Source organism: Paenibacillus sp. BJ-4, from assembly GCF_020404765.1.
Lineage (GTDB): Bacteria > Bacillota > Bacilli > Paenibacillales > Paenibacillaceae > Paenibacillus.
Genome location: NZ_JAIVEM010000114.1, coordinates 1 through 53,998, shown reverse-complemented (window position 1 = coordinate 53,998; position 53,998 = coordinate 1). Strand labels below are relative to the sequence as shown.

At 47.2% G+C, this 53,998-nt stretch carries 18 protein-coding genes and 2 pseudogenes; 3 read left to right on the top strand and 17 right to left on the bottom strand.

The features are described 5' to 3' along the window. Positions 1-130: 130 nt before the first annotated feature. The 3 genes from LCF57_RS18220 to LCF57_RS18210 all read right to left on the bottom strand — a co-directional run bounded on the left by LCF57_RS18220 (position 131) and on the right by LCF57_RS18210 (position 5,361). Complete coding sequence (locus tag LCF57_RS18220) at positions 131-1,813, bottom strand: extracellular solute-binding protein (RefSeq protein ID WP_226001966.1); 1,683 nt, start codon at positions 1,811-1,813, stop codon at positions 131-133. 121 nt (positions 1,814-1,934) lie between these two features. Continuing rightward, positions 1,935-3,560, bottom strand: coding sequence for a response regulator transcription factor (locus LCF57_RS18215; RefSeq protein ID WP_226001965.1), 1,626 nt, complete (start codon positions 3,558-3,560; stop codon positions 1,935-1,937). Further along, entirely contained in the window at positions 3,535-5,361 is a 1,827-nt protein-coding gene (locus LCF57_RS18210; protein ID WP_226001964.1) for a sensor histidine kinase, read from the bottom strand. Before LCF57_RS18210 ends, LCF57_RS18215 begins: the two co-directional genes overlap by 26 nt. A 113-nt stretch (positions 5,362-5,474) precedes the next feature. Between LCF57_RS18210 and LCF57_RS18205 the strand changes: the two genes are divergently transcribed. After that, on the top strand, positions 5,475-5,627 hold the full coding sequence (locus tag LCF57_RS18205) for a hypothetical protein (RefSeq protein WP_226001963.1): 153 nt from the start codon (positions 5,475-5,477) through the stop codon (positions 5,625-5,627). Between the two features lie 25 nt (positions 5,628-5,652). Here the strand turns inward: LCF57_RS18205 and LCF57_RS18200 are convergent, their stop codons facing one another. After that, complete coding sequence (locus tag LCF57_RS18200) at positions 5,653-6,090, bottom strand: NucA/NucB deoxyribonuclease domain-containing protein (protein WP_318840714.1); 438 nt, start codon at positions 6,088-6,090, stop codon at positions 5,653-5,655. A gap of 139 nt (positions 6,091-6,229) precedes the next feature. Here LCF57_RS18200 and LCF57_RS18195 point away from each other — a divergent pair, with 139 nt between their 5' ends. Both LCF57_RS18195 and LCF57_RS18190 read left to right on the top strand, forming a co-directional pair. Continuing rightward, the gene (locus LCF57_RS18195) at positions 6,230-6,427 is read left to right on the top strand and encodes a hypothetical protein (protein ID WP_226001961.1); all 198 of its coding nucleotides are present in this window, start codon (positions 6,230-6,232) and stop codon (positions 6,425-6,427) included. Between the two features lie 383 nt (positions 6,428-6,810). After that, positions 6,811-7,113 carry a hypothetical protein gene (locus LCF57_RS18190; protein ID WP_226001960.1) on the top strand — a complete coding sequence of 101 codons (303 nt, stop codon included), beginning with the start codon at positions 6,811-6,813 and terminating at the stop codon, positions 7,111-7,113. A 138-nt stretch (positions 7,114-7,251) separates the two neighbouring features. On the opposite strand, the pseudogene LCF57_RS18185 reads toward LCF57_RS18190, so the two are convergent. The 13 genes and pseudogenes from LCF57_RS18185 to LCF57_RS18130 form a co-directional block, all read right to left on the bottom strand. Next, positions 7,252-7,364, bottom strand: a pseudogene (locus LCF57_RS18185) (IS3 family transposase); the annotation flags it as partial. Between the two features lie 321 nt (positions 7,365-7,685). Next, positions 7,686-7,814: a hypothetical protein gene (locus LCF57_RS27645; RefSeq protein WP_264083695.1), complete on the bottom strand. Its 129-nt coding sequence runs from the start codon at positions 7,812-7,814 to the stop codon at positions 7,686-7,688. Positions 7,815-7,941: 127 nt separating this feature from the next. Next, positions 7,942-9,828, bottom strand: coding sequence for an Ig-like domain-containing protein (locus LCF57_RS18180; protein WP_226001959.1), 1,887 nt, complete (start codon positions 9,826-9,828; stop codon positions 7,942-7,944). Between the two features lie 122 nt (positions 9,829-9,950). Continuing rightward, complete coding sequence (locus LCF57_RS18175; protein ID WP_226001958.1) at positions 9,951-10,373, bottom strand: hypothetical protein; 423 nt, start codon at positions 10,371-10,373, stop codon at positions 9,951-9,953. A gap of 16 nt (positions 10,374-10,389) precedes the next feature. Further along, a complete protein-coding gene (locus tag LCF57_RS18170) occupies positions 10,390-11,058 on the bottom strand; it encodes a uracil-DNA glycosylase (RefSeq protein ID WP_226001957.1) in 669 nt (222 codons plus the stop codon). A gap of 240 nt (positions 11,059-11,298) precedes the next feature. Beyond that, a pseudogene (locus tag LCF57_RS18165) lies at positions 11,299-11,589 on the bottom strand (S-layer homology domain-containing protein); the annotation flags it as partial. A gap of 7 nt (positions 11,590-11,596) precedes the next feature. Further along, complete coding sequence (locus LCF57_RS18160; protein WP_226001956.1) at positions 11,597-13,657, bottom strand: glycosyl hydrolase 115 family protein; 2,061 nt, start codon at positions 13,655-13,657, stop codon at positions 11,597-11,599. 262 nt (positions 13,658-13,919) lie between these two features. Further along, a complete protein-coding gene (fabD, locus tag LCF57_RS18155; RefSeq protein ID WP_226001955.1) occupies positions 13,920-16,208 on the bottom strand; it encodes an ACP S-malonyltransferase in 2,289 nt (762 codons plus the stop codon). 30 nt (positions 16,209-16,238) lie between these two features. Continuing rightward, positions 16,239-17,192, bottom strand: a complete 954-nt coding sequence (locus LCF57_RS18150; protein ID WP_226001954.1) for an acyltransferase domain-containing protein — start codon at positions 17,190-17,192, stop codon at positions 16,239-16,241. 22 nt (positions 17,193-17,214) lie between these two features. Beyond that, the gene (locus LCF57_RS18145) at positions 17,215-18,090 is read right to left on the bottom strand and encodes an SDR family NAD(P)-dependent oxidoreductase (protein WP_226001953.1); all 876 of its coding nucleotides are present in this window, start codon (positions 18,088-18,090) and stop codon (positions 17,215-17,217) included. 58 nt (positions 18,091-18,148) lie between these two features. Then, complete coding sequence (locus LCF57_RS18140) at positions 18,149-26,713, bottom strand: type I polyketide synthase (protein WP_226001952.1); 8,565 nt, start codon at positions 26,711-26,713, stop codon at positions 18,149-18,151. 30 nt (positions 26,714-26,743) lie between these two features. Then, positions 26,744-40,153 (bottom strand): SDR family NAD(P)-dependent oxidoreductase, encoded by a 13,410-nt coding sequence (locus tag LCF57_RS18135; protein ID WP_226001951.1) that lies wholly within the window; start codon positions 40,151-40,153, stop codon positions 26,744-26,746. Positions 40,154-40,203: 50 nt separating this feature from the next. Next, positions 40,204-53,998 (bottom strand): SDR family NAD(P)-dependent oxidoreductase (locus LCF57_RS18130; protein WP_413232203.1); only part of this gene is annotated, 13,795 nt, incomplete at its 5' end.

Below are 53,998 nucleotides of genomic sequence, written 5' to 3'. Positions count from 1 at the left end.
CCAACGATTTCAGGCCAAACTCAAACAGCGCGCGCCGATTGAGTACCGGCACGCGCTGGCTGCTTAGCCTTTTTTCACTTGTCTACTTGACAGGGGTATGACCAGCCTTTCTAATCCGTTTCAACTGTTTTTACTTTTCAACGCTCTTATACCACTCATTCACTTCTTTTGTAATTTGTTCGCCTCCGGCATTCTTCCACGTCTGTACGAAGGTATCAAAGGCTGAAATCGGCTGTTTGCCATAAATAATTTCATTGAAGGTTTGGTTTTCAATCTTGTCCAAATAATCCTTTTTGGCCTTCATCGTTGGCGTAGTAGGTCCCGTGAACTGATCCTTCATGGAGATGTCCTTTTGTTCCATCAACACTTTGGCAGCCGCAGGAGTACCCTTTCCGTAGTTAACCAATACATCCTTCTCCAGACGGGTTTCCGCTTCTTTGCCGTTAGCCAAGCTTAACAAAGCTTTCATTTGGGCATCAGGTACACGTGCACCATCACGAACCAGCAAATAACGAATAGAGTTTACATAACCGCCTGGTATTTTGTCGTTAGGCAACAGCTTTCCGTTCGCATCCAAATCATAGTCGTAGCCCTTAAACAACCCATTCGACAAATCTCCGTCCTGTTTGGCATTTGCATAGTGATCAAACAAATAATTTTGATAAGTGAAAAAAGCTTCAGGATGCTGCATTTGCTTGTTAATCAGTACGACACCATTCGTATATTGAGTCCCATGGCGCATGGCTTTGTTATCAGGCCCTACTGGAATCTTGATCGGCTTCCATACGGCGCTCGGCACATTTTTGACCGTATCATAAAGCGGCCAGCCGCTCATCCAGTATGGACCCGGTATGATACCTGCAGTTCCTGCAACGGCAGGCTCTGACGTTTTATTTTCATCCCACAAGGCCGCTTCCTTGGGAATATATCCCTTTTTGAGCCACTCACTCAGCTTTTGCAGACCCGGCTTCATACCAGGCTGTACGGAGCCATATTCCAGACTGCCGTTCGTGCCTTTGTTCCACTGTTGCGGGAGTGTACCATATGCCCCGAAAATCCAGGACGGGTCACCCATCCAAGTGTTCATGGACGTTTTAAAACCGATGCTGAGCGGAATAACTTTGTCTGGAGACAGTCCGTCCGGATTTTTATTTTTAAAGGCATCCATCACTTTTTCCAGCTCGTCCATCGTCTGAGGGGCCTTCATGCCCAGCTTATCCAGCCAATCTTGTCGCACCCACAATATGTAATCGTGGTTATAGGCGAAATCCAGTACAGGAATACCCATTTTTTTGCCATCCCGGCTATACTGATTCCATACATTCGTATCCTGATTCATCGCTTGCTTCCAGGAATCCGAAGCGTACTTATCGAACAAAGGACCAACTTCTGCAAACATGCCGGAATCGATCATGTCCTGCGCCAGTTGCTCATTTTCCGTTCCCAGTACAACAACGTCCGGCATCTCCTGACCGGAGGACATAGCCAAACGCAGCTTGGTCGCAAATGCACCATTCGTATCCGTGACAGACCAGAGTGATTTTACATTAATACCGAATTTCTCTTTAGCCCATTTTGTCGCAACATTATTTTCGATAGATTCGCCATTTTTAAATTTTAAGGCAGGATCTACACCCCATACTGTGGAAATTGTGACTTCCGGATTGTATTTTTCTTTGTATACGTTTTCAGTTTTTGCTTCGCTATTGGTATTTCCATCATTCCCCGTGCCCGAGCAGCCCACAAGGCCAACTCCTAATACCATAGTTGCGGCGAGCAACGACAATAGCTTTTTTTTCGAATGAACTCGCATATTGTTCCCCCTCAAAAAATCATTTTCTACTCTTTTATTATAAGAGGGCTTTCCTACGCAGCCTATGTCACAAAATAAATATTTCTGCACCTTTCCCAACTGATCTTTACTGATTTCGTCTCTACTGGTCCCGAAATTCATGCGGAGTCATTCCGTAATGCTTTTTGAACATCTTACTGAAATATTGGGGATTCTGATAGCCCAGTTCGGTTGTAATTTCATATATTTTTTTGTTGGAATACTTGAGCAAATAGAGAGCCCGCTCCATTCTCATTCGAATGATATAATCTCCCAGACCTTCTCCGGTTTCAGCTTTATAGATTTTGGACAGATAGACCGGATGAAGATAAACCTGATCGGCAATCGTCTTAACAGACAGCTCCTGACCTTTATCCTGGGAGATAAGCTCCTGAACCTGCTTGACCACGTAGCTTTTGGCGCTTTGCTCACTTGCGGACCATTCCGACTTCAGCTTGTTCATCATCGAAAATATCCATTCCTTAAGATTGGAGAACGATTGAACCATTTTCTGCGCATGCAGCGGGTCAAAGCCGGTTTGATCGATCTGCGTAATAAAGCGTCCCTGCTTATGCGCCGTGTACATAAATGCACTCGTTACCGTAATAAACAGCTCATATAAATGCTCACGAGTATACCCTGCTTCCTCTATTTTTCCAAATACACGGTTTATCTTCGCTTCAGCCTCTTCCCATTGCCTGGACTCCAGCAGATGAGTCAGCGTCGGGTGCACGTATAGCCCCTCCAACAATTTGGCTGAGTTGTGCGACTGTTCTGGCTGTTCTTCTATAAATAGCAGCGTATCCGTTTCATCCTGCTGGTTCCAGTATAATAATCTGATGGCTGACTGATATACCTTGGGCAGCTCCTCTGGGAACATAAACCAGCCGGTTACCGTAACGTAAATTTCACCTTTTAAGTAGTTGCTAACATTTTTTCGGAAATTTTCAATCGTCGCCCGCAAAATATGATTCTGCTCGTCCTCGCTCCGATCGGAACTTAGATTCCAATTTTCTTCTATTAATACAATTAGGCAGTCATGTGGCGCTTTACAGTGCCAAACGTAAAAATCGGGTGCAAACACTTCTTCAGCAATATTTCCAATCGCATACTCAATTAAAGATACCGAGTGATAGTCCATATCAGAAAAATGCTTGCCCAGCTGAATAAGCAGCATACCGGCACGTTGTCCCGTGCGTAGCATAATTTCGTACTGTGACAACTTGTCCTCTATCAATTGTACAGACAGATGACGTCCAAGCACCAAATCATGCATTAGGTGGGTACGCAGCACACCAAAATCGGTCCTGCGGCCGTACTGTAATTGATGAACCTTATCAAAAGCTTCCCATTCTTCCTTCAGCGAATCAATGGCAGCTGACACACATTTCATAAACTCCTCATCATCCACCGGTTTTAAAATATATTCAAAAGCCTTAAGCTGGATCGCTTTTTTGGCATATTCAAAATCGGCATAGCCTGTGAGCAGCAAACATCGAATGTGCGGCCATCGCTCTTTTACCTCAACAATCAATTCCAGTCCAGTCATGCCAGGCATACGAATATCCGTAACCAGAATATCAATGTCATGCGCTTCTAGAACATCCACTGCTGTTAATGCGGAAGCCGCTTGATGAACCTTCTCGATACCCAGCTCCTCCCATGGAATAGTAGCCGCCAGGCTTTCTGTTACATAGCTCTCATCATCTACCAGTAATATCTGAACCATTAGGTCCCTCCATCTTAACCATATTCGAATTCGACGAAGACTCGATCAAGCCATTCGCCTGCTCTTGACCTGCTTCTGCTGACAGCGGCCATTTTAAAACTGCACGCAGTCCTCCCAAAGGCGATAAAGAGAAGTCCAATCCTGCATCTTCTCCAAAATGCAATCGCATACGTTGATGCACATTCCATAACCCGTATCCATGTTCCTTTTCCACCGGCTTGTCAAGCGTTGAACTCAGGGCTGTTGTAGCCTCTGTGCTCAAGCCAAGTCCGTTATCATCCACAATCAGGTACATATACGAGCCGACATGCTCAGTCATAATATGAATTATACCATCCTCCGCTTGTGGCTCTATTCCATGCAGCACCGCATTTTCCACCAGTGGTTGCACCACAAGCGGTGGAATCAGCAGACTGTTGGCCTGTGAAGAAATATCGGTTGCAAACGTTAGCCGCGGCATACGCATCTGCTGGATTTTTAAATAGTAATTCACAAACTCGACTTCCTCTGATAATGGAACCAAATCCCGTTCCTGTCTTGTCGTATATCGATAATACCTGGATAAATTATGCGCCATGGCCACGACCGCCTCATGATTGCGGAGCTTTGCCATACTTGTGATAAACGAAAAACAATTATAAAAAAAGTGTGGATTGATTTGTGACTGGAGCTGCTTTAGACGCGCTTCCTTGACATGCAGCTGCTCAACATACACCTTCTCAAACAGCTCCTGAATCTGTTCGACCATCAAATTGAATTGAAGGGACAGGAAAGCAAACTCGTGACTCCCCCTTGGGCTTAATCGAACAGCATAGTCCCCATCCTTTAATCTCCGAAATGCCCGCATAAGCTGAAGAATCGGCACTTGTACCTGTGAATGAAGCAGGTAAGCACCAATCAAGCCTACCAGCAGCGAGCCAACAACGGTGATATAAAACAATCGATTCGATGAGTAGATCGGAGACATCATATCGGACAAAGGCATGTAGTCAATTAAATACCAGCCCGTTGTTTGCGAAAGGACGGCATGAACCAGGTAGCTCTCTTCTCCGATTTTTACGGTCAGATTATCAACCTCGTGCAGTCCCATTTTCTCCAATTTCGTGATCAGCTTGCCGGACAGCTCTTCATTTGCAGTACGATTATAGATCGCTCCTACACCTTTTTTATAATAAAAGGGTTCTTTCCGTCCATCACCTTTAAAGCGATCAAGCATGTCTTGAATGTTACTGCTGTCAAATTCGACCTTAATAATCGTGTTGGCGGTTTCAGGATTACCAAGTGAGGAAAATGGGGATAATGTATACAATGAAAATATAAATTGATCCTTCCCGTACATTCTTTTTTTGGATACCTGCCAGCCGTCTTTAATCCATTGATTTAAATCCTTTTGGTTATAAAAACCGGCCCCATTCTCCGATACAACACGTCCAAGTGAAGGTGAATAGATATTCAGACTGGTTCTCCAATTTGATGAGCTTTCCTGAAGACCAAGCTTGGTTTGGATACGTTTGACAAGATTAATTCCATCCAGATTGAGAGTCTTGTCCTTAAAAAAAATGGCTTGAAAGCTGGCAACATCAGGATCATGAATCAGTAGATGCGGCCAGGAGGAGATCATTTCAATATTCGTATTCACCTGATTTTGAAAAAAAGTCAGTTGATTATAATTAGACTGATTCAGCTCGTTACGTAACACACCTGTCGTCATCTGGTTTGAATAGACATACAGGATTAATACAGGAATCAACAATACGATAACGATGGAGACAATTTTCGTATAAAAATTAAATTTTAACATGTGATATACACATCCTCTGCACAAAAAACAGGCATACTAAATGGTATGCTTGAGCCCTGACCTTCCCCGCTGTCAGTACATACTATACATTATCAACGGTTGGCGGTGATAAAATGTTTGACGCTAAGCAAATGGAATGGTTCAATCAGCTATCCGCTGAAGATCTGGCTATTTTAGGTGCCGGCTTCACTACACTAGGTGATTTTTTTGATTTTTTGGCGTTGGTTAAGGCCAAACAGGAAGCTCCTAAGGGAAATAAAAAATAAAATAACCCTACTATTTCATGACAAATTACCTCACGACAAATCTTACGCGAGTTCCATCCTCATACTCATCCAATTGGTGACTAACCCATGAACCTGCCCCACGATTATCCTTAGGAGCTATGTATTTGACATTTGCACCTTGACCACCCTCTGAGCACATCGCCATCGGCCATTCATCCCGATCGTATCCTTTGCGAGTAGGAACTCCTGCAAGCGACTGCTTGCGATTTTGCTCGGCTCCTTCGCGGTCAATGGTGCATACCGAGGATTTTCCCGTCTGAATCGCTTCCTTGATATGCTGCGCCGTTTCAGGATAACGATCCGTTGGAAAGTGCAGCGTAACCTGTGCTGATGAAGACGGATTCTCTTCTGGTGTTTTAGTAAGAAGATCGGCTCCTTTAAACCAATACACGCCCGCGGCCAATAGCACTACAGTTATAAAACTTAACATTTTTTTCTTCAATTTTCCTCTTCCCTTCAAGCTATTCCAGTGGATGCCTTCAACCAAGGAATCCCTGGATTTTATTTTTTGTAACCCCTTACGAACTATAAAAAAAGGTTGAATATTCGACGACAAATAGTATAGAGAGGAGGTTGCACAGATGAATGATGAGATTAAACTGGCTGTGAGCCACATGCAAGCCGTTGTAATCCGGTTACACAATGGAAGTACCTTAATTGGCTGGCCTAAGCTCCTGTCTGACCCAGAAGACGATCAGCAATTCAAGCTCTACGATGACGAACACGTATATACGATTTCAATTCAGGACGTGGATACCGTCACAAGAGTTATCGTATAAGATAAGACAAACGACTCAATGTGATATCCATCGGACAAGTCCAAACAAGGCACACCACAGGAGAAGACTGATCAATAATCCCCAAAATAAACCTTTAAAAAGCTTCATACCATACTGACAACCTTTCCGACTGGCTTTTCAACATTATAGCATGTCAGAAAGACAGCTGTCGCAGCCCGCTTTACATCATCTTTATATTATATATTTCAAATCTTAAAATCACGATGCAGAGGTAATGTGCAATAATTCCGAAAATTATGCCCGATCACCAATGAAAATGCAATCATGACATAATAAAAATCACATTTTAATCAAAAATTAATGAAATTTTTCCGAAAATAATGTATAATTATTGACATAATAAAACGTACGAGGTGATCATCATGGCATTATTAAATAAAGTTCAGGAATTAAAATTGCAACTGCCTAACGAGCATCATAGCATTTCGCAATATGTGGAGCATGCACTGCATTCGATTGATAATTTTGTGGAACAACATCGTCAATTTATAGCTGCTCAGGCTTTGTATGGTGAGAAAATCAATGGTACGGAGGAAAGACTGTTCCGCGATACGATTTCCGAGATTAAAGCCCAGCTGGTAGCTACTCTGGAAAAGACAGTTGAAGACTTCGCCCACAGAGGGGATAAGCATTGGAAAAACCATTATCAGGACGGCGTAGAGTAATTTAAAAATAACTCCCGGTCATTGTGGTCAAGACCCCATTTTATAGACACTAAAAAAAGATCCTAGGCTATAAGCTGCTTCCGATACTCTTTCGGAGGCAGCTTATTTAACTTCCGTTGTGGTCGACATTTGATTGTGGTACGCGATAATTTCGTTATTGAACAAGCTTTAATCGCAGACAGATATAGCCAGCAATCACCCACACGATATTGCGTGATATCTGTGACCCATTTTTGATTAGGTTTTTCCGCCTTAAAATCCTGTTAGCAGATTTTTCGCCACATGATTATACTGCTCATATACCTTCTTCACAAGTGCTTTCTCGTCCCGATCTCGATCTACTCCTCTCCGCTTTAAGAAGGTGTAATATCCACTTCTGGAGACTTTGAAAAACGTACAAAGTTTGCTAATGGGATAGTCTTTCGTAGCTTTCTCAATGGTTATATATTTGTGTGCTTCATCTCCTGTACATACCTATCCTGACCGATATACTCCTTACGCCGTCCTCGCTGGTCTATTAGCCCGAATTCACCGAGTTGCTTGTATTTGCGCATCCATTCTTTTAATCGATGTCAATCTGCGATCCCAAACTTCTCCATGAGTCTACGATATGTCCAACCTTCTTCGATATGGAGTCGTATGGCCTCTACCTTGGTTTCAAACGTATACTCGTTAAACTTTGTTCCTTTTTTCGCCGGCATAAAAAATGCACCCCTTAGATTTCATCGGATAAACCAGGGGTTTATTCCAATGTCTATTCTAAGGGGTGCACTTCAATTTGGGACCAGAGGTTATTTTTTTATAAGCCGATTTGGCAATGCACGAAAATTATTTTAGCACTCTGGCAGATGTCGCTACAGTTTTACCACCATAGACCACCTTGATGCTTGAACTTCCGGTATCCACTGCCTTCACCTGTCCGCCTGTTACCTGTACAATCGACGGCTTGGAAGATGTCCACACCGCTGAGCTTGTCACATTGGTCATCGCACCTGTATCAAAAACTGCATTGACACTGAGCACTTGAGAGGAGCCTTTAGGGAGCTTCAGGTTCTTGTTGCTCAAGACTAGCTTGAGTAGCTTAGGTGTTACCTTGATCTCCACGTTAAACGACTTGTCTTGGTACGTGCCTGTAATAGTTGCTGTTCCAATTCCAATCGCTTTAATAGATGACCCTTTTACGACCGCTACGGAAGCATTCGATGTAGTCCATTTTACCTTGCTGCTCAGCGTAACTTTTTTACCCTCTTTATAAATGCCGATGACTTTGATGGACTTACTCCCTTTCAAGTTCATATCAGCACTCGTAAAGCTTGGAGTCAATGTAGAAATAGCTCCTTCCACAATGACAGGCACCTTCACGTATTTGTTCATATACATTGCCTTGATTCCTGAGTTGCCGCCACTTACCGCTTTTACTTTACCATTTGCTACTGTAACTGCCGCTGTTGTGGCCACCCAGCTTACCTGATTCGTAACATCAAGGATTCCTCCACCAGCCATGTGGGCTTTTACTGTCGGAATACTCGTTTCTTGTCCTGCAACCAGCACATATTTCTTCTCGGAAGCCGTCAGCTTGAGCACTTTGTATTGCACAGTCACTGGAATATCCAGCTTGAGCGCACCTACTGTCGCTGTCAATGTAGCGCTGCCTGGGTTCACTGCAACCAGCTTGCCATTGGCTATTTTGACTGCACTTTCACTGCTTAAGCTCCATTTCACATCAGATTGAACTGCTTTTTTAGCCCCATTGACCAAATAAGCAGATATCGTCGGAAGAGAAGTTTTGCTGCCTGTTTCGAGCGTCAGACTGGCTTTGCTCGATACCAGCTTTTCAACAGTCGGCTGCACATTAATCTTCAGCGTCTTGCTCAAACCGTGATAGGAAGCTGTAATCGTCGAATTTCCTGCATCCATCGGAGTGATTTTACCTTGCTCCACTGTGGCAACCAGCGGATTGGACGAAGTCCATTCTGCCGTATTGGTTACATCGGTTTTACTACCCGTCAGGCTTACATCGGTTGCATTGACCTGAATTGGGGAGCTTCCCAGAAAGACCGATTTAGAGCCGGTGGCACTCAATATCAATGCCTGGGAGGAAGAACGAACATACACGATCGTTTGTGCTTTAAGTCCATCCTTGCTCGCTTTAATGTAAGTCACGCCTTTGGCAAGAGGACGAACAAGTCCATCTTCTACAGTAGCAACGGTCGAATTCGTAGATGTCCATTCTACACCAGACACATTTTCTGTACTGCCTCCGCTAAGCACACCTTGAGCAGTCAGTTGCTTTGATTCTCCGCCAATCGTTAGATTAATGGGACCTGACGGATTTAATTGCAGCTTACTGTAAGGCGATTTTACTGTAATGGTCGTCACTACCGTCCGGTTTTCATGTGTGGCGGTAACTTTGACCTGTCCTTTCGATACTGGGGTAATGAGTCCCTTTTCTACCTTTAAAATACTTGAGTCCCCGGAGATCCATTCAGCATCTTGAGTTACATCCTTTTTGCCGTCTTTTGTCACAAACCACACTTTTAATTGCGCAGGGTTTCCACCCAGATTTACTGTAGTTGGATTCTGACTATCCCACTCGACCGTGTAAGACGTGCTCTCCTCAGCCCGGATCAAACCTGCTGGCCATGCCGCAAATACAAACATCAGCAAAGCTAGTAAGAAGGTACTCCGTTTGCTCATACGTTTCATACGTTCCATTCGTTTCTCTCCCTTGGTTTCATCTTTATAAATAGGGTATTATTAACAAGCCCATTACCTTTTATCGGTAAACAGTCAACTAATTTGAACCCTTAAACGAAAAAAAAGGTGAATTATTACAGTTAAAGCTCTCCGCGCAGCGACCTCACCACGAACAAATGCCCTTTCTTTGACAAGGTTTGTCCATCTTCAAGCATGACATCGTGATCTGTATGACTAACCAACCTGATATTGTAAGCAATCAACTGGTCATCTTTCCAAACTGAAACTGCCGATTGAAAATGAATGGCATTATCAAACTGCAATGGAACGCTCATTACATAGCCAAAAGAGTTCAGCTTGGCCGGGTGGCGGATTCGGCGCTCACGTCCGGGAGGAAGCATGGAAATATACGCAATATTTTCAAAAGGAATAGCCAACATTTTCGGGCCTAAAATAACGCACTTGCGTGTATCATCCCATTTTTCGAGCGTCCCGCGCACCTTCTGGGTATGACCGTTGTTGCCATAATATAAGATGACCTGACGTCCCTTCCACTGACGCATGTCCCCACCTCCAGTGCTAGCGGTTAGGAATCTCCCACCGAATCGGTTCCATTCCATGCTCCTGCAAAAATGCATTGGTACGCGAAAAAGGTTTGCTGCCAAAAAAGCCCCGATGAGCCGCTAACGGACTTGGATGGCTGGATTTCAGCACCAAATGCTTGCTGGTATTTACGAAGCTTGCTTTTTTCTGAGCATGGCTGCCCCACAAAATAAACACTGCCGGCTGCTCACGTTCATTGATCGCTTCAATCACAGCATCCGTGAAACGTTCCCAACCTATTCCCTGATGAGATTGCGGTTGTCCTTCACGCACGGTCAGTACATTGTTCAGCAGGAGTACGCCCTGTTCAGCCCAGGGAACAAGGTAACCCTGATTCGGAATAGGAGTGCCGATATCATCTCGAATCTCTTTATATATATTTAGTAGAGACGGCGGCGTGCGCACACCTGGCCTAACGGAAAAGCTCAAGCCGTGAGCTTGTCCCTCTCCATGATAGGGGTCCTGTCCCAGTATAACCGCTTTGGTAAGATGATATGGCGTTAATTTGAGTGCTGAAAACAAATCTTCTTTCGGGGGATATACTTTGTGTATCTTGTACTCACGGGCTAATGTGTATCTTAATTCATTAAAGTAAGGCTTTTCGACCTCTTCCCGTAGTACATCATCCCAATCATTCCCAAACATAACTCCTGTCTCCTCTCGCTATGTAGATATCTTAAATTGCAAGCTTTTTATCCAAAAAAATAAGCTGACCCCTCATCCGGAGCCAGCTTATTTATTCGTTACTTTGTTTTGCCGAAGGACCAGAAAAGTAATCTTACGATAGTCAGCTACCGCAGGGTCTAAATTCGATTTCCTTATTATAGCATTAACGATATTGATGTCAAGTAACTGAAAGCTTAAATCCACCCATTGAAAAGCTCTTTATTGCTGTATTCGTGACGAATTTGTATGAGCATTCAAGTATTCCAGTGCATTATATAACATAACAGCAGCTTCAGCACGTGTAATCTCGCTTTTTGGGCAAAACTTTTCATTCGTATCCAAAGTATTGACCTTGTACACTAGCGAGCGTTGGATGCTACCTTGATAAGAAGGCTCCAGTTCGTTGTCGTCAGCAATGTTCACAGGTGCGATTTTAATCATGGGAAGAACGCCTGCTTTTTCCACGCCCTGAATCAACATGTGGGTGAACTCTTCCTTGGTCAGAGCTTGCCAAATTCTAATATAGTACCCTCTCTAAGCAGCGTGCCAGTTCATCATCAGGTAGCGGCTTGCGATGCGTATTCTCCAAATAAATATGTTTTTCAGTTTCCGGCATGATATATTGTTTGTACCACAGGAACAAATCGGGACTATCTCCCTGAATTCGGAGAAATTTCCGTACGGTGTCCGCATGAGAAATGGTGTTATCGAGATTGGTCAACCAATCCGCCCGGTAGAAATGCTCCCATCTTCCAGTCCCTGCGCGCGAGAGCGCTTCTTTACCCGTCCGGTAGCTCCAAACTGCATGCGAAGCTTGTATAAATGCTCGTGGATAGTCTCCTTCAAGAAATAACCCATAGGCGATGCAGATGTTAGCCAGCCCGCGGCAACCGCTCAAATGCAATTCAATCTGTACAAGAAGCTGATTATACAGCCTGCGACATTCATCTTCAGACAATTGCTTCATAATTTGTAGGCACCGTTCTTGCAGCTCAACCCAGCCAGGGATAGCCGACTCGGCTTTTTCCTTGAACCAGCGTACCTGTTCAGCAAAAGGTCTTTCTCCAGCAGCCCAGCACAGTCGTTCATCACTGCCTTCTTTGCCTTGTAGCCAAAAGCCCATCATTTGCCGTGCTGGATGGTGATAGAATTCCTCCCCCGCCCGATCATCCTCATGCGGGCCGTAAAGGATAGTGCAACGGGAATAATCCCGGTATAATTGGGAAATCTCTTGATGCTGACGACTGTACAACCGACCGATAAAATCAGTTAGCTGCTGCTCAGCATCCACGTGGCCATGCGTCCATAAACTTGCTGTCAAATCCAGAGTATATAAATGCGGTAAAATATTACCTGAGTTAACCAACAGATACTCGTCTGCTCCTGCGGCAAATGCTGCCGTTAATTCGTCGGCAATCAGCTCGGCAGAGGAAGGAAATTGAGTAAGATGGTTTGACGCCTGCAGGTCGTGGAAAGTCACATGATAATAGACTCCGTTTTTGCCTTCGTCCTCCCCCCCGGGTAATGCCGTTACACGATGGTTGAGATTTCCATGGCGACGAGATACCATTTTGCCGTAACCATTGTCCGCCCATATTTTAATGACCCCTTCAGGAACTTCAATGTGACCCTGCTTGTATAACTCAGCAATCTCGCCATACATCGCCATACTGCACACAGGCTGCTCCACAAATTCGCAGATCATACTGTACTGCTTGCGAACCACATACGATATTAATTGTCCACGTTTTTCCGGCGTATTAAAGGAAGGATCATTTTCCCAAAAAGGCTTGTCACCCTGTCCACGAAAAGACAATACCCATACAATTTTCTCTCTCTTCTGCCGCTCAATCGCTTCCTGCCATAGCTGCTCAAATAGCTCGGGATGCTCTTTGTAGCTAGCCTGTTTCCCCGGAAAAGCACGCAAAAACATCTCCGCACCCAATGGCTCGGCATGATGGTGTGTAATCCATAATCCCATTTCGGCTGCAAGCTTATGCTGGATACCCGTACGTGGTAAATCCGTCCCCGGAATTACCATGTTGCCACCGCAGCGAAGTAATGCTTCAAAAACGGGCTCCCATACCTGCTCCGTCGGCGGATAATCATCCTTCCAGCCAATCAGGCATACCTCATCATTGACAAACCACCCCCGATATCGAACCTTGGGCGGTATACTGTCATAATCCTGGCTGGGCAGGACTATGGTATCCCGCTTGATCGGTGGAAGTTCCGCCCAGAACCAGAACGGTTCCACACCCAAAACGAAGCGACTGTAATGAAGCAACCCGTAAATGATCCCCAGCTCATCACGGCCGGTGATATGAAGTATCGTTCTCATGCCATCAGCAACAAAACGCAAACAATAGCCCTCTGGCCACTGTGGACATCTGTCCTCTTCCTGCGCATAACGGATAATGATTGAGGCCCCTTCTTCTGTTTGCAAGGGCTCTCTGCCAAACACTTGCTCATGATCTCGCGCAATCATTCTCCAAGCGTAGGCAATCGGCACACTTCCGACAGCCCGAAGAGTGTATCCGCTTTCAGATGAAATGATCAGAGGTTCACAGGGGTTCATGTATGGTCATCTCCTATTCAACTGTGAAGATTCTTCTTCCTTTTATTTTAACCTGCTATCTCAAAGGCTTTTACCATATCCTTTTACATATACACTGCCCACTATCCACTGAATGGCGGCTTGTCAATCCAAGCGCCCCCCTTCCTCCTGAAAAGGATTGGTGAATGGTCTACCAGCCAAGATATTTGAGAGGCCGGTAGTTCATAGACGAGAGACATCCGCCGATTCAGTGAAATGGATCTTTGCCAATGCTTCAATCAAACTAGAATGTAAGGCTTGTAGTTAAAGCTTTATACCTTTCATTCAGGTATTCTGCAGTCTCAACCATTATTTTTTGTCCTATTTCATCAACATGCCGATTCTTCCAATCCTCAAGGACTGTCCCCTTAACCCATTGGTTAAATGCGCCTAGTGCTGGTCCGCAGTGTACTTGATAATCAACCTTATTGGTTTTGTCTCCATTCAATGCAAGTCGGGTAGAATAAGTGAAGTACCATCTAAATATCAACGCCATCTTACGTTTGGGATTTCTCTCAGCTTTTTCAATTATCTCGGCCGGGTAATACGCTTTAATATCTTCATATACTTGTTCGATACTTTTCTTAAAATATTTTTCTTCAATATATCGTTTTGTTTCTCTATCAATTTCATCTATGGAATTATAATTACGGTAGAGATCATATAATTTATTCGCCCTGGCCGGGAAAAAGACTCCTTTTTTCATAACCTGAACTTTTGCGCCCATTTCAAACATATCCCCTGCCGGAGCGTAGTCTGTATCCTGTATGTTTAACTGCTGGAGCAAATCCTTTGCTTCCTCGCTTGTCCCTGCTTCAACCGTACACTGGTTGATTGAACCGGTCATGATAAAATCCGCACCCAGTATAAACGCTGCCGCAGCTGCTTGTGGAGTTCCGATCCCCCCGGCTGCCCCTACCCTTATACTTTTATTATATTTATACTTAAGTATCGCTTCATCCCTCATTTTAAGCATTAATGGGATCAGTACATATGCAACTGCATGGTCGGTATGTCCGCCTGAATCAGCCTCAACGCACAGATCGTCTACCATCGGAATTTCCATTGCCATCAGAGCCTCATTCCGGCTTATCCTATTTTCGGCCAGCAGTTTATTTACGATATTCTGGGGTGCAGGACTCAAAAAGGCCTCAACCACCTCGGGTCTTGATACTTTCGCTATAATCCTGTTCTGTGGTATTACGATCCCCTTTGCATTCCGTCTCAGACCCTTCAGCCTGTACCTTACCAAAGAAGGCGTTATGCTCATAAAGGCAGAAGCTTCAATATTTCTAACACCGTATTTTATGTACAAATCAACGATGTTATTTTCTATGTCCGGATGGTCCGGAACATGAATAAGATTCATCCCATAGGCTTCGCCATTGTTCAATTCTTTCTGAACGTACTTTATTGCTTCCTCCAAGGCACCTATCTTGACTCCCCCTGCCCCAAAGAATCCCATCATTCCTGCCTTTCCTGCTTTTACGACCATTTCTTTTGAAGATATTCCCTTGTACATTGAACCGATAAGATATGCATATTTAAGTCCATAATATTGTTTGAATTCGTTATTACCTAGAGACTCCGCAGTAAATTGTTTTCCAAAATTTATCGAAGTGTTTTCCGGCGTTATTTCCTGTTCCTGCTCGTTACAAACTTCATCCTCCATCACGATCAGCGGTTCTGCTTCCCGTTGTATTGCATTGACCAATCCTGTCACGACTTTTCCAGGCCCGACCTGGATGAACTGAGTTACATTTTTACCCATCAGATATCTTATACTTTCCGACCATTTGACCGGGCTTACGATCTGGTGGATCAGCGTGGTTCTTAAATCCTGTTGCTTATAGGGTCTGGCATGGACATTTGAAATAACCGGGATCTCCATTTTCGAGAACTCGAATTGCGCCGCGTAGGTCTCAAATCTCTGTCTGGCATTTTCCATATACCTGGAATGAAATGCTCCGCTTACATTCAAAACCACATAGTTTAGGGCTCCTGCATCTTCAAAAATGGGTTTCGCCTGCTCAATCATGTCCTTCGGTCCCGAGATGACAATCTGAGTTGGCGAATTAAAATTGGCAACATCAATCTCTGTTAATTTATTTCTCTCAATAACTTCTCTAAATACTTCTTCTTCCAAGCCTATCACCGCTGCCATTCCGCCACCAACAGCCCGAACCATCAGCTCTCCTCTTTTTTTAACCAGCTTCAAGCCGGTTTCAAAGTCAAGTGCTTGTGCGGCAAATAAGGCATTGTATTCACCCAGGCTATGTCCTGCAACATAATCGGGTTTTCTACCAGTCTCTTTTATTTTTTTAAGATAACTCAGAGCGTTTACGACAAATAGCGCAGGTTGGGTAAAATCCGTTTGTCCCAGTTGATTAGCAGGGTCTTCAAGGCACAGCTTTTTAATAGAATAACCAAGAATAGCATCCGCTTTTGCCACCAATTCTTGAAATTCATCAAACAGTCCTTCACCCATACCTTTGGCTTGAGCCCCTTGTCCAGGGAACAGATATGCGATCATTTATGTCCTCCTTTTTACAGTGAATGCATACTAGTCGAATAATTCGCACAAACGATCCAAGTTTTTCACGTCATTTTGAAAAGGTGAAAGAATGGAAAATGCGCTCGCCTTTTTCTTGTTGCCAAAATTGTATTTTACAAAATTAGCAAGAGTACCTGAGGGGCCAAGGTCAATATAAATAACCCCGTCCCCGTCTCCCAGACAATTTAGGGCACCCCGAAAATTTATAGGCGTTCTAGCGACATCCCATAGAAAACGGTTGTCAAGGGATACCACCTTCCCGCCGTACATGGATGAAACCATATTTATTGTCGGGCTCCTTACGGTCTTAAGCTTTAAAAAAGCTGTATATTCCAATGCTATGGGGTCGATTAAGGAAGAGTGAAAAGCAAACTGGACCGGCAGTCTTTGACATATAATCTCATTTGCTTTCAAGTAGTGTTCAATCTCTGTCAAACCCTCACAGCTGCCTGAAATGACAAAATGCGAGTCATAGTTGATAGATGCTAACTCTGAGTTGGTATTCAATATGGATACTTCGTCATATAATCTAAAATCGCCAATTACGGCCAGCATGCCACCCTTCCGGCAGGAGGCTTCCACCATTTGTGCTTGCTTGACAAGGCAATGTAGGATATCCTCATAGCTCATACCGTCAGCTGCGGCAACAGATGCAAACTCACCAAGGCTGGAACCCAACACATAATCAGGATGAATGCCCCTGTCCATCAGCACCTGTGTGAGAGCATACTCTACCATGAAAATTGCCGGGTGAGTATATAACAGGCTGTCAAACACCTCTCCCCTCTGACGGGTGTCATCGTACAGTACTTTTAATACAGACCTACCTGTAATATCCGTATGAATCTCATCCAACCTGGTCATCCATTTTCGGAAAACGGAATTTAACATATATAATTCTTTTCCCATGCCGTAGTATTGTGAGCCCTGGCCTGAAAACATAAAAACCACAGATTTGTCCATCCTGTACCCCCACATTAATATTTCACAACAAACTGCGCACTAATTGCATTTGGGAAGCCGTGGGATTACTTTCGTTAAGAACATTCTCCATGTGTTGCTTTATTGCAGGCTTGAACTTCGGTTCTGTTATGATATATAGCTGCCCTCTTTTGATTCCCTCAAAAACCTGATCTGCTACATCCTCAGGAAGTATTCCATTCTGGACAGCCTTGCGAGCCAATTGGTTAATGACTTGCCGTTCGGGGGGAAGATTTCCTGTTCCGGTCTGCTTATTCAGCTCCGTCGGGCGATTCCGCTCCGCATCCATAATTCGGGTACGGACGAACCCCGGACAGACAACTGAAACTCCTACATTGGAACCTATCAGTCTAAGTTCTTGGTATAGAGTTTCAGACAGGCTTAAAACGGCATGCTTTGATGCGCTATATATTCCATTTCCGGGGCCGGATAACAGACCAGCAATGGATGCTGTATTTACAATATGGCATTGAGTCTTCTGTTTCAGCATAATAGGAACAAAAATTTCGGTTGCAAAGAGAAGCCCCCAAATGTTGACGTTTATTACCCACTGCCAATCGGCCACAGTATTTTCCCATAATAAGCAGCCAGTGCCGGCATCCACCCCTGCATTATTGAACAAAAGATGTACAGCGCCAAAAGTCTGAACCGTTTTTTGCGCCAATGAACGAATATCAGCTTCTTTGGAAATATCCGTCACCACGGATAGCGTATCTGCGCCAATTTCCCTCAATTCTTTTTCGGCCCTTAGAAGGGCCTCCTCCTCAATATCCGCCAGGACGACCTTCATACCCTCATTTACACATCGGTCTGCAATAGCGCGGCCAATTCCGCTGGCAGCTCCTGTAATCACGGCTATCTTCTCTTTAAACTCCCTCATTTTTACCTCCGGAATAATTCGTATTTTTTCTGACAGTGTTCGGTTCATAATTTTTTACTCAAAACAGGGATGTTGGTAAGGGAATTCTGCGGACATCTTTTCCCTCATGGAGCGCCTCCCATGAAATCCTGCCCCCATGGGTCCAATACATCGCGATATTTTCCAGGTTTTTCTCCTCTAGAAGGATTTGAGAAACAGTCTCGCCTATTTTCCCTGCAAGAAGCGCACTCGTATTTGAGTCTTCTCCACTTTCTCCTGTAAATAGCGGAATAGACGCCCCTTCTAGCTCGTTACCCTTACCGGCTAATTCAAGAAGTCCTCTAAGGCCAGTGAGCAGCTCCTCCCGCGAACTCGCTACGATTGCCGCCCGGCACTTCATCGCTTCGCGCCCTGTCTGAAGTGTATAAGCAATATTCTGTAAGGAAAAATCGCTCTGCAGCTCCAGATATTCGAGCAATTGATTCACATGAGCCTTCAGTCTCTCCCAATTGATGTCCGAAAGGACCACCACTTCGGCTTGATCTCCCACTCGTAAATGAACGGTTTCTTTTGGCGAAGGGATATATTCCTCCAGAATGAAATGAACATTAGAACCTCCCGCACCGAAGGAGCTTACTGTAGCCCGCAGCGGGAATTCTCCCTCCTCTCCCTGGATCTCTATTACAGGCCGCTTCCATTCCTGAAGCTCACGCTGCAGATAAAATGGTGTATTACTGAAATTAATATTGGGGTTCAGCTTCTCAGCTTTAATGGTAGGAACCAGTTTTCGATGCCACAATTGCAATATGACCTTGGTTAGCTGCGATATCCCCGAAGCTGCTTCTGCATGGCCTATATTGGATTTGACCGAGCCAATGGCACAAAAGCGCTGCTCAGGCGTGAATTTCTGGAAAGCTTTATTCAAAGCGACAATTTCAATTGGATCTCCCAATGTAGACCCATTTGCCGCTGCTTCTACATAGCTGACTGTCCGCGGGTCAATACCGGCTTTCAAAAAATTCTCTTCGACCAGCTGCGCCTGCGCGTTGGGGTTAGGGATCGTATACCCATTGCTATGTCCCCCGTGATTGGTTGCCGTGGATTTAATAACCGCTAAAATGCAATCTCCATCCTGTACAGCCTTATGAAGCGGTTTTAGTAGCACAGCTCCAACCCCTTCCGCCGGAAGATATCCGTCTCCATCCGCAAAGCTTCTGCTATCTTCATGGCTTCCAATCAATTGATTTTGACTGGATTCAATATACTTTTTGGGACTCGTTAATAGATTTCCCCCGCCAGCCACCGCTATTTGGCACTCTCCCCTGATCAGACTTTCACATGCCATATGGACAGCCACAGCAGAGGAAGAGCTCATCGTATCAATGGATATGCTCGGGCCCTGGAAATTGAAATAATGCGACATGGGGTTTGCGACTGCAACAGACCCAAAGGATGTTACTCGAAGGGTATCTGTATCCGTATCACAGGAACAGTATTTATGATACGTAGCACCGATATAGACACCTACCTTGGACTGGTGTTTCTTCTCCAACACTTCTCGCGTATATCCTGCACTTTCAAGCAAGTTCCAGATAATCTCCAGGAAAAGCTGTTCCATGGGGTCCATCAAACTTACTTCGTGGGGGCTGAGATGAAAAAAGGCCGAATCCAACGGATTTATTTGCTTCATGAAGCCCCCCCACTTGCAGTAGGTTTTCCCCGGCTTATTTCTCTCCTTGTCAAAGTAAAGATCGTGTTCCCAACGATCTTTAGGAACTTCGGTAATACAATCCTTGCCCTCTTGGAGATTTCTCCAGAATTCCCGAATATTTTCCGCCCCGGGATATTTTCCGGACACCCCGATGACAGCAATGTCCATCGTTCCTTTTTCTTCCTCCTTAGACTCTACACGGGATGGCAAAAATTGAGGACGTCGAAATATCGGTGATGGTGCTTCTACGGTCTCTACGATCCTAATGGGATTAGTGTCGGCTACTGCCACTACCTCCTGCTCTATACCCAAACATTCAACCAATTGGTCTCGATGAGATTCCAGGAAATATTCCGTTAAACTCCGGATATTCGGATATTCAAAAAGCAAGGTCCGCGACAGCGATCCGAATGTTTTTTCCAGTTGGTCGGTTATTTCCATAGACTTTATAGAGTCAACCCCATAGTTCTCCAGGTTTTTATCCTCTTCAATGCGGTATTCTGGCAGTCCCGTGGACGAAGAAAGCAGGCCCTTAAGATAACTTGTCACCTTTTCATGCAGCCGCTCTTCTCCTAATTGTGGTCCCGCCTTACTTGCTGCAGGAGTTATACCGACTTTTTCGCCTGCGGCTGCTGCCTGATCTATGCCAAACAAAGCGATCAATTGGTCTTGATGGGATTCCAGGAAATATTCCGTTAAACTCCGAATATTCGGATATTCGAAAAGCAAGGTCCGCGACAGCGATCCGAATGTTTTTTCCAGCTGATCGGTTATTTCCATAGACTTTATGGAGTCAACCCCATAGTTTTCCAGGTTTTTTTCTTCTTCAATGCGGTATTCCGACAGTCCAGTAGACGAAGAAAGCAGAGCCTTCAAATAATTGACCGTCTTTTCACGCAGTTGATCTTGTTCCCGCCCGGACACTGTGTTGTTTGCTGTGTAGGAGAGAATGTAAGCTTCTGTTCCAAGCGCTTGATCCCGGGCTGCTTCGCCGCTTTCTTCAAGCTGTCCCTCCATGACCATCATTCTGCTGATCAACTCTATGTCTCCTTCTATCACCATGGCCTGATCAGATATACAGGCTATGCTTTGGTACAGGGCACTAATGCCTGTCTCTGTCCCCATCGCAAACATCCCCACATTCTGCAGGGCCTTCTCCGTTTCCTGGTCAAGCCGCATTCCGCCATCTTTCCATAACGGCCAATTGATGGACAACGTTTTGCCCATACGCTCCTTTGAGGATACCAAGGTGTTGCGGTACCAGGCATATGCATCCATAAAAGCATTCGCGGCAGCATAGTCAGACTGACCTGCATTACCTCCCACTCCCGAGCCTGACGAGAAAAGGATAAAGAAGTCTAGGGCAATGTCCTTACTGGCCTGGTCCAAATTTGCCAGTCCGGCAACCTTGGGTGCCAGTACTGTCCTAAATTCCATGCTTGTCTTTTTTATAATATAGTTATCCTTGATTATTCCAGCACTGTGCAGGATGCCGTTTATTCCGCCGTATACCTTTTGGATATTCTCAATCAGGCCAACCACAGCTTCCTTTTGCGTGACATCTATCTGCCTGTATTCCACCCTGGCGCCCAATACCTCCAATTCTTCCAATTGGACCTGCTTGTCTTGGTCCAGTAGTGAGCGTCCAGCAAGAATCAAGGTCACTTCCCTGGCCTGACGCGCAATTTCTTTAGCAAAAATAAGACCTAGACCCTTTGCACCTCCGGTAATCAGATAAATTCCATGGTCTTTCCATGGAATATCTGGCGTCTCCAACGTAATTTCCACTTTATTCCATACAGAGACCCAACGCTTACCTTCTGTAAACCGAATGCGGCTGTCCTCGGGACGCTGGCTGCTCGTCTTTAGTATTTCAATGAGCCCTTCGGTTTGTTCTGTTACCTCTACTTCAATCAACTGCCCATGGATTTTTGGATTTTCCTTTTGGGCGGTTTTGAGTATGCCGCACAGCCCGGAGAAAAGCTGTTTGTCATTTGTAGGCATCATTACAATCTGCACCAGCACCTTGCCTTTGGGCTTGTCAATCAGAATGCTTTTTATCTTCTCAAAAACCTGAACAGCATACATTTCGAAGCGCCGGTCGGTCTCCTCCATGCCGGATTGCAAAGTGATGCATTCCACTCCTGTCAAAGAGGCTTCGATATCTCCCGCAGCAATGGTATCAGTTTCACAAAGCATTACCACATGCCGTTCGTAGTCGATGTCCATGGTCTCTCCCGCAACCGCCTGTTCTTTCCAGCAGGGCTCGAGCATCATGGCACCAAGTGTTTTCTCACAAGCGTCAGCTTCTTTGTAGGAGCTCCCTTTCATACGCACGCAGACCTTGCCTACCTCGTCACACAAATCAATATCGTATTTCTGCGTCCTATCACCAGCCCGGGTTCCTCTGCAATACCGGACCAACGCCCACATTTCACGGGGGCATTCCCGAAATATTTCAAGCCCCTCCATGGCAGTCGGCAGTGGCTTTTTTAGCGGGTCAATGCCTGAGGGCTGCATAACCTTTTCATCATTCGAAAGCAAGTATATTGGCATCTGCAAGGCAGCGTTTATCATGGAGGGATGCAACACAAATGGACCCCCAGTATTCCTGATACCGGAAGGCAGCGATAGTTTGGCCAATACCAGTCCCTGGCCTATATGCACTTGTTCAATGGTCTGGTATTCCGGACCGCAGTCGGCTCCCATGGCCCATACTGCCTGATCACCTATCCCAGGCGAAACATGATGAATACACTCCATCTGCAAAGCCTGTATATCCAATGTTTCCGCTTCATTTAAAATCTCCAGTTCGGCATTGCCCTGGCTGTGTAAGACAGGGTCCCCGGCTTCTGTTAATTTGCTGTAGATTTTGAAGCCAATTCGTCCTTGCTCTCCCGGAAAAAGCCCTATATGTATTTCTACCGGGTTATCTCCTGTGACGGGAGCATGTGTCCATACAATGTCTTTAATCGTGATGCTGGCCTGACCCTTCTCCTGCACTGTTAAGGACTGCTCAATTGCTGCCCGCGCCATTTCAAGGCATACCGCTTCCGACAAGACAAGCCTTCCGTCAACTACCGAGTCTTTCAGATAAAACTCCTGGCCGCTAAAAGTTGAACTAAACCTTTGCTCAGAAAGCACGGAGGTATTTTGATGCAGTAACGGATGTAAGTTTGCTGCCACGCCATCGGCGGGCTTGGCTTCATCTACAGAGATCCAATAGCGTTCCTTGGCAAAGGGATATGTGGGTAAACTGATACGGCGAGGCTGAGCATCACCGTAAAGTCTGCCCCAGTCCATATGAACACCCTTGATCCATAGATCCGAAAGTCTGCCGTATTTCTCTGCTATATTCCTTAAATCAATCGTTTCAGCTAACGCTTCTTCCCCCGCAACCTTATCCAAGCGCTCCTTGTCCCGATTAGCCTGTCCTCGGTAAAGCCGCTCAATATTCTGTCTTCCTCCGATAAATTCCCGCAACTTGTTCCTTAGTTCCTCCATTGACTCAACGACCACAGCGAGGCGCTCTTCCATCGCTTCACGCCCTACCTGCAAGGTATAAGCCACATCCAACAGATCGTTATTGGAGAACCCATTTTTATCAATAGCAGCAGCCAATTGGGTTGCTTGCTCTTTCAATGCTCCATCACTTTTCGCCGACAGAACAATGATGGCTGGTCCTAGAGGGGTCAAGTCAATCTGGAAGTCATCCTGTTCCACAGGGATGTATTCTTCAAGGACGATATGAGCATTAGACCCTCCGGCTCCAAAGGAAGATATCCCGGCAATTCTCGGGTATTCCCGTTTCTCACCGTCTTCCTCCAGTATCGGACGCTTCCATTCAGAAAGCTTTTGCTGGACTACAAATGGCGATTTTGCAAAGTTTATATTAGGGTTCAATTCTTTGGAGTGCAGGCTGGGGACAATTTGCCGATTTTTCATTTGCAAGATGATTTTAGCGACGCCTGCAATCCCCGCGGCCGCTTCCAAATGGCCTATGTTTGATTTTACCGAGCCGATAGCGCAAAACCCCGTGTCCTGCGTATCTTTCCTGAATGCCTGCGAAAGCCCTGTAATTTCAATAGGATCGCCGAGCTCTGTCCCTGTACCGTGGGCTTCAATATAACTGACTGTCCGGGCATTAACACCAGCTTTATCAAAAGCCTCCCTGATCAGTTCACCCTGTGCTACCGGGTTTGGTACGGTATATCCATTTGTTTTTCCTCCATGATTGATACTCGTTCCCCGAATAACCGCATAGATATGGTCCTTGTCTGCAATGGCGCGGGATAAAGGTTTTAGCAGCACAACGCCAACGCCTTCGCCAGGGACAAATCCATCTCCCCCTTCTCCAAAGCTCTTGCACCGCCCCTCTGGCGATAGCATCCTCATGGTACTGAGAAAGACAAAGTTGGAGGGATGAAGATATAAGTTGACTCCCCCTGCGATGGCAATCTCGCATTCTCCGTTATAAATATGCTCACAGGCCTCATGGATTGCAGTTAACGAGGAGGAGCACATCGTATCGACTGAGAGGCTAGGCCCTTTCAAGTTCAGTAAATAGGATATTCTGTTGGCTACCGAACTGAAGGATGTGCGTGGAAACACAGGTTTTCCTTGTTCCCACAGCTTTGGCCCGTATAAATTGAAGCCTGTTCCGGTAATTCCTGCAAAGACGCCGATCCGGCCATTATATTGTATAGCAAGCTGCTCCCTGCTATATCCTGCGTCCTCGAAAGCCTTCCAGCATTCTTGCAGGAACATCCGCTCCTGAGGGTCCATACTCATCGCTTCCCGGGGGGATATATTGAAGAAGAGAGGGTCAAAGTCTGCAAAATCCTCTACAAATCCTCCAGATTTGCTGTAGCTTTTACCCTTCTCAACAGCTTCCTTTATGTCGGGAGAATAGAAATCTTCTCCCTCCCAGCGTCCCGCAGGGATTTCTGTTATACAGTCTTTGCCCTGTTGCAGATTACTCCAATACTCTTCTATATTTTTCGCCTGCGGATATCGTCCGCTCATACCAATAATGGCTATTCCCTCGTGTTTCACACTTTCACTGTCAATAGCCGTGCTACTGATACGATTGTTTGCTTCATTTGGCAGGGTCGGCAAAGAAAATGCGCTAGCAACATGCATGGATGCGGAGATGGAGACGGATTTCTCTTCCGGCTTCAGCTCGCTTCCAAGCCCTGTCCACCGTACGCATTCCTTCTGGTAGTCTGCAATAAAATATTCCGCTAAGGCTTCCAATGTTTGATATTCATAAAATAAGGTCATCGATATTTCTCCAAAAATAACCTGAAGCTTTTGATTGAGCCTTGTAATCATGATGGAGTCTATGCCATAGCTCTCCAAAGGCTCACTGGCGTCAATCTTGTCTATGCTCAGCTTGGTCACTTCTCCAAACAACAGTTTTAACTGATGTAAGGTTTTATCCAGAAGCAGCTCAGCATTTATCGGTGAAGGGGCTGACTCTTCAACATACACTTTCTCCTGTGGCTGGCGCTCCAATAAGTACTTTCGCAATCTGGACAGGTTACCCTCAATCACCAGTACCTGCTTCTGACCAGAGGCCAGGCTATCATATAACGCCTTGATGCCGTTTGAAGTTTGCATGGCTACCATGCCAATACTTTGCCAAGCCATCTCCGTATCATCATCCACTTGCATCCCTCCATCCTTCCAGAGAGGCCAATTGACAGACAGCGTCTGTCCTTTACGCTCCTTCGAGGCTGCAAGGCTGCTTCGATATAAGGCATAGGCATCCATAAACGCATTAGCCGCAGAATAGTCGGCTTGACCAGGGTTGCCCATTATCCCTGCTATTGAGGAGAAGAGGATAAAGAAATCAAGGTTGAGCTCCTTGGTAGCCTGATCCAAGTTCACCAGTCCGGCAACCTTTGGCGCCATCACTTCCGCGAACCCTTCCTGCGTCTTGTGGATAATAAAACGATCCTGTATCACACCGGCACTATGGAGGATGCCATCAAGGTCCCCGTACTCTTCCCTGATTTCAAGGATCAGTTTGGAGACCTCTTCCTTCTGGGCTATATCCACTCGCTTGTACTCCACGCGGGCTCCCAGCGCCTCTAACTCCTCCAATATGGCCTGTTTGCCTTCGTCCAGCATTGAACGGCCTACAAGGACTAGCGTGGCTTCCCTGACTCGACGGGCGATATCCTTCGCAAAAATAAGCCCCAAACCTCCTGCGCCGCCCGTAATCAAATAAATCCCCCGATCCTTCCAGGGTACCCTTCCCGTTGTCCCAGAGGCTTTCATCTCGTTCCAGCCGAGAACCAGACGTTTACTGTCCTCATACCGTATCCTTTTATCCTTTGGATATTGGCTGTTCTCTTTCAATTTCTCAATCATATCTTCCAGACCTGCAGATTCCAATTCAACGAATTGCCCCATGATTTTCGGGTTTTCTTTCTCGGCTGACTGCAGCAATCCTAAAAGTCCTGCGAAGAGCTGCTGTCCGTTTTGTGAGGAAGCTGCAATCTGTATCAGTACGCTCCCCCTGAAGTCCTCTTTGAGAACCATTTGCACTTCCGTAAGCAGCTGAAGGGCATAGGCCTGAAAGCGCTCATCCATGTCGCTGTGGCTGGCATGCAGCTTAATGCATCGGGCACCTTGCATGAGTGCCTCAATGCTGTGCTCTGAGATATTATCCAGCTCACAGAGCACCACCAGATGCTGGCTAAATTCAGGGGGTGTCACTTTCTGGAGAGCAACCTGTTCTTTCCAGAAAGGCTCAAGCATAAGGACTCCCGCATCCACCACGGGTCCCGCAGTCCCTGCTTCGCTTTGCGGGATCCCACGTGACGCCATTTGAGCTTGAAATTGGCGTATTCTGGTAATTCCCTCCTCTTTCTGCAATCGTCCGCTTTTTACCTCACCTAGAATATATTGAAAAAAGTCTTTCATCTCAATTGCCTCCCAGCACGTAGAAACTTCTTATTTACGTACAAATATATTGAGGATTTCATTGGCTGCCTCATCCACAGACATGGTATCGTTCAACATTTCATCCAAAAGTCTGCCGCACAGTATATCGTCAAAGTCTTCAGTGCTTTCGCCTTGCGGCAGTAATGCATGGGCTTTTAATTGATCCTTGCTTTCAGAAGTCCAGTAATGCTCTCTAGCGAAAGGATAGGTGGGCAGGCTGATACGGTGAGGCATCTTCCCTGTGTAAAGTTTTTTCCAATCCAAATTTACCCCTTTGGTCCACAGCTCCAGAAGCTTTGTATATTTCTTTTTGGAAATCCAAAGCTCGATCATTTGTTGCATGTCCTCGTCTCCTGAAAAAATGGACAACGATTCTTTGTTACGTTTAACCTGTCCCCTATATAGGTTGAGCATGTTATGGCGTCCATCCACAAACCCCTTTAATTTTTCCTCAAGCTCTGCGGTAGATTCTACTAGCATGGCCAGACGCTCCTCCATCGCTTCACGCCCTACCTGGAGCGTATAGGCAATATCCGGTAGGCTGGCGGAGGAAAGCTGACCCTGAATCGCCTCCAGCAACTGCCGTCCCTTTTCCTTAAGCTGCTCCTCGCTCTTGGCTGACAGCACGATCATGGCTGGTCCCTGAGAAGCAAATCCTATTTCAGACTGCTCCTGGGGCTGGGGAACGTATTCTTCAATCACGATATGAGCGTTAGCCCCTCCTGCACCGAAAGAAGATATGCCTGCCCGTCTTGGATATTCTTTCGTTATTCCATCGGTTGTAATTACCGGTCTCTTCCATTCCTCCAGGCTTTGCTGAACGATAAAAGGAGTATTGTTAAAATTAATTTCAGGATTCAACTTCCCTGAATGTAAGGATGGTACGAGCTGAAAGTGCTTAAGCTGCAACAATATTTTGGTCACTCCTGCAATGCCTGCTGCGCTCTCACAGTGGCCTATATTGGATTTGACCGCCCCTATGGCGCAGAACTGTTTATCCTCTGTGAATTTTTCGAAAGCCCTTGTCAGTCCTGCAATTTCAATAGGATCACCCAAAGCCGTACCGGTTCCATGGGCTTCAATATAACTGACTGTTCTTGCATCGACGTTCGAACGCTGGAGCGCTTCTTCAATCAACCAAGATTGAGCTTGAGGGCTAGGTACTGTATAACCGCTGGTTTTGCCTGAAGCATTGAGCATGCTCCCTTTGATGACTCCATAAATATGGTCACCATCTGCAATGGCCTTCTCCAGCGGTTTTAACACGATAGCGCCGACACCCTCCCCATCGACAAACCCATCGGCTTGGTCTCCGAATGACCTACATGCGCCAGTTTTAGAAAGCATCGTCATAGCCGACAGCTTGATATAGTGGATAGGGTCTACAATCAAATTGACCCCTCCGGCAATGGCGCACTCGCTTGTACCACTATACAAACTTTCCAAAGCCAAATGGATAGCCGTCAATGAGGAAGAGCAAGCTGTATCTATGGACATACTCGGACCTTGGAAATCCAAATGATAGGAAACCCGGTTGGAAATAGAATTGTACTGTGGTCCAAAAGCGTAATTTCCGTTCATAACCCCTGCGAATACACCGACTTTTCTACTCTCACAAAGATTGGCAGGAGTATACCCGGCATCCTCTATACTTGCATATGCTGCTTCCAGGAACAGCCTTTCCTGCGGGTCCATTGTTTCGGCTTCAGCAGGAGAAATCTTGAAAAATAGCGGATCGAATAGATCAATGCCTTCGATAAAGCCGCCCGATTTCGTATAGATTGCGCCCCTCTTCCCTTTTTCTTCGTCAAAGTAGCTCTTCCAATCCCAACGGTCTTCAGGAATTTCAGTGATGCAATTTTTACCTTCTCTTAGATTGCTCCAATATTCCTCTACATTACGAGCTCCTGGATAACGTCCTGACAACCCAACAATCGCAATATCCCTGATATTGGAGGGCTGTGCCGTCGGCCTTTCAATCGTACTGTCAGAAGGCTTAAGGAAGCGTCCCCCGCGTTCAAGCTTCATGGGGGCAGTAGCGAGTAATCGCGGAGCAGGAACCTCTTCAACTTTGGAAGTTTCTTCCTTTAACTCTGGTTCCTTTATCCCTACCAGCTTCTTCAACGAATCCTTTTGGTTTTGAAGAAGGTACGCTACTAAATCATCTATTGTGTTGTACTCAAAAAACAGCGTGCTGGAAAAATCCTCGATTACTTCACGCAAAACATTTGTAATTTGCACAACCAATATTGAGTCGATCCCATACTCTTCCAGGGCAACCGTAGAGTCGACACTTTGCGGTTCCATTTTTAGCGTCTCGCCTAGCAAATGTTTAAAATACGCCGTACCTTTTTCACGCAGCACATTTTCCGCCTCGGCCTGTACTACCTCTATTTTGGGTTGAGATGGTTGTTTCGCTGATACCGTTTCTACGGTTCGTTTCTCTACCGATATGGATCTCCGTTTTTGCTGTCGCTTTTGTCGAACCAAGCCATCGCTTTGGGCTACAACGATCTGCTGGCCCCAATCATGCGCCTCCTGTGCAGGGAAGAACGCTGTACGGAAGCCTTCTTTGGCCAATACATTTTCCCATATTTGAGGATGGAGCCCTGGGCAGCCGGGAATACGTAATTCCGCATCCTCATACGCCCACCAGCCATCCAGCAATCCGAAGGTAAGGTGGGTAAATACGCTGCTACCCGTGATTTCATTTAACAAGAGCAGGCCTTTGCTTTTCAAAACCGCTTTGGCATTACGTAATGCCTGGCGGATATCTTTTGCGGTATGAAGTACGTTAGCGGCAATGACAATATCATATTTACCCGCATCAATACCTTGCCCGGCAACAGGTTCTTCCACATTAAATATCCGATAGCTGAGATATGGATTGTGCGGCCCATACTCTTTTTCCGCGTGCATCAAAAAGGCTTTCGAGATATCGGTGTAACAATATTCCTGAATGTGTTTGTGGTATGGCCGTAATTTCAGGAATACTGTTTCACTGGTTCCTCCGGTGCCCGCCCCGATTTCAAGAATTCTGATTTCCGCACCGGAATCGCTCATGATTCTCTCTTGGACATAGGCGGCAACCGTATCGGCAAGTACTTCATTAAAGTAGTCCACAACCAGATTGTTCTTATAAATTCCTTCCACCAGTTCCATAGAGGAATTGGGGAAGATAATTTCGGTTGCAGGGCATTTTCCGGTAAGAATTTCCGGTAAAGCCCGTAGCGTTGTCTCAGCCAAATTGACCCTTGCTCTCATCTGCGGATAATTCAGCCATGTACGCTTGCGCTCTTCCCATTCCTCCCAGACATCATCATTGCTATAAGAAAAGCTGGAATAATCACTGCCTGAAAGGCCGTAATCCATCCGTGCCAAAATCTCCATGCTCTCTTTCAGCCATTTGCCGTATAACACAGGGAGTCCGTGCTTATTTTTAAAATCGTCGACCGACTGACGATCTGTCCCTGACAGCCCCATGGACAAAAGCTGCTCCCGCAACAACCTGTACAGGAGATGTTCCATTTCCCTTTCCTGAAGGTCGCCAGCATCCTCTGCGCCATAGCTTTGGGTAAAATGGATTTTGGATTGTATGGCTGCAGCAATATTTCCCTGTATATCCCGGAGATCCGGATCAGGATTGTGCGGGTATAGTTCAACAGCTTCCGTCGGATTAGTTCCTTCCATATCTAGATGTCTTGTTGTTTTCATAAGCCCCATTTGGTCCATCGGTGAGGCAAGCAGTGTCTCAAGTGCCTCCATGCCCTCCTGAATCTCAATAAGCCCGACGCCTATCTGCGCTAGTCTTGAATAATTTTCTACCTCTTGTTGCCCGCCATTGGAAGCATTGTCTTCGCCGCTTCCCCAGTATCCCCAGTTCATGACTTTCACCGGGCAACGCCATTCTTGTAAAAGCCGATGCGCAAACGCGTCCTTAAAGGTGCATCCAGCTGCATAGCTGCTTTGTCCCGGATTCTTTACATAGGAGATAATGGAAGAGAAAAACAGTACAAAATCCAACGGTTCCTTTTGAAAGACCTGGGCCATGCGTACACTTACATCGACCTTTGCTGAAAGCCCTGACCGGAGCCCTTCCTCCGTCAAATCTTCCAACCCCTTCTCCAAAAATGCAATGGCAGAGTGGACCACGCCATTGATCTTGGAGTACCGCTGCTTTATCTCCTCATATGCCCGCTGCAGCTCTCTTTCATCTGTTGCATCCGCCGTGATGTAGCCTGGAACAGGTCCCAGGCCCTCAAATGCGTCCAATTTAGCCTGGATAGACGCATCCTTTGGCCTTCTGCCTATCCACACCATCTGGGCCTGGTAGGTAGATGCCATATACTTGCTCCACGCCTCTCCGATATTGCCGGCGCCACCGATTATCACATAGACGCCTCCGGTTTTGAAAAGCGTCTGTCCTTTTGAACCTGGTGTCTGCTTGAATGGGATCAGATGCTGCCGATACCACTGCCCGCTCCTGAAAACCCACATCCGTCCCTGTCGGTCCGAAGGCAGCGTAAAGATATCGGGTAACGGCCAGTCATGATCGGATGGCAGGTCAATGATACGGATTTTCCAGTTCGGATATTCTTTGACCATAGAGCCTACCAACCCATGCAGACTTGCGTGAGTCGGGTGGACTGTATCGTTCTGATCGATCGACAGAGCTTGGGTGGTTATCGTTGTCCAGCCTAGCTTTTTCGTTCCATACCCCAGTAGAAGCATCGCTTTGACCATTTTAAAAAAGAGAAGGACTCCTTGCTCCTGTTCCTTGATCAAGGATTCGGTAGTCACCGATTCAACAGAAATGCAGGGTGCAATCCACAGGATATGGTCAACGGCTCCATATTCCTCTACCTTTGAGGCGACCGTTTCTATGGAATCCTGCGCCTGAAGCTCCAAAAAATGCGCCCTAGGATAATGTTCCCGGATGGCTTGTCGGTCTGTGTCAGTACCCCCTGCAATGACAAATCGGTCTATCGACGACGGGGAAACGATATCTTTTTTTATCGTAGCCGGGTCCCATTTCGGGATGAGCATGACAGATCCTACAAGCGGGTCGGCTTCATTTTCGCCTGCCACTACACCTTGTGCAGTTTCACCTCGGAAGTCTCCGTCCAGCGCGCGGGTGGATAGCCCTGTTATTCTGACACAAACGATTCCTTCCTCATCACACAAGACAATATTGAGCTTCTGTACCTTGTCCTCTTTCTTGCTGCCCTCGCTGTATTGAATCAACGACCACATGGTCGGAGTGCATGCCCCATAAATCTCAATCTCTTGAAGGGCAAATGGCATGAAGGGCGTATTCGGTACTGTGCTACCCGGCAGTCCTCCGTTCTCTTGGCCCATGATCAATCCGATAGATGCATGCAAGGCAGAATCCATCAGGCTGGGGTGAAGAACAAAGCTGTCCGCCGTATCGGAAATAAAGGCAGGCAATGCCAGCTTGGCCAGCACCTTTCCAGGATGTGTATACACCTTGTCTACACACCTATATGCCGGGCCATAATCCATTCCCATTTCCTTGAAGATTTCGTAGCAGTATGATCCGTTAAAACTGCATTGACCAAAATCTTCCTGTAACGCCTTAAGGTTCAGCACCGGTTCTTGTTCTAAGTAAACCTGCACCGCATTGCCCTGGCTATGCACGGTGCGCCCTGTGTCGTTTGCCCCTTGCCCACTGTACACCTCAAAGCTGATTTTTCCGGCGTCTTCAAGGACTAGTCTAGTGTGTACAGAGACTGTCCGGTCTCCCGCAACAATGGGCCGAATCCAGTTTACATTTTTCAACCGGATTCCTGTTGTGCTGTGGTCGACATTTCCTATAGAGCGTTCCACAGCCTCCCGCACCATCTCAAGATATGCCACACCTGGCAGAATCCTCTGGCCTTTTACGGCATGATCCCTGAGGAAAAACTCCTCGCCTGTAAACGTTGAACTGAACCGTTGCTCCAAAAAGTCTGAAGTGTTCTGATGCAGTAAAGGTGATAAAAAGGAAGGTAGGGACGGAACGGCTTCTGTTATTTCGGCGCTCTTTACCTGATGTACAGGCACCCAGTAGCTTTCCCTGGCAAAAGGATAGGTGGGCAAACTAATCCTGTGAGGCTTCGCATCCCCATACAATCTGTTCCAGTCCAAAATCAGTCCAGTCACCCAAAGTTCAGCGAGCTTTCCATATTTACCTTTGTTCACCCATGCATCAATCATTTTAGCCATATCTTCATCGACTTCCTGAGTGACCAGCCCTCCTTTATTACGCTTTACCTGTCCTCGATACAGTTCTTCTACGCCTTCCTTTTCCTGCAGGAAACTTTCCAATTTCCAGTCAAGCTCTTTGATGGATGTTGCGATTATCACGAGACGTTCGTCCATCGCTTCTCGCCCAACCTGCAGCGTGTATGCGATATCTGCGAGACCTATATGCGGGTCATTCAGTTCTCGGATTGCAGATAACAGTCTTTGCACCTGCTCGTCCAGCCTTTCCTTATTCTTGGCCGATAACACAATCATTACAGGACCCAGGGATGCAGGAGCAGCTTGCAGCTGACTAGTTTCTACTGGAATATATTCTTCAATCACCACATGGGCGTTAGATCCTCCTGCCCCAAAGGCCGATACTCCTGCCACCCTTGGGTACTCCCTGGTTTCACCATGGATTGAAACTACAGGTCTTTTCCATTCTTCTAATTCCTGCTGGACTTTAAAGGGACTATCACTGAAGTCTATATTGGGATTTAACGCGCTTGAATGCAGTGAAGGCACTAACTGCTTATTTTTCAACTGCAAAAGCACCTTTGTCACCGCTGCGATCCCAGCTGCGCTCTCACAATGCCCGATATTAGACTTCGCAGATCCGATTGAGCAGAACTGCTTGTCCCTGGTGTATTCCCGGAAGGCTTTTTGTAAGCCTGCAATTTCAATCGGGTCACCCAAGGGAGTCCCTGTACCATGGGCTTCTATATAACTAATGGCTCTAGGATTGATTCCTGCCTCCTTGATTGCCTGTCCAATCACGCTGGCCTGTGCATTGGGATTGGGTACGGTATATCCGTTGGTTTTCCCTCCGTGATTAACTGAAGTCCCTTTTATGACTCCATATACCCGGTCTCCGTCTGCTATGGCTTTGGCAAGCGGCTTGAGCAGCAAAGCCCCGACTCCTTCTCCCGGTACATATCCGTCTCCCTGCCCGAAGCTTTCACATCTTCCATTGCTCGATGCAAAACTTCCCTGTCCCAACAATAAGTACTTGTTGGGGTGGACGGAGACGTTGACCCCCCCTGCTACCGCAAGCTCGCATTCTCCATGCTGCAGTCCGTGACAGGCCAGATGGATTGCAGTCAGTGATGAGGAGCACATCGTATCCACAGCGATACTCGGTCCATGGAAATTACAAAAATACGATACGCGGTTGGCAACCGCCGAGGCATTCCCGAGAAGTCCAATCATCCTTCCCTTGGCTTGTTCCTGGGCTCCATAGAGCTGATATTCATGATACATAACCCCGACATAGACTCCGACATTGCCTTCCATGCCGCCAAGCCCCCGGTCTGCACAAAGAGTTTCACGTGTATAGCCCGCATCCTCTATCGTTTCATAAACGCATTCCAGGAATAAGCGTTCCTGGGGGTCCATCGTTTCGGCTTCCCTTGGGGAAATATTAAAAAACAACGGGTCAAACCAGTCCACCCCATCGATAAACCCTCCCCACTTGCTGTAGGTCTTGCCGGGCTTGCCTTTGGTTTCATTAAAGTACAGGCTGTGATCCCAGCGCTCCTTGGGAATCTCTGTAATACAGTCCTTCCCATCCTTTAGGTTTTTCCAGAACTCGCGGATACCTACTGCTCCCGGATATCTTCCCGACACCCCGATAATGGCAACGTCCAATGCCTGCTTTTCCAGACGGGGCTGCGTACCTGTCGGGAGAAGCCATGATCGCCTGCGACTGGCCGATATTGATGCCAAAGGCTTTATTGTTGATTTTATAGGCACTTTCGGCCCTTCATGAGGAACTCCATTTTTCTCCTTCACTTCTAAAACATCTAAAACTTCTATCAGCCGGCCGCGATACGTTTCAAGAAAATACTCAGTTAATGACCGAAGATTCTGGTATTCAAAAAATAATGTTTTCGGCAGTGAGCCAAAGGTTTTTTCCAATTCATTGGTAAGCTGCATGACAAGTATGGAGTCAATCCCATACCTGTCCATAGGTGCGTTTGCATCTATGCTTTCAGCTGGCAGCTTGATCACGGCTGAAAGTAGAGCTTTCAAATAATCTTCAGCTTTTTCCCTTAGCCATTCTTCACCGATAACCGGGGCTTCCCCGCTTTCCATTTCGGATCGGCCTGAGACTTCAGTTCCCGAGGACTGTCCTAGAATGGCCGCTTTAATTCTATGGGGATCCCCTTCGATAACCATAACCTGACTTCTACCGGAAGACAGGCTTTGATACAAAGCTTTTATCCCATTCTCCGTCTGCATGGCAGTCATGCCCAGGCCTTGCATCGCCCGTTCAGTTTCCGGGTCGACATGCATGCCTCCATCCTTCCACAGAGGCCAGTTGATCGACAGTGTTTGCCCCTGGCGCTGCTTCGCTGTCACCAAAGCATTTCGATAGGCGGCATAGGCATCCATAAAGCCATTGGCAGCAGAGTAGTCCACCTGCCCTACATTGCCAAGGCTTCCAGCTCCTGAAGAAAATAAGATAAAGAAATCCAGAGCCAGGGCTCTGCTGGCCTGGTCCAGATTAATCAGCCCTGAAACCTTGGGAGTCAATACTTCTATGACCTCTTCTTTAGTCTTTTTAATAATGAAGTTGTCCCGTATCACTCCTGCTGTGTGCAAAATACCGTTAAGACCGCCAAATTGCTCGACGATGCCATGTATTAACCCGGTGACCGCTTCCTTGTGACCCACGTCCACCTGTCTGTACTCTACATGGCCGCCCAGCGCTCTCAGTTCGCTTAGCAGGGTCTGTTTATCCGCCGAAAGTGGTGACCGTCCTGCCAGTACGAGGGTGAAGTTTTTCACATTGGTTACGATTTCTTTGGCAAAAATAAGTCCCAGACCACCTACGCCGCCAGTAATGAGATAGATCCCTCCATCTCTCCACGGCAGGGCCGTATCTTCACGCAAGTTTTCAATTTCATGCCATATTAGAGCCCGTCGTTGGCCCCCATGGTATCGTATCCGTTCATCATGCCGGCTTCTTCGGTTCTCATGTAGTTTCTCAATGATTCCTTCGAGGCTATTCCCCGCATCAAGCTCAAGCAGCTGTCCCATAACATTTGGATTTTCTTTATGAGCGGTTTTCAACATTGCAAAGAGCCCGGAATAAACCTGTTGGTCCTTCCGGGCAGGAACTACAATTTGTATTAAAACTTTCTGTTTATGCATGTCCAGCATAATACTTTGCAATTTTTCGAATATTTGAATGACATAATCTTCAAACCGCGCGTCCGTCTCCATGCTTGAGGACTGTAAAACAAGGCAGCGGGTACCGCCCATACGAGCTTCAATATCCTCCCTAGTGATACCTTCAACTTCACACAGGATCACAACATGCCGGATATCGTCGGAAACGCCCACACCTGCGGGGACAGTCCTTTCCTTCCAGATGGGCTCCAGCATCAGCGTATCAATCATCTCAGCATTGCCAGCTTGCCCTGCTCCTTCTTCCAGCTCTCTGGATGAGAGTCCATTGAATTGCACGCAAATCTTTCCGGTCTCATCGCAAAGATCAATATGCACCATGCTCAATCCATTCGACGTCTCTTTGCTCTCTTGGCGCGAGATCCGGGCCCACATCACAGGAGTGCATTTTTCGGATATCTTCAGTGCCTGCAAGGCAAAAGGTATTGCAAGCTTGCCTGCAGGCAAATGTTCTTCTGAACCCACCACCAAGCCGATTGTGGCCTGCAAGGCTGAATCCATCAAAGACGGATGTAATACAAATTCACTTTGGGTATGAAGTACAGTGGATGGAAGGGACAGCTTTGCCAGCACGTAATCCTTTCCTCGGAAAATTGCCTCAATGCCACGGTGTCCCGGCCCATAGTCTATCCCCATAGCTCTGAAAGCTTCATAGCATTGGCTTGAAGAAAGTGGGTTGCGGGTGCACCCTGCCCGTAACGCATTCAGGTCCAGAACCTGTAGCTCACTAGCTCTCTCCAACACAGCCGTCCCCTGACTGTGTATAATATCTTCGGTTCCTTTTACCCCGCTGCCTATTTCAAACGCAATCTCTCCATTATCCTGAGGATATAGAGTGATGTGTATTTTGACAGGTTCACCTGCTACAACCACGGGCTGAGCCCATACGATATTTTTCAGCCGAATATTTGTCTCGCCATCCACAACATCCCCCGCTGCCTCTGCTACAGCTGCTCGCACCATTTCAAGGTAGGCCACTCCGGGTAATGTTTGTTGACCCTTGATTCTGTGGTCCGACAGGAAAAATTCTCGGCCTGTAAAGGTGGAGCTATAGCGTTGTCCGCAGAGGTCGGAAATATTTTGATGCAGCAAAGGATGAATTTGGACGGTCAAAGCAGGATTTATACTACCCTGTCCAAGATCTGCCTCGGACAACCAATAGCGTTCCCTCTTGAAGGGATAGGTTGGCAGACTGATTCGTTGGGGCTTGATATCCCCATAAAGAACATCCCATTCAATGCTTGCGCCATTGACCCACAATTTGGCCACCTTATCCAGCCTTCTATTCTGGATCAAGGTCCGAACCAGAGTACCGGTGTCTTCGTTTAAATCAAAGAGTTCGATTCTGTCTCCGGCATTGTCCACACGACCAGTCAGCACTTTTTCCGACGAGTTTCCATTCACAAAGTTCTCCAGCTTATCTATTAGATGCTCTCTTGAATCCGCTAAAAACGCGAGGCGACAGTCCATGGCCTTTCTTCCCACTTGCAGGGTATAGGCCAGATCTGTCAGATTAACGTTTTCATGCGATTTAACAAAGTTCAACATATTTGTTGCATAGGTTTTCAAGGATTGCTCGCCTTTAGCGGACAGCACAAATAATCCCGGGTTATCATTATCCACTGCGGCCGGGTTCACCGCAGAGGCTACAGGAACATATTCTTCAATAACCATATGAGCGTTAGTACCGCTGAATCCGAAAGCACTTACGCTTGCGCGCCGAGGTATTCCCGGTCCAGACTCCCAGCTCTGCAGCCCGGTGTTAATATAAAACGGGCTGTCCTCCAGAGAAATATGTTCATTTAAGGAGGTAAAATTGATGGTAGGCGGCAATTGGCGGTGTTTCATGGCCAGCAGCACTTTCATCACACCGGCCACCCCTGCCGCAGTCAGCATATGTCCCATATTGCTTTTCAGCGACCCCAGCGCGCAATAGCCCTTCTTGCTCGTGTAGGACCGGAATGATTCGGTAAGCCCTTCCACTTCGATAGGGTCGCCCAGCTTCGTTCCTGTCCCATGAGCCTCGACCATGGAGATGGTTTCGGGATTAATATGAAACCGCCGGTAAACCTCTTTTTCCAGCGAGGTCTGTGAATTTACACTTGGGGCGGTTATTCCGTTGGTTTTCCCATCCTGGTTCATTCCCCATCCCCGAATAACTCCATGTATGGAGTCCTTGTCCCTGATTGCATCAGAGAGCCGTTTTAATAAAATGACCCCAACCCCTTCACCGGGGACAAATCCGTTTGCACGGGCGTCAAAAGTAAAGCACCGTCCATCCTTGGACAGCATTCCTGCCTTGCTGGTCATAACGTGCATCCCCGGCCCTGTCATCACCATTACTCCGCCTGCCAAAGCAAGGTCGCTTGTTTCTAAAACAAGACTGTTGCAGGCTTCAGCAATCGCTACCAGAGAGGAGGAGCACGCAGTATCAATAGCCAGAGAAGGGCCTTTCAAGTTCAACAGATACGAAATCCGGGCAGATAAAATTGAAGGCGACCCTCCCATGAGGACCTGCGCATTTAACCCCTGTCCACTCATGGACCTCCCATAATCACTGGCTGCACAACCTACAAAAACACCACAGCGGCTCTCCGACAGTGAGACTGGATTTAATCCGGCATCTTCAATGCATTTCCAGCTGCTTTCAAGAAACAGGCGCTGTTGAGGGTCCATCATCTCAGCTTCCGCAGGAGATATATTAAAGAACAACGGGTCAAATTTATCTATATCTTCTAAAACACCCATCCATTTGCTGTAGGTTTTTCCCTGAGCTTTGGGATTGGTATCGTAATATTCATCGATAGACCATCGCGTTGAAGGAATTTCCGATATGCAATCCCTGCCCTGAGCCAGATTGTCCCAAAATTCAGCCAAAGACCTCGACTTGGGGAATTGCCCTGCCATGCCTATAATCGCGATAGACTCCTTAAGCTCCTGACCGCGCGGCAGTTCCGGCATGGCTTTTTTAGTCTCAGCATGCTTGACCGGTTTGTGCGCATCGCTGTTATTCGGCATCTGTCCGTAGGCGGATTGAATGCGTTCCTTAACCTCCTGCTGATTCACAAACGTTTTGTCCTGCATTTTTATTTCTTTCTCAATCGTAATCGCCAGCTTTTCTCTTATCGATTGGGCCATATGATTTTTCAGCTCAATCAATGACTCTCTGGGGGACTCGGACAGTTTTCTTGCCAGCTGCATTGCGTGCGGTACTACTTCATTTCTCGGCAGGACTGGAAAAGGAACCCCTTTGGTCTCTAGCTCTGAACCGCTATATCTAGTACCTGTAAATAAAATTTCCTGCGCCATACTGACCCCGAATTTCTCAGGGAAAATTAGGGTTGATCCCGCCCCGGGAGTAAAGCCGTATTTCATAAAGTTCGTGGTATAGATGCTTTCCCGGCTCATTACGATAAAATCGCAAAACATCCCCATGCACCAGCCTGCGCCAATCCCATGTCCCTGCATGGCGGCAATGACCGGCAGCTTGCAATCCAGCGCAATCCTGTAAACATTGGTATCGCTGTATTTTGCCTTTCCCTCATGGATAGCCAGCAGTCCCTCTTGTGTGCCTCCTGTGGCAAAGTAGGTGTCGTAACCCGTCAGAATTACAACTTTATAATTCTCGTTCGCCTGCACCGTCTCGAACGCCTGGTTCAAACCAATAATCAGCTCATCGGAAAATGTGTTTTTATGCTCCGTGTCCTTCATTGTCAACAGGACAATCCCATGCTCAAATTCCTGTACTTCAACCACAGACTGTACCTTCATAGTGCAGTCGCTTATCCCCTGTCCATCCTCCGGTCCGTGAAAGCTGTCCAATGGCTGCAGCAAGAGAGCCGGTCCTTCTGAAGATTCTTGCGGACTGGCTTCCAAAGATTCATCCGGGAGCCCGCCAATAAATTGAAGCAATTGTTTTTCAGCATCTTCAGAATTTATTTTCCCTGTTTGCACCGCACGAAAAATATCTTTTGAATCCATAAACATGTCCTCCTAGCTGTATGAAATAGGACGAATATCGTATTGGCTATCTACGTGTGTAACTGGTTGAATAACCGATCGGCCTGTTCAAAATCCAACTCTCCCTGCAGTACCTTCTGTATCAATGCTTGCATGGGCTGCTTAGGATTTGGCTCTACAGACGCTTGATTTGTATCTCCCGTCGTTTTGCTCAATTCCTTCGCCAGGAATTTGGAGAATTCTTTAATGTTAGGATAGTCGTACACTCTGGTTGCTGAAATAGCTGTTCCAAACCGTTTATTCACTGCCTGGACCCACTCTACGCCTATAATAGAATCAAGTCCCATATCGATAAATTTATCGTCCCGACCCACATCCTTTTCATTCATACTCAAGGATTTCGCAAGACTTTCTATCAGTTCCCTCTCCAACGTTTCTACCCGGACAGCCTTCGGCGTATATGCCGACCGCTTCGCCTCATCCTTAGCTGTAGGCTGCAGCTGCAGTGAGGAAAGCATGGCCTCAGGTTGCGATGGAGCAGGCTTGGATTCCGCTTGCTCAACTGATTTTTCCAGTTTACCGGCTTCCATCTGGATGTTAGAAACTGAACGCAACAAAATACCCTGCGGTTTTTCAGGTACTTCCGCCAAAGTCTGTTTCTGCACATTTGCATTGATTGCGGGAGGGATGGGAACTGGATCTTGCACCGGGACATCGACCACAGGGGGCTCCGCCTCGACGTCTAGGGATTTGCTTCCGTAAGTAGAGATCCAATAGCTCTCTCTGGCAAATGGATAGGTTGGCAAACTAATCCGACGCGGTCTGGCATTCCCATACAGCCTGTTCCAGTCGAAGTGCAGACCCTTAACCCAAAGCTCCGCCAGCTTTGTATACTTACCCTTGCTTATCCAGACATCCACCATTTTTTCCATGTCTTCGTCTGTTTCAAGAACAGCCAGGATGTCTTTATTCTTCTTTGCCTGACCTGAATATAGCTCGTCGATATCCTCATTCCCTGCTAAAAAGCTCTCCAGCTTTCCTTCAAGCTCCCTGGTAGACCTAGCTATTACTACTAACCGCTCTTCCATGGCTTCGCGTCCCACCTGAAGAGTAAATGCTATATCCTCCAGGCTGGTTTCCGAGTATTCCGGCTCTTTAAGCGCTGAAAGCAGTCTTTGCACCTGCTCGTTCAATCGCTCTGTATTCTTGGCTGACAGCACAACCATTGCCGGATTTTGCAGTGTAATCGCAGATCGTCCAGTCTCCTGCTCCTCAGGGATATATTCCTCAATAAGCACATGTGCGTTGGAACCGCCGGCTCCAAAAGAGGAGATACCTGCTAATCTTGGGTATTCAACCGACTCTCCGTTCATCGTGACGACAGGTCTTTTCCACTCTGCCAGCTCCTGCTGAACAATAAAAGGACTATTGCTAAAATTGATGTTCGGGTTTAATGTGCTTGAATGCAGCGAAGGCGCGATTTGCCTGTATTTAAGCTGAAGGAGCACCTTTGTAACTCCGGCAATCCCTGCCGCACTCTCACAATGCCCTATATTTGATTTTGCCGATCCGATTGCGCAGAACTGCCTGTCCTCCGTATATTCCCGGAAAACTTTTTGCAATCCGGCGATTTCAATAGGGTCACCTAAAGATGTCCCTGTGCCGTGCGCTTCGATGTAACTGATGGTTCTGGGGTTAATTCCTGTTTTCTTAAAGACCCTTCCAATTACACTGGCCTGCGCATTGGGATTCGGAACGGAGAACCCGTTTGTCTTCCCTCCATGATTCACTGCGGTTCCTTTTATGACCCCATAAATATGGTCGCCGTCTGCAATAGCTTTGGCCAGCGGTTTGAGCAGCACGGCCCCTACGCCTTCTCCCGGCACATACCCGTCTCCGCCTTGTCCGAAGCTTTCGCACCGTCCCTTGCTCGATACAAACCTTCCTTGCCCCAGCATCAGGTATTTGTTCGGATGAATGGACACATTGACGCCGCCAGCAACAGCAAGCTCGCACTCACCTTGCTGCAAGCTTTGGCAGGCCAGATGAATGGTCGTCAATGAGGAGGAGCACATCGTATCCACAGCCATGCTCGGCCCGTGGAAGTTACAGAAATAGGATACACGGTTGGCAATGGAAGCCGGATTGCCAGGGACGGCGATCATTCTGCCTCTGGCTTGCTCCTGCGCACCATAAAGCTGGTATTCTTCATACATGACCCCGACAAAAACGCCCACATTCCTTTCCAGCCCAAGACCCCGCTCCAGTTCAAGAGCTTCCCGTGTATAGCCTGCATCCTCTATCGTTTCATAGACGCATTTCAGGAATAGACGCTCCTGAGGATCAATGATTTCTGCTTCTCTAGGAGAGATATTAAAAAACAGCGGGTCAAACTGATCCACACCGTTGATAAAACCTCCCCACTTGCTGTAAGTTTTTCCAGACTTGTTCCTGTCCTCGTCAAAGTGCATGCTGTGATCCCAGCGATCTTTGGGTATTTCTGTAATGCAGTCCTTCCCATCGCGAAGATTGCTCCAGAATTCCCGAATATTATCCGCGTTGGGATACATGCCCGACAAGCCGATAATGGCAATTTCTTCTGATCCACTTGCTCTCTCCGGTTGCGGTTGGAATTTTGCCTGAACCGGCATTACACGTGATTGCCTTCTACTGCCGGAAAGCGGTCTTTTCGGACCATTCTCCGCAGTGGAAGACTTGAATTCTTCAACGGAGTTGACCGCTTTCTCTATTCCAAGCAATTTAATCAGCTTATTCTGGTGAACTTCAAGGAAATATTGGGTCAATTCCCGGATATTCTGGTATTCAAAAAATAAAGTTTTGGGCAGTGTTCCGAACGTTTTCTCCAACTCACGGGTTAGCTGTTTAATCATAATGGAATCAATTCCATACTTCTCCATGGGAGCATCGGATTCAATCTGCCTTGCCGGCAGTCTGATAGATGCAGCGAGCAATTGCTTTAAATAATTTGCCGCTTTTTCGGCAAGCAGGTCTTGGCCGATGACCGAACTCATGCTACTTTCCGTTATCATAGAGGAGGCATCCTCAGCCGCATTCAAGGATGGCTGCTGCAGGAGCGTTTCTCTGAGCTGATTGGCATGCCCTTCCAATACCATGACTTGATTCTTTTTGGAAGCTAGGCTCCGATACAAAGCCCGAATTCCTGCGCCGGTCTCCATAGCAAACATCCCCATCCCCTCCATGATCTTTTCTGATTCCCTATCAATACGCATTCCGCCTTCTTTCCAGAGCGGCCAATTGACTGAAATCGTTCGCCCCTGGCGTTGCTTTTGCTCCACCATCGCACTGCGATACCTTGCATAGGCGTCCATAAAGGCATTGGCAGCAGCATAGTCAGCCTGCCCTATATTCCCAAGGCTCCCGGCAACGGATGAAAAAAGGATGAAGAAGTCCAGCGGGAAATCCTTGCAGGCCTGATCCAGATTCACCAATCCCGTAACCTTTGGCGCCAAAACTTTCTGCAACTCCTCCTCTGTTTTTTTAATAATGAAATTATCGCTAGCTACTCCTGCGCTGTGAACAACTCCGTCCAGCTTCCCAAACTCAGCCTGAATATCCCGGATCAAATCTTCAACCGCCTTTTTATCGGCGACATCGGCTTGCCGGAATACTATTCTCGCACCTAAAGTTTCTATCTCCTCAATCCTTGCTTTTGTGTCACCACGGAGCGGGGAGCGTCCAACGAGAATTAGAGCAACATCCTTGGCCTGTCGTGTAATTTCTTCGGCAAAAATCAAACCGAGACTCCCGGTTCCACCGGTAATCAAATATACCCCTCTGTCCTTCCACGGAATGCTGATTGATTCCCCGGAGGCTTTAATTTCATTCCATGCGGCAACATACCGTCTGCCCGATTGATAGCGGACACGTGTATCCTGGGAGCTGCGACTGTTTTCTTGCAGGATATTTATCATACCTGCAGCATCTTTCTCCACATCTATTTCTATCAGTTGGCCAACCACTACGGGATTCTCCAGCTCCGCTGTTTTTAAGAGTCCATAAAGTCCCGAGAATACCTGCTGGTGATCCTGTACCGGAACTACAAGCTGAATCAATGTCTTGCCTCTGGATTGGGTTCTAAGAATATGTTGAATTTCCTCAAACACCTGGGCTGCATAAGTCCTAAATCGTGCATCAATGCTTTTCTCTTCGGATTGCAGGATAAGACAACGCACTCCATTCATCTGCGATTCAATAATTTCCCCGGAAATATATCCCGGTTCGCATAGAATTACCAGATGCTGTTGATAGTCATTCGTTATTCCTTCCAGAGCAAGCGCTTGGTCTTCCCATACAGGCTCAAGCATCAAAGTCTCAGGAACAGTCCATTCATCTGATCCACCTGTTCCTCCTTCAGCAATTCGTGATGAGAAGCCCATCATCCTTACACAAACATTTCCCTGCTCGTCACACAAATCAATATCTAGCTTTTGCAGTGGGCCATCCTGCCGGCTACCTTCACTGTAACGGATCCAGGCCCACATCTCTGATGTGCAGCCGTTAAACACCTCAAGCTCTTCCAATGCAAACGGTAAAGCCGGCTTGATGGAGGCTTTGCCGTCAGACAGGATGGCGCCGTCTGCGCCCATAATCAAGCCTATCGTCGCCTGCAGAGCGGAATCCAGCAAACAGGGATGCATCACAAACCATTCTTTAGTATGGTAAACGGAAGAAGGCAAGGACAACTTGGCAAGCGCTTGACCCGCCCCGATATATATCTTCTCAATCCCCTGGTGTCCAGGCCCATAGGTAACCTGCATCGCCGCAAACGTCTCATAGCACTGACGGGATGAAAGGGAGCCTAGACTGCACTGTTCCAGCAAGGCTCTAATATCTATGGCAGGAATCTCTGCTACCGGAACAATCGCTGCGCTGCCTTCACTATGCACCACCAGCCCCGTGTCCGTTGCTCCAGATTTTCTGTAGATTTCATAGGCGATGTCCCCACCATCTTGCGGATAGAGCCCGATATTTACACCAACTGACTGCTCCCCAACCACAACAGGCTGGATCCAAAGCACATCTTTTAGCCGGACACATGTCCAACTATCTTCCGGAGATCCTGCGACCTGTTCGACTGCCGCCCGCGCCATTTCAAGGTAGGCCACCCCAGGCAAAAGCTTCTGTCCCCTTATCACATGGTCAGACAGGAAAAATTCTTCTCCCGTAAAAGTAGAGCTGAACTGCAGTCCATAAATATCGGACGTATTTCGCTGTAGTAAAGGGTGAATGTTGGCTTCCGCCTCCCGTTCCAGCACAACACTGCTTACTCCCGTCCGGTTATGGATATCAGCTATACAGTATCGTTCTCTGGCAAAAGAATAGGTAGGCAGGCTAATACGGTTCGGTTTATCCTTTTCGTACAGCACGTTCCAGTCAACAGTCAACCCTTTTACCCAAAGGTCTGCGATTTTGGCATAGCTGCTTTCGCTGACCAAGGCATCAATCGTCTTGGCCGTACCCTCTCCATCTTCCCGTGCTCTATTTTCTTCTCTATAGAATTTTGCCTGCCCCACATATACGCCATGGATACCATCCCGACCTTCCACAAATCCCTTCAATTTCTCCTCAAGCTCCCGGAGAGAGCCTGCAATGACGGCTAAACGTTCTTCCATCGCTTCGCGCCCCACCTGAAGGGTATACGCTATATCCCCCAGACTGCTGTCTGTGAACTGACGCTCCCTGATTGCAGCCAGCAATTGCTGGGCCTGTTCATGCAGCTGTCTTTCACTCTTGGCTGACAGCACCACAATAGCCGGTTTTTGGGCGGTAAAGGCAACAGAATTTTTCTCCTGATTTCCTGGAATATATTCTTCGATTATTAAGTGGGCATTGACACCCCCGAAACCAAATGAGCTGACACCCGCTCTCCGAGGAATATCTACCCCTTGGTCATTCCGCTGCGGCTCCCACTCACGCGCCTCCTGGACGATATAGAACGGACTGTCATCGAGTTTTATATAGGAATTAATGGCATCGCAGTGAAGACTTTTGACAAGCTTTTTATGCTTTAACTGAAGCAGCACTTTTATGACACCCGCGATTCCGGAAGCCAGTTCCAGATGTCCGATGTTGGTCTTCACCGAACCCAATCCACAATGGGTTTTCTTGATCCCGGGTCCCTTTGTATTCTCATAAAGTTCCTTGAAGGCTGCTTTCAGCCCGTTGATTTCAATCGGATCGCCCAGCTCGGTGCCTGTCCCGTGGGCCTCAATGTAAGAAACCGTTCTTGGGTCGATGCCTGCTTTTGTATATGCATGTACCAACACATCCGCCTGAGCCTTCGGATTGGGCGCTGTCAGGGAATTGGCCCGGCCTCCGTGATTGATGGCAGTTCCCCGGATTACGCCATAAATATGGTCTCCAGCCTTCTCCGCATCCTTCAGCTTTTTCAGGAAAAGCATGCCTGCCCCTTCACCACGCACATAACCATTGGCTTTGTTAGAGAAGGTTTTGCACCGACCGTCCTCACACAGCATGCCTGCTTTATTGAAGCTGATATGAAGCTCAGGTGTGATAATCACATTGACACCACCCGCAATCGCCATCTCGCAGCTTCCATCCTCTATGGCCCTAACGGCCCGGTGAATGGCCACCAGCGAACTGGAGCAAGCCGTTTCGACAGGCTCGCTTGGACCATGAATATTGAGGAAATAGCTCATACGATTCGGACCCACCGACGGTGCCATACCACTGGAGGAATATGCCTCGACACCTACGTTTCCCTGATAAATCATTCCGCTGTAGCCGCTGTTCGCGGTACCTGCAAAGATTCCTGTCCGGGTTCCTGACAGACTTCCTGCCTGAATGCCAGCATCTTCGATCGCCTTCCAGATATAGGTCATCAACAGGCGCTGTTGCGGATCCATGAGCGCGGCTTCCCTCGGTGAAATTCCAAAGAATAGAGGGTCAAACTCATATATCCCGTCAATAAACCCGCCCCACTTGATGTTTGTTTTATTTTCCTCATGCGCAGGGTCACCGTAATACGCCTTCCAATCCCAGCGATCTTCAGGTATTTCAGAGATACAGTCCCTGCCTGCCTCAAGATTTTTCCAGAACTCATCCACATCCCGGGCCATGGGGAATACGCCGCTCATTCCTACAATTGCAATAGGTTCGTCGGGAACAGCCTGCGTCTGTTGCGGCACGGACAACACATTCCTGCTTGCAAATCGGGACTGCTGCCGTCTACCGCGGGTGTAGTCTTCTCTATCATCCTCTATGGCCTGCACAGCAGGCTCCGTCCGGGCATGCACGGCAAATTGCTCGCCCAACACGGTATCATATTCGTCCATTAAATACCTGGTGAAGTCATGAATCGTCGTATATTCAAAGAATATGGCAGGCGTCAGCTCAAGCCGGTACAAGTGATTGATGTTGTTGGCAAATTGCGTGAGCAAGATGGAATCGAAGCCATACTCACTCAATTCTACATGTGCATCAATATCTTCAAGTTTGACTTTCAGCAATTTCGACACGGCCTGAATCATGGCGGCCTGCACCTTATCCAACAGGTCCGGTGCGACATTCCTATCAGGGGAAGTTGCTGACACTCCCGTAGTCTTTTCAGGCTGTCTGGTCTCTGGAGCCGTTATTAAACCTACTGTTTTTTTTATTTTTTCAAGATTGCCTACAATCACCATAACCTGATCAGCGCCTGCGTTCATACCACGATACAAGGCTTGAATACCGGAAGAAGTTGACATGCTGTTCATACCCGTATGCTGCCTTACCAGCTTCTCCGTGTCCTCATCAATGTGCATCCCACCCTCTTTCCATAGTGGCCAATTGATGGACAGCGTGTGACCCTGGCGCTGCTTTGATGCGATCAGAGCGTTCCGATATCCAGCGTAAGCATCCATAAACGCATTGGCGGCAGAATAGTCCGCCTGCCCTTGATTGCCCAGTCCTCCGGCTATCGACGAAAATAGAATGAAGAAGTCAAGAGGCAGGTTCTTGCTTGCCTGATCCAGATTCACTATCCCTAAAACTTTGGGAGCGAGAACTTCCAGCATTTCCTCATTATTTTTTTTGAGTATGCGGTTGTCACGAATGACTCCTGCACTGTGAATGATGCCATTGATGCTTCCGAATTCCTCTTGAATTGCCTGGATTAACTCGGTCACCGCCTGCTCCCGAGCCACATCGACCTGTCTGTATATTATTCGTGCCCCTGATGCCTCCAATTTCTTTATCTCAGCCCGTTTGCCTTCATCCAGCACGGAACGTCCCGTTAAAATCAAGACCGCTTTACGGACTTTATTCGAAATCTCTTTGGCAAAAATGAGCCCCAGACCACCGGCACCACCTGTAATCAGGTACACTCCGCCGTCCTTCCACGGGATGCACGCTGCTTCCTGAGAGATTTGAGCTTCGTTCCAGCAGGAAACCCATCGCTTGCCTTTCTCGTACCGGATCTGGATATCCCCAGGGCTGCGGCTATTTTCTTTTAAGATGTCTATGATTGCTTCCCAGTCCTCATCCTGCCCAAGCTCTATCAACTGCCCTGTCAATTTGGGATGCTCAAGCCGGGACGTTTTTAAAAGACCAGAGAGTCCCGAGAAAAGCTGCTGCTCTCCCTGCCCGTTAATGGCAAGCTGAATCAGGACCCTGCCATTGGGTTTTTCCCTAACAATCCTTTGCATCTCCTCGAACACCTGAACGGCGTAACGCTGAAACTGTTCTCCGATTCCGTCCCGATCAGGTTGCAATATCTTGCATTGCACGCCGTCTATCCTAGCTTCAATTTGTTCACGGGAAATCCCGGATGGCTGGCAGAGTATCACGATATGGCGATCATATACAGGCATTTCGGTTTCTATGGCAATTTCTTGCTCTTTCCACACGGGCTTAAGCATTAAAGCGCCTGAATCTGACTGAGCATTCGAGGAAATCGATTCAGTACTCAGAATTCTTGATGAATATCCCTTCATCCTGACACAGATGGCTCCGCTTTCGTCGCTCAGGTCAATATCTAGTTTCTGTGCCTTATCTCCTGCTTTACTGTCCGCATTGTACCGAATCAGCGCCCACATGATGGAACTGCATTTTTTTATAATTTCAACCTCTTGAATGGCATAAGGCAAAGAAGGTTTGATCTCGCCAGAATCCAGCGTCAAACCTATAGATGCCTGCAAGGCCGAATCTATCATGCTTGGATGCAGAACAAATTTGCTTTGGTTATCAGTAAGTGAGGGTGGCAAGGATACCTTTGCCAACACTTGTCCTTCTCCCGCATACACCATCTCAATCCCCTGGTGTCCGGGGCCATAATCAATTCCCATATCCCTAAAAATTCTATACAATTGTGCCGGATAGTAGCTCCGGCTGCATGCATCCTGCAAGTCCTTAATATTTAATGCAGGGACGTCCACGGCCGATCTTCGTACAGCACTGCCGTAGCTATATATCACCATCCCTGTATCGGTTTCTTCGCTATTCCCATAAATTTCATAGGCGATCTCTTGCTGATCCTCCTGGAAAAGCCCGATATGCAGCTGTACTGGACCATCCTCTACAGCAACAGGCCGTGCCCAAACCACGTTTTTAAGGCAAAGCCCGACCCGTTCGCCCTCACCAGCTCCTAATGTCTGCTCCACTGCCGCGCGGGCCATTTCAAGGCAAGCTGCTCCAGACAGAACCTTGCGCCCATTCACCACATGATCCTTCAAGAAAAACTCCTGACCTGTAAACGTCGAGCTGAATCGCTGTTCCGAGAAATCGGAGGTGTTTTGATGCAGCAAAGGATGTAGCGAAGCAGCAGTGACAGAAGTCATGCCTTTACCCGCCTTGCCCTCAATCTCAGGTGCCCAGCAGCGTTCTTTTGCAAAAGGATAGGTCGGTAGACTAATCCGGCAAGGCTTGATGTCTCCATACAGTTTATTCCAGTCAATGGTTAGTCCCTTTACCCATAACTCCGCTATTTTTTTCAATTTTCTCTTCTTAATCCAAGTTTCAAGCAAAGATTTGGCATCTTCATCCGCCTCAAAAATCACGATTCCGTCTTTACTCTTTTTCACCTGAGCCGTGAATACTCCAGCAGACAGATTATGCTGGACAAACTCTTCCAGTGCTTTTAACAACCCCTCTTTTGAATCTGCCACAAAAGCCAGACGGTAGTCCATTGGCTCACGACTCACCTGCAGCGTATACCCCATATCCGCCAGGCTAAGATTCTGCTGGGATGCTATAAAGCTTCTCATTCTTTCGGCATAGGTTATGAGCTGCTTCTCACCTTTGGCAGATAATACGAAGAGAATGGGATTATCGACATCGGCAGCTGTTTCGGACGTTTCAATCCCAGGACGATACTCTTCAATCACAAGATGGGCGTTCGTACCACTAAATCCGAAAGAGCTTACAGCAGCACGCCTTTTGTTCCCGCGGTAAGGTTCCCAGTCGTTCAACTCTGTATTGACATAAAAAGGAGAATTATCAAAATCAAAATGCTCATTCTGGTGCTTGAAATTCAGTGTCGGTGCCAGTTTCCTATGCTTCATGCATAGCAACACTTTTTGCACGCTTGCTACGCCTGCCGCTGCCGAAGTATGTCCAATATTGCTTTTTACCGAACCTATGGCACAGTAGTTCTTCTGATCCGTTCTTTCTTTAAAAGCTGTTGATAAAGCTTCCAATTCAATTGGATCGCCCAGTTTGGTGCCTGTTCCATGCATTTCAACATAGCTAATGCTCTCGGGTTCAATCTGATATTTAGTGTATATTTCTCGCTCCAGCTCAATTTGGCTATTAGTGCTTGGAGCGGTAATCCCGTTGGTTTTTCCATCCTGATTGATCCCAGACCCGATAATAACTCCATATATATGATCCCGGTCAGCTTCAGCATCCTTCAGCCGCTTCAGAACCAGCCCGCCTACTCCCTCTCCCGGAACAAAGCCGTTGGCGCTATTGTCAAACGTTTTACACTGGCCATCTGGCGATAACATTCCGGATGCAGACATGCCTATATAGGATTCAGGAGTCAGATATAACGACACCCCGCCAACCAACGCCATTTCAATCTCTCCGTTAGATAAAGCCTGACAAGCAAGGTGAGTTGCCACTAGCGATGAGGAGCATGCCGTATCCACAGATATGGCTGGGCCCTTCAGATTAAGGAAATAGGAGATACGAGCCGCTGCAATAGCATTGCTGTTCCCGGTAGTATTGGTGAAATGCGCTTCATGCTTGTACCGCAGCATACTATATTCATTATTTAAAATTCCAAGGTAAACCCCGCATTTTTTATTTCCTAACTGCGAGCCGCTATAGCCTGCATCCTCAAATGCCTTATAGGCTTCCTGTATAAAAATGCGTTGCTGCGGGTCCATCCCTTCCGCCTCGGTAGGAGAAATATTAAAAAATAACGGATCAAAATATTCCATATCCTCTAGAGCACCCAGCCACTTGCAATTTATTTTCCCCTCTTGCCCAGGACTAGGATCATAATACTGGTTTACATCCCAACGATCCTTCGGGATTTCAACAATGGAATTTTTGCCTTGAGCGAGATTCTCCCAATATTGCTGTACATCTTCCGCACCAGGATATCTTCCCGAAATCCCGACAATTGCAATTGCGTCTCTATTTTCCGAAGTCGTAGGCGATGAATCCACTTCTGCCTTTACCCGGCGTAATCGTCCGAAAACCTCCTTAGGCGACTGCGCTGGAGAGCATTGCATCGTGTCTGATCCCGGCAAATGGACTTCTGCTATAGATTGGTCCATGTCAGGGACTGTATTTAAGGGCTGTTGAATGAAGCTTGTCCCATGCATATTGATTTCTTGTGCCAAAAATTCAGCAAATTGGAGAAGGGTCGGATAGTCGTAGACCTTGGTCGCTACAATGGATGTGCCGTATCGTTTATTAATGTTTCGAACCCACTCTACGCCTATAATGGAATCCAGCCCGACATCTATAAAGTTTTTATCCGCCTCAATCTCGCTCTGCTCCATATACAAAGCTTCAGCCAAGCTTGATGTCAATTCTTCCCGCAATAGCTCCGCAGAGACGCTACCCTGAACCGTGCTGGATTGCGCCTGCTTTTCAATCGATATCGGCATCAAATTTATCTGCGTTGAAGCCTCTGCCCGTTTATCAGGCTCCAATGCAACGGATGGCAGTGTAAACTCCGCTGGAGAATGATCAGGAATAGACACAGCAGAAGATGGCACGATTAATTCGTCCAAACGATCGCCCAATTCCTTCTCTAAAAATTTGCTGAAATCCCGGATAGTTGGATAATCGTAGACTTTTGTCGCCGTTATAGATGTGTGGTAATGCTTATTAATGTTTCGAATCCACTCTACGCCTATAATAGAATCCAATCCAAGATCGACAAAGTTTTTATCCGAATCGATATCGCTCCGATCTATATATAAAGCTTGCGCCAGACTTGTTGTCAGCTCCTCCTGCAATATTTCCGACGAAATTGCAGAAGAAATAGGCGCCAGTGCTACCGCCTTCTCCTTATTCTCTGACACGTGCAATGCTCCCCCCGGAGAAGTTAATATGATCGTTGCCCCCTCCTGGTTGGCAGACTTGCTGTGCTGTGGCTGACTGTCCGACAAATTCCATAAAGAAATCCCGCTTGGTTTTTCAGAACTGTTCGAAACACCGGATGCTATTATGGCTTCAGGCTGTCGCGCATAAGACTGAACCCGAACTGCTTTTTCCTGAGATTCCTTAGAGCCTCTGTCTACAGATGGAGTCATGATATCCGTGATCCAATACCGCTCCCTCACAAAAGGATAGGCGGGCAGGCTGATTCTCCGCGGCTTGGCATCCCCATACAGCATGTTCCAGTCCATAGCCAGTCCCTTGACCCACAGATCGACAACCTTCGAATATTTCCTTTTCCCGATCCAGGCAGCGATCGTTTTTTTCATGTCTTCATCTTCTATCAGTGCCGTCAGCGCCTCTTTATTCCGTTTGACCTGGCCTCGGTACAACTCGGAGATACCGTCCCGTCCTTCCAGGAATCCCTCCAGCTTTTCCACCAGCTCCTGCATAGACCCGGCAATCACGGCAAGCCGTTCTTCCATGGCCTCGCGTCCCACCTGGAGCGTGTAGGCCACATCGGCCAAACTGCTTTCCGTTAGCTGTCCTTCCCGGATAACGGCTAGCAATCGCTCTCCCTGCTTTTTCAGCCGTTCTTCATTTTTGGCCGACAATACGATAATGGCAGGGGTTTGGGCCGTAATACTTATTTGTGCCTTCTCTTCCGGAGTGTACTCTTCTGGAATGTACTCTTCTGGAATGTACTCTTCGATGATGACATGTGCATTGGAGCCTCCCGCCCCAAACGATGAGATTCCGGCAATCCTCGGATATTCCCGCGTCTCTCCATCAATCTCAACCACCGGTCGCTTCCATTCCTCCAGCTCCTGCTGGACTGCGAATGGCGTCTGCCCGAAAGGAATGTTCGGATTTAATTCTTTGGCGTGCAAGCTGGGGACCAACGTCCGGTTTTTCATCTGTAGGACAATTTTTCCAACCCCTGCGATACCCGCCGCCGCCTCCAGATGTCCGATGTTGGACTTTACAGAGCCGATGGAGCAGAATCCATTGTCCTCCGTATCCTTCCTGAAAGCCTGGGTCAGACCGGTCACTTCAATCGGATCCCCCAGCTCCGTTCCGGTCCCGTGGGCTTCGATATAGCTGATCGTCCGGGCATGTACCCCCGCTCGCTCCAGTGCCGACCGGATCAGCTCCCCTTGAGCTGTCGGGCTTGGCACGGTGTAGCCGTTGGTCTTGCCTCCGTGGTTGATGCTCGTCCCCCTAATCACCGCATGGATGGGGTCCTTATCGGCTATCGCCCGGGACAGC

What these genes read in the sequence shown, in the direction of transcription:
- LCF57_RS18220 (WP_226001966.1), bottom strand. Translation starts at nt 1,813, where the DNA reads ATGCGAGTTCATTCGAAAAAAAAGCTATTGTCGTTGCTCGCCGCAACT.
- LCF57_RS18215 (WP_226001965.1), bottom strand. Translation starts at nt 3,560, where the DNA reads ATGGTTCAGATATTACTGGTAGATGATGAGAGCTATGTAACAGAAAGC.
- LCF57_RS18210 (WP_226001964.1), bottom strand. Translation starts at nt 5,361, where the DNA reads ATGTTAAAATTTAATTTTTATACGAAAATTGTCTCCATCGTTATCGTA.
- LCF57_RS18205 (WP_226001963.1), top strand. Translation starts at nt 5,475, where the DNA reads ATGTTTGACGCTAAGCAAATGGAATGGTTCAATCAGCTATCCGCTGAA.
- LCF57_RS18195 (WP_226001961.1), top strand. Translation starts at nt 6,230, where the DNA reads ATGAATGATGAGATTAAACTGGCTGTGAGCCACATGCAAGCCGTTGTA.
- LCF57_RS18190 (WP_226001960.1), top strand. Translation starts at nt 6,811, where the DNA reads ATGGCATTATTAAATAAAGTTCAGGAATTAAAATTGCAACTGCCTAAC.
- LCF57_RS27645 (WP_264083695.1), bottom strand. Translation starts at nt 7,814, where the DNA reads ATGCCGGCGAAAAAAGGAACAAAGTTTAACGAGTATACGTTTGAAACC.
- LCF57_RS18180 (WP_226001959.1), bottom strand. Translation starts at nt 9,828, where the DNA reads ATGGAACGTATGAAACGTATGAGCAAACGGAGTACCTTCTTACTAGCT.
- LCF57_RS18175 (WP_226001958.1), bottom strand. Translation starts at nt 10,373, where the DNA reads ATGCGTCAGTGGAAGGGACGTCAGGTCATCTTATATTATGGCAACAAC.
- LCF57_RS18170 (WP_226001957.1), bottom strand. Translation starts at nt 11,058, where the DNA reads ATGTTTGGGAATGATTGGGATGATGTACTACGGGAAGAGGTCGAAAAG.
- LCF57_RS18160 (WP_226001956.1), bottom strand. Translation starts at nt 13,657, where the DNA reads ATGAACCCCTGTGAACCTCTGATCATTTCATCTGAAAGCGGATACACT.
- fabD (WP_226001955.1), bottom strand. Translation starts at nt 16,208, where the DNA reads ATGATCGCATATCTGTTCCCTGGACAAGGGGCTCAAGCCAAAGGTATG.
- LCF57_RS18150 (WP_226001954.1), bottom strand. Translation starts at nt 17,192, where the DNA reads ATGGACAAATCTGTGGTTTTTATGTTTTCAGGCCAGGGCTCACAATAC.
- LCF57_RS18145 (WP_226001953.1), bottom strand. Translation starts at nt 18,090, where the DNA reads ATGAGGGAGTTTAAAGAGAAGATAGCCGTGATTACAGGAGCTGCCAGC.
- LCF57_RS18140 (WP_226001952.1), bottom strand. Translation starts at nt 26,713, where the DNA reads ATGAAAGACTTTTTTCAATATATTCTAGGTGAGGTAAAAAGCGGACGA.
- LCF57_RS18135 (WP_226001951.1), bottom strand. Translation starts at nt 40,153, where the DNA reads ATGGATTCAAAAGATATTTTTCGTGCGGTGCAAACAGGGAAAATAAAT.